Consider the following 53,030-nt stretch of genomic DNA (forward strand, 5'->3'; position numbering starts at 1 on the left):
AGGCCAAGGAAAGCGTGCTGATCTTCCGCGGCGACATGCTGCAGGACCAGCTGGCGCAGCTTGAAAACCAGGCCAACTCGATTGCGCGCATCGAGGCGCTGCAAATGTCGATCACCAGCCTGAAGAGCGGCTGGAAAACCATCGAGAAGACCTCGGGCGACGCTCGTGCCGAGCTGAAGAAGGTTTTCATATCGAACAATCCCAACCCGGCCGACCAGCGCGAGAAGCTTATGAAGCCGGAAGGGCCGAGCGGCTTTTATTATTCGAACCATGAGAAGACGCAGGGCGAAGTCGCCCGCGACCTCGAGGATACCGCCTTCAGCGACCTGCTGATCGCCGATCTCGAGGGCACGGTCCTCTATTCCTATAAGAAGGAGGACGATTTCGCCGAGAACCTGAAGTCGGACGCCTGGAAGGCAACCGGCGCCGGCATCGCTTTCGCCAAGGCGATCGAGAATACCGCCAAGGCGACCGATGATGCCGCGCCGACAGGTTTCTCCGGCCTTCGCGTCGATGCCGGCAGCGGCAAATCGGCGATCTTCTATGCCGTGCCGATCATCAAGCTCGGAGCGGCCAAGGGCATCATCCTCTTCAAGGTGCGCGACGACATCGTCACCGGCATCCTTGCCAAGGGCATCGTCCAGGGCAGCACGGCACGGGCGGCGATCGTCTCCGGCGATGGATCGGCTATCGGTCTCGATGCGGCCGGCAAGCTTGCCATGCTCGATGCCACACCCTTCACCTTCATCCAGAGCGCACTTGCCAGTTCGGCGATGACGGTTGCCGATTTCAACCGGGCGGATGGCGCCGCCCGTGCCTATGTCCGCGGCATCGACTATCGCGGCGACCGCTTCCTGGTGGTCGAGAGCGTGCTGCTCAGCGAACTCAATGCCGGCTCGATCGAGATCGCCACTCTGCTGACGATGATCGGCATCGGCGTGCTCGTCGTCATGGCGGTCGCGACCGGCCTCGTCACCAATTTCCTGTTTTCGCCACTTGCCCGGCTTGCCGGCGTCACCCGCGATGTCGCGGACGGCAAACTCGACAGCGAGATCGGCAGCCTGAACCGCAAGGACGAAATCGGCACGATGGCCAACGCGCTCGCCCGCTTCCGGCAGTCGCTGATCGAAGGCCGCGAGCTCGAAGCCGCCAGTGAAGAGACGCGCCTGCAGGCCGAGCACGACCGCCAGCAGAATCTGGCCGAGCGCGAGGCAGAGGCGAAGACGCTGCAGCAGGTGGTCGAGGCGCTCGACGAGGGCCTGCATCATCTGGCGAACGGCGATCTCGCCTACCAGATCGATACACGCTTCCCGAACGAGCTCGAAAGCCTGCGGGTCAATTTCAACGAAGCGCTGGCGACGCTCAGCGAAACCATGACGGCAATCGGCGGCAACTCGATGGCGGTGCGCGCCGGCTCCGAGGAGATGCGCACCGGCGCCGACGAGCTTGCCGGGCGCACCGAGCGCCAGGCCGGCTCGATCACCGAAACGGCGAATGCGATCAGCGCCATCACCCAGTCGGTCCGTCAGCAGATCGAGCGGGCCGAACAGGCCGAGCGCATCGCCCGCGACGCCAAGAAGGAAACGACGGGCTCCGGCCAGATCATGCAGGAGACGATCGCGGCGATGGAGGCAATCCAGGCTTCCTCGCGCCAGATCAACACGATCATCTCGGTCATCGACGACATCGCCTTTCAGACCAACCTCCTGGCGCTCAACGCCGGCGTCGAGGCGGCGCGCGCCGGTGAATCCGGCAAGGGCTTCGCCGTCGTCGCCATGGAAGTGCGCGAGCTCGCCCAGCGCTCATCGAGCGCGGCGAAGGAGATCTCCAACCTGCTGCAGAAATCGACGCATGAGGTCGAAAGCGGCGTTACGCTGGTGGAAAGGGCGGGCGTTGCTCTCACGGGCATCGGCGCCCATGTCGAGGCGATCAACGGGCAGATCAACGAGATCATGGGCGCGACCCGCGAGGAGGCCAATACGCTGCGTGAGATCAATAGCGCTGTCGCCGAACTCGACGCGATGACGCAGCAGAACGCCTCGATGGTCGAGGAGACGACGGCGGCGATCCACCGGCTGGCGACGGAAGCCCTGGAAATGGACCGCCAGCTCGGCAATTTCACGCTGCCGCAAGGCCACCACCAGCCGAGCGCCGAGGTGCATGTGCTGCGCCGTCACCGCTAAGCTATCGCTTCCAGCATCTGGCAGGGGTCGCGCTCGCGCGGCCCTTTTTGTTTGCGCGCATGGTTTGGAATGGTGCGAGGGCGAACCTACATAGGCTGCATCCTTCAACTGCCCGGCAGGTTTTCCATGGTTCCCTTCTCCATACTCGACCTTTCCCCCGTTGCCGAAGGCAGCACCGTGCGTCAGTCCCTCGAAAGTTCGGCGCGGATGGCTGAGAAGGCCGAGGAGTTCGGCTACAAGCGCTTCTGGCTCGCCGAACATCACGGCATGCCGGGGATCGCCAGTGCCGCCACATCAGTCGTCATCGGCCATGTCGGGGCTGCGACCAAGCGCATCCGCATCGGCTCGGGCGGCATCATGCTGCCCAATCATTCGCCGCTCGTCATCGCCGAGCAGTTCGGCACGCTGGAGGCGCTTTTCCCCGGCCGCATCGATCTCGGCCTCGGGCGCGCGCCGGGAACGGATATGCGTACGGCACAGGCGCTGCGGCGCAACCTCGAAGCCGGCGCAAACAGCTTCCCCAACGACGTGGTGGAATTGCAGCAACTCCTTGGCACACCGGTCGAGAACCAGGCGATCCTCGCCGTTCCCGGCAATGGCTCGCATATCCCGATCTGGCTGCTCGGCTCCAGCCTTTACAGTGCGCAGCTCGCCGCCATGCTCGGGCTTCCATACGCCTTCGCCTCGCATTTCGCACCCGACATGCTGCTCGATGCGATCGCCATCTACCGTGACCGTTTCCAGCCTTCGGCGACACTCGACAAGCCCTATGTGATGGTCGGCGTCATGGGCGCGGTGGCGGCGACGGACGAGGAGGCGCGGTACCATTTCACCTCCGCCCAGCAGCAGTTCGTCAATCTGCGCCGCAATGTCCGCGGGCCGTTCCCGCGTCCGGTGGCCGATATGGAGGACTTCTGGTCGCCGATGGAGAAGATGAATGTCGAACACACGCTGCGTTATGCCGTCGTCGGCTCGCCAAAGACGGCCGAAGCGAAACTGACGGAGTTTCTGCGGGAAACAGAGGCCGACGAGGTGATCATCTCGATGCCGATCCATGACATCGAGGCGCGGCTGAAATCGGTGGAGCTCTTCGCGGGGCTGGGAAGCTTCATGCGAGCCGCCGCTTAGGATCTACACAAGGATCTTGCCCGCAAGAAAAAACCCGGCGTTGCGGCCGGGTTTTATTTAACACCTGTCTGAGGAAACTCAGGCGGAGAGCTTCGCCAGCACTTCTTCCGAGACTTCGAAGTTGGAATAGACGTTCTGCACGTCGTCATCGTCTTCGAGCGAGTCGATGAGCTTCATCAGCGACTGGGCTTTTTCCTCGTCCACCGGCACGTTGTTCTGAGCACGCCAGATGGCCTTGACGGTTTCGGCTTCGCCGAGGCTCGATTCCAGCGCTTTCGCCACTTCGCCGAGGGCTTCGAAGCCGCAAGTGATGTAGTGGCCGTCTTCGTCGGTCTCGACGTCGTCGGCGCCGGCTTCGATCGCGGCTTCCATCACCTTGTCGGCATCACCGACGGAAAGCTTGTAGGTGATTTCGCCGACATGGTCGAAGGAGAAGGAAACGGAACCGGTTTCGCCGAGAGCGCCGCCGGCCTTGGTGAAGATCGAGCGGACGTTGGAGGCGGTGCGGTTGCGGTTGTCGGTCAGCGCCTCGACGATGATCGCCGTGCCGCCCGGGCCATAGCCCTCGTAACGGACTTCATCGTAGTTTTCGCCGTCGGCGCCGGCTGCCTTCTTGATGGCGCGGTCGATATTGTCCTTCGGCATGGACTGGGCCTTGGCGTTCTGGATCGCCAGGCGGAGGCGGGCGTTCATCGTCGGGTCGGGCAGGCCGGCCTTGGCGGCAACGGTGATTTCGCGTGCGAGCTTGGAGAACATTTTCGACCGCACGGCGTCCTGACGGCCCTTGCGGTGCATGATGTTTTTAAACTGTGAATGGCCAGCCATGGCACCCCTGTTCACGTCTCATTGTTCGGAATGGGCCGCCTTATAAGAGCGAAACGGCACCCGTTCAAGGAAAAAGCAGTTCGGAACAAAGGCGAGGGGATGACGTTTCAATCGAACTCCACCCAACGAAAGGAACGGTCATGGCAAGTCTCAGCGAGGCGCAGGAACATCCAGCACGTCAGCTCTGGGATCAGGTCAACGATGTTCATGCCGGCATGCTCGGAATTTCGGGGCTGGACATGCACATGCAGCCGATGGCGCCGCATGCCGATCCCACCACCAATACCATCTGGTTCTATACCAAGACCGATGCCGACATCGTGCGCGCCATCAAGCCCGGCAGCCGCGCACATTTCTGTGTCATCGGCAAGGATCACGATTATCACGCCTGCCTTGCCGGCGTGATCGAAGTGCGCCCCGACCCTTCCAAGATCGAGGAGTACTGGAGTTCGATCATTGCCGCCTGGTACGACGGCGGCAAGAAGGACCCCAAGCTCACCATGCTTTCCCTCCACGTCGACGATGCCGAGATCTGGGTTTCCACAGGCAACAAGCTGAAATTCGGCTGGGAAATCGCCAAGGCCAATCTAGACGACGACAAGATGCCGGATGTCGGCATCAAGCGTCATCTGCAATTTGCCTGACGCGCAAGGCTCCTGCATAATTCTTAAATCGGAACCGATTTAAGGATAAAATTGCAGCAATTCACAGTGCTACAGCGTCCTTTGCGCGTCTAAAAGACGCGCGGCGCTGCAGGAGGGAAACCGCCGGGCCTTTTACCGCACTCCCTTCAGCACATAGATCAGCGGTTTTTTCGGCAGCGTGCGCATCGAGACGGTGATGCTGTCGTCGGGCGCATAGGCGACGTCGAAATCCTTGCCGAACATCGAAACGAAGGCATCGACCGGCGGGCCGCGGCGGTGCATCGGCAGGATCAGCGACGAGCGTAGCCGCTTGATGACGCGGCTCATGCTGTCGGCGCCCATGGTCAGGCCGCCATCGACCGGCACCATGACGACATCGAGGCGGCCGATCTCGATATAATGGGTATCCGTCAGTTCGTAATGCAGGTGGCCGAGATGGCCGATGCAGAGGCCGGCGATCTCGAAAATGAAGATGGAATTGCCGTTCTCCTGCGAGCCGCCGAGGCCGTAGCTGAAGCGGATATCCGTCGGAACATTGCGGATATAGGCATCGCCGACGACGAGATCGATGTCGGCCTTTTCGCCGGGAACGTCGCTCCACCCATGCAGAACATGTTTGATGCCGGGATCGGGAGTCAAGGTGAAGTGGGTGGTGTGCGCCTTGTTCATGGTCACCACATCGGGCAACGTCGCCGGCCTGTACCAGCCGTTATAGTCTGTGGCGATGATGATGCCGCCGGGCGTGTCGATTTCGAAGGTGGAATGGCCGAGGAAGGTGAATTTGACGTCTTCGCCCTCGGAGACAGCAGGTATCGGCGGCGGGGCGCCGGAAAAGCTTGCAAAGGTCGCCTTGGGGATAGTCTGCGCGATCGCCTGGCATTGGCTGACGGGCGTTCGCTGCTGCTGTGCCCTGGCAGGACCCGGCGCGGCGAAGGCTGCAAGGCATGCGATAGCGAGGACAAGATATTGCGGCTTCATGCCACCCCTCCGGCGCTTTCACAGAGAGCGCCGCACGTCCGAAGGGCGCGCTAACGACGCTCGATCACTTTGAATTGGCGGCCGGAGAATGCGGCAAGTGGTCGCAGGGGTCTAGACTGGGGATGCTCACAATTGCGTGTTGGTCGCGGGATGAATTACCGCCAGAACTCCGGCACCGTCTCGGCCAACCGCGGTCCGAGCCGGAGCGGCCCGATCTTTTCGGCCAGTCCGGTGCTGTCGGAAATCTCGACGCCGACGCCGCAGATCGTCGCGGGGCCGTTGGCTGCTTCCATGCGGCCCTTCGGCATCTTGGAGATGAAGCGGTTGAGCGGCTCCTCCTTGTCCATGCCGAGGGAGGAGTCGTAATCGCCGCACATGCCGGCATCCGACATATAGGCCGTGCCGCCGTTCAGGATCTGCGCATCGGCCGTCGGCACATGCGTGTGGGTGCCGACGACGAAGCTGGCGCGGCCGTCGACGAAATGGCCGAAGCACTGCTTCTCGCTGGTCGCTTCCGCATGGAAATCGAAGATGATCGCATCGGCCTGCTCCTTCAGCGGGCAGGCGTCGAGGATCGCCTCCGCCGATTTGAAGGGATCGTCGAGTTCCGGGTGCATGAAGACCCGGCCCATGACGTTGGCGACGAGCACACGCGCGCCGTTCCGGGCATAGAAAAGGCCGGAGCCGCGGCCGGGCGTGCCTTGCGGATAGTTGGCCGGCCGCAGGAATTGATCGTGCCGCCCGGCAAAAGCAACGGCTTCCTTCTGGTCCCAGACGTGATTGCCTGTCGTCACCACATCGGCGCCGGCATTGATCGTCTCCAGAAAAATGTCCTCGGTGATACCGAAGCCGCCGGCGGCGTTCTCGCCGTTGACGACGACGAAATCGAGCTTGAGGTCGGAGATCAGGCCGGGGAGGCGGTCCCAGACCGCCGTGCGTCCCGTCTTGCCGACCATGTCACCCAGAAAAAGCAGCCGCATTCCCTATCCAATCCAAGAGGCAAAAAAGCGAAGGCCGCTTTCTGTCAGGATGGCATCCAGGCTAATGTCGTGCGGCTCAGCGGGCACATGTGCCACTTCCTGGCAGTCGAATGCAATGCCGATCAGCTTCGGATGCAGGCCTTTTTGCCTTAGCCGGCTGATGGCGCGGTCGTAGTGGCCGGCGCCATAGCCGATACGGTGGCCGCGGACATCAAAGGCCGAAAGCGGCACCAGCATGATTTCGGGATCGAGAATGGCGGCATCGGCGCCGGGGCCGACCGTGCCGAAACCGGTATCGACAAGCGGCGCATCTTCGGCCAGCTCGCGAAAGACGATGGTCTGCCGGTCGAGGATCGCCGGTACGCAGAGCCGCGCACCGCGCACGGCAAAGCGTGCCATCAGCGGCCTGAGATCGGCCTCCGAACGGATCGGCAGGAAGCCGGAGATGATCGTACCCAGCGCAAAACCAACGGCCTCGCCGGCATGATCGGCCATTGCGAGACTTTTGGCGGCACGTTTTTCGGCGGGGATGGCGTCCCGTGCGGACAGCCGTTCGTTGCGCAGCTGCGCTTTCAATTCTTTCGCGGTCATTCGATCTGCCGGTTCTGAGAGATTTGGCCGAGCATAGACGGCTGGATCTCCGATGCAAATGCGGGATGCGACAGCATCACGCCGGTTTCACGCCTCGCCCGCCGGCGGCTGCGGATCGTCAGACGACGATGCTTGTCGGTATCGTCGCGGCGGCGATGGAGAAGCCAGCGATGTCGGGAATGGCATTGACCCCGGCCTGCCGGTTCTGCTGCAGATCGCGCATCGCCTTTTCGAGCAGCTGTTTGAGTTCGCGCACAACCGCCTTGAACGCTTCCATCGTTTCGCGATCACCAGCCGAGATGTTGGAGAATTTCGGGGCATCCTCGGCAACGCTTCCATAGGCCTTGCGGGCGTTGGCTGCGGCGTCCGGTTCCTGCGAGCCGGTCTCGCCGGTCCGAGTGTCTCCTGAGATATCCGTCAGCGCGGCATCGGTCCCGCTGGTTGCGACCGCCGCTGTATCCACCGGAACCGCCGTTGCCGGACTGCCGGTCGCGACTGATGATGCGAATTCGGAGGCGGCGGTGCCGACCTTGCGCGCCAGTTCGACGGCCAGCCGGGTGACCACCTCAGGCGGCATGTTGGAACTGCGCAGCATCTGCAACTGCTGCTGTGCCTCTTCGAGCTTGCGTTGCGCCTTCGCCTTGGCTTCATCCCCCGAGTTCGCCAGGGTCTGGCGCATCTGCTGCAGCGCCTGAGTGGTGCGCTGCAGCTTGAGCACACCCTGACCGGCCTCGCTTCCGGCGACCGATATGGCTGCCGTCGAAGACGCGCCGCGCAAGATGATGGAGGCAGACGTGGTTGCGACCTGCATGGACAATCCCCCGGTTTTCAATTCGGGCTCCCGATTGCAATTCGGCGCATTCTGCAACGTCAGGCTTGTGTGGACCTGTGTCTGCGGGACGTCGGCAATACAGCGGCCAGCCGCTGCATCGTCTCTTCGAACAGAGAGGTTCCCCCGGGCATCCAGCCGAGCGCGCGGATTTTCGCTGTGCTCATGGGGTTGAGCGCCGCCCTGTCGGCAGGAGCCGGCGGCGCGTGTCGACAGCTCGTCTCGCGGCGAATAGCGGAAAGGATATCGTGCGTGTCGATCGCGATGTCCGAGACGTTGAAGACCTCGCCGGAGATGCGGGTGCTTTCCGTCTCCAGCATCAGCCGTACCGCCCGCCCGAGGTCGCGGCCGTGAACCTCCGTTCCCACGCGGGCGACAACCGGTTGGCCGGCGAGGTAGTCGGCGATGAGTCCGTCCCATTTGTTCGGCGAGAGATCGCCATAGACGCCGGTCGCCCTCAGGCTGACGCCGGCAAAACCGGGTGCTGCGAGGTGGGCGAGTGCGCGTTCGGCATCGAGCTTGACCTGGCCGTAGAGTGTTTCGGGCTTGGCCAGCATCGTCTCCGCCAGTTCGGTTCCCCCGGGATGTTCGCCATAGGCGGCGCGGCTGGACAGGAAGATGCAGCGGCGCGTGCCGGCGCGTTTGGCGGCTTCGAAAAGCCGGACGGTGCCGTCAAGGTTCAATCTGTGGAAGGTCTTGGGGTCGTCACCCTCTCCGCCGCGATATTTGCCCGGAACATGGCTTAAGGCGGCATGGACGAAGAAATAGGCATCGTCGAAAGCGTCGATCTGATCCTTGTCGGGATCGAGCGAAAGCGCTGCGAACTCGACCGGGCGGGAGAAGAGGCGGGGCAGCGGCGCGCGGCGCCCGCCAACGATCACCTGATATCCGGCGGCCAGCAGTTCCTCGACGACATACCGGCCGACGAGACCCGTTCCGCCAGATACCAATACCTTCATGCTGCCCCTTCCGGATTGTTCAGCGCCGTGATCTCAGGCACATCATCGTCATCGTGGAAACGGTGCCACAGATCGATCAAAGGTTGTAGTCGCGCTGCCTTGGGATGATCCTTTTCCCACGGTTTTTCATACTGGTAATGCAGGATCGAAATGCTCTTCCAGTCCCAAAGCTCCGGCATGGTGAACCATACATATTGCAGCATGTTGAAATAAACCGGCAGGCCGTGCCAATCCGGGAAGAACGTCTCAAGAAACGTCTGATCGGTGCGCCGCAAGAAAGCGTCCGGCCTGTCGAGCCGTTCGAGCATGTGCCGGAATGTGTCATGCGAGGGCGTGGCGACGAAGACGCCGGAATTCATGCGGCGGAAGTCGGCGAGTCTTTCATAGACATTGGGGGCGGCGGAAAATTCCGGATAGAGGAAGAGCCTGTCGACATTCTTCAGCACGAGGGCGTCGGCGTCGATGAAGACGCAACGCTCGTATTCGACGAGCTGCCACAGCCTGAGCTTGCAGAAATTGTCGAGCGGCGAATGGAAATCTGGCTTGCGGCCCTTGGTAAAGGGGGCTGCGGAATGGAGCTGGCGATGCGCATGGCGTTCGTTGAAGGCGTCGGAGAGCGGCAGGTGCTGGACCTCGATCAGGCGACAGTCGAGCGCTTTCAGGGGGGCGAGGGCGCCTGCATCGACGCCGCCGGTGTGGAGGACGACGATGTCGGCGCTTGTGCCCGTGCGACGAAGCGAATTTGCCAGGGCGGTGGCGCCCATGGCGTAGTCGGCATTGGTGACGAGGGTGACATAGGCGAGGTTTGAGGTAAAAGTCATCGCTGCAGGGGCTTCACCAAAAGATACCGCTCATGAAACCGACTTCAGTCGCTTGCCTTCCGGATCGTGATTGATCGTCGCGGCGATGTCCTTGGTCCAGGCGGAGACGGCCGGAACGCGCGAGCGGTCGACGCGATAGGCGAATTTCTTCGCCACGTCGACGATCTCGCCGAGCAGGCCCGCTTCCAGCGTGATCGGTTCGAGGCCGAGATTGCGGAATTTTTCGTTCCGGACGATCAGATCGTTTTCAGCGGCTTCCTTGCGCGGGTTCGGCAGCCAGGCAATCTGGGCGCCGCTCATCCTGGCGATCATCTCGGCGAGGTCGCGTACCCGGTGGGTTTCCGTCATCTGGTTGAAGATCTCGACACGCGCGCCGCGCGCCGGCGGGTTCTCGAGCGCCAGTTCGATGCAGCGCACCGAATCCTGGATATGGATGAAGGCGCGGGTCTGGCCGCCGGTGCCGTGCACCGTCAGCGGATAGCCGATCGCCGCCTGGATGAGGAAGCGGTTCAGCACCGTGCCGTAATCACCGTCATAGTCGAAACGGTTGATGAGCTGCGCGTGGCGGCGCGTCTGCTCGGTATGTGTGCCCCAGACGATGCCCTGGTGCAGATCGGTGATCCTGAGGCCGTCGTTCTTGGCGTAGAACTGGAAGAGAAGCTGATCCAGGCACTTGGTCATGTGATAGATCGAGCCGGGATTGGAGGGATAGAGGATCTCCTGGCTGGCCGTCTCGCCGCCTGTGGTTTCGATGCCCACCGGCAGGTAACCTTCGGGGATCGCCGCGCCGACCGTCGAATAGCCGTAGACGCCCATGGTGCCGAGATGAATGAGATGGGCGTCCAGGTTAAGTTCCGTCAGCGCGTTCAGCAGGTTGTGCGTGGCGCTGACATTGTTGTTGACGGTGTAGTTCTTGTGGCGGTCGCTTTTCATCGAGTAGGGCGCGGCCCGCTGTTCGGCGAAATGGATGACGGCGTCCGGGCGGTTTTCGGAAAGCCAGTTCTTCAGAAGTTCGTAATCCCTGGCGAGATCGATCAGATTGAAGTGGATGCGGCGTCCGGTTTCGGCATGCCAGATGCGGGTGCGCTCCTGGATCGAATCCATCGGGGTCAGCGACTGAACGCCAAGTTCGGTGTCGATCCAGCGGCGTGAGAGGTTGTCGAGGATATGAATGTCATGCCCGGCATCGGAGAGATGCAGCGACGTTGGCCAACCAATGAAACCGTCTCCGCCCATAACCGCAATCTTCATCACATCGTCTCCTGATCGGTCGCTCATTATCGGGGATAGTTAGGAATTATGACAATCATTCAATGCCTGCCTGCCGGGCATTCAATGCTTGCCTGTCTTGAAGCGTTGCGCCAAAGAGGGCACCTCAGTTTGGAGAAAATTATGACGGAACACCCTTTTTCCATTTCGGGAGAGTTGACGGAGGCGGGACATCGCCTCGTCCAGCGGGTCTATTATGAAGATACGGACTTCTCCGGCCTGGTCTATCACGCCCGTTACCTGCATTTCCTGGAGCGTGGCCGCACCGACTATCTGCGCTGCCTCGGCGTCGAGCAGCGCGAGCTCGTCAGCGCCGACGAGGAGGGCCTCGTTTTCGTCGTCCACCGCATGGAGATCGACTTCAAGAGCCCGGCGCGCATGGATGATGTGCTGACGATCCTGACGCACACGGAAAAGGCCGGCGGCGCCAAGATGGTGCTCAATCAGCAAATCCGCTCCGGCGAGACGCTGCTGATCGTCGCCAAGGTGATTATCGCCGTCATCAACGCCCGGGGGCGGCCGAGACGACTGCCGGAAACACTGGCGGCGAAATTCCTGGAAGGCAGCACGCCGCTATAGCCACGAATCGCCCAGATTTCAGGCTTGTCAAAACTTGAACTTTATGTGAAGGAATTCCCGCGCCGCAGGATGAGCGCTCTTTCGGCAGCCGGACCTTGCTCCGGTCAAGTAATCCATGGACGAAAATCTTCCAAAACCAGGCTTACTGTCACAGTCCGGCACTAACGATCTATTAACCATAATAGTGTCTTACTGGGAAAGTCAGAGTTTGTGCGGTGCACGCCTTCCTTTGACCAAATTTGACGGCAAGAAGGCGGAAGATGAGCTTGGAAGTTTGACCAGGGCTTTGGGCGGCGGCCGCCGGAACACTTCTTGCGAGATCACTTTGTGCCGCCCGGTCTAGCACCGGGCGTTTGGATTCGGGGATTTTGGATCAATGGAACAAGTAGGATTGGCAGCAGCAACGGCGGACGTCAGCCTCTGGTCGCTTTTCATGCAGGCCGGCATCGTCGTCAAGCTCGTCATGCTCGGGCTCATCGCGGCCTCGGTGTGGACGTGGGCGATCGTCATCGACAAATACCTAGCTTATGGCCGCGCACGGCGCCAGTTCGACAAGTTCGAGCAGGTCTTCTGGTCGGGCCAATCGCTGGAAGAACTCTACCGCTCGCTGTCGGAGCGCAACAATACCGGGCTGGCTGCGATCTTCGTGGCGGCCATGCGCGAGTGGAAGAAATCCTTCGAACGCGGCGCCCGCTCGCCGATCGGCCTGCAGATGCGTATCGACCGCGCGATGGACGTCACGCTCGCCCGTGAGACCGAATATCTCGGCGCCCGCCTCGGATCGCTCGCGACCATCGGCTCGGCCGGTCCGTTCATCGGTCTCTTCGGCACGGTCGTCGGCATCATGACCTCGTTCCAGGCGATTGCCGGTTCGAAGTCGACCAACCTTGCGGTCGTCGCGCCCGGCATCGCGGAAGCGCTGCTTGCCACCGCCATCGGCCTTGTCGCCGCTATCCCGGCGGTTATCGCCTACAACAAGTTCTCTGCCGATGCCGGCAAGCTTTCGGGCCGCATGGAAGGTTTCGCGGATGAATTCTCCGCCATACTTTCGCGCCAGATCGACGAGAAGCTGCAGCCGCGCGCTGCCGCTCAGTAACCAACGGAGTATTCTGACATGGGTATGGCTGTTGGAGGCAATGGCGGCGGGGGCGGCGGACGCCGCCGTCGCGGCGGTCGGAACAGGGCTGTGATCTCCGAGATCAACGTGACGCCGCTCGTCGACGTCATGCTCGTGCTTCTGATCATTTTCATGGTCGCGGCACCGATGATGACCGTTGGCGTGCCGATCGACCTGCCGGAAACGCAGGCCAAGGCGCTGAATTCCGAGACGCAGCCGATCACCATCTCCGTCAAGAACGACGGCGAGGTGTTCCTGCAGGAGACACCGATCCCGGCCGCGGAGATCGCCGCCAAACTCGAGGCGATCGCCACCACCGGTTATAACGAACGTATCTTCGTGCGCGGCGACGCGACCGCGCCTTATGGCGTCATCGCCGACGTCATGGCCCGTATTCAGGGCGCAGGCTTCAAGAATATCGGCCTCGTGACGCAGCAGAAGAAGGACCAATAGCGCTCAAAATGAAGGCCAGTGTCATCACATCTGCTGTTTTGCATGGCCTGGTGCTCACCTGGGCGATGGTGTCGCTCAGTGCCCCGGAATCCTTCAAGGTGGAGGATTTCGAGGCGATGCCGGTCGATCTCGTGCCGGTGGAATCCATCACCCAGATGCAGCAGGGCGATAAGAAGGCTCCGAAGAAGGAGACTTCCGCCCCCGTGCCGACGACACGGCCACCGATCGCACAGCCGGCCGAGAATGCCGGCGACAACAATGTCGACCTGAAGACGCCGCCGGTCCCGAATGCCAAGCCGAGCACCACCGAGGCTGCGGCAGCGAATTCGAGCGAAAAGCCGATGCCTAAGACCGATCCTGTCCCAAACGATGTCAAGGACATCGTCAAGGAGGAAACGGAAGTCGAGCAGCCGAAGGAGGTCGCCTCCATTCCGCCGCCGAAGCCGGTCGAAGTGACGCCGCCGAAGCCGGAAGAAAAGCCACCTGAGGAGCAGGCCAAGCCCGAGGAACCGCCGAAGCCGGATGCGGAAGCATTGCCGGACAATGTGCCGACCCCTGTTGCCAAGCCGCAGGTGAAGCCGCCGGAACCACAGAAACCCGCAGAAAAGCCACCGGAAAAGACCCAGGACCAGCCGAAGGCCGCCGAAATACCGACCGAAAAGAAGAAGTCGGATCAGAAGCAGGAGACGGCGAAATCCGCCTCATCGATGAAAAGCGATTTCAATGCCGACGAGGTTGCGGCGTTGCTGAACAAGACGGACCCTTCCGCCGGTGGCGCCAAGCGCTCGACGCAGGAGGCATCGCTCGGTGCGAAGAAGAGCAACGGTGGCTCCAAGCTATCTTTGAGCGAGATGGATGCGCTGAAGAGCGCCATCGCTGGCAACTGGTCGGTTATTCCTGGCATGGAAGGCATGAGCGACGTACGCATTAAGGTGCATATGAAGCTTGATCAGGACGGCAATATCGTCGGCGAACCCGACGTAGAGGCGGTCGGTGGTGACAATGAATCCACTCGACGGGCGCTGGCCGGGGGGGCCTATCGCGCCATCATGAAATCGGCACCCTTCTCGTCGCTTCCGAAAGACAAATATGATGCCTGGAACGAAGTCGTGGTCAACTTCGATCCCAGCGATCTAGGAATTTAAATGCTGAAAGGCCTTTACTCCATGAACAAGTTTTCCTTCATCCGCGCTATTGCGGTCGCTGCTGGTCTCATGACCATTGCGGCGTTCGCCTCGCCTGCAAATGCTCTCGTCGAAATCAACATCAACAAGGGCAATGTGCAGCCGCTGCCGATTGCGGTGACTGACTTCCTTCAGGGCGACATGGGTGCGCAGGTCTCGCAGGTCATCGCCGCAGATCTTCAGCGTTCCGGGTTGTTTGCACCGATCAGCAAGACGGCCTTTATCGAGAAGATCTCCAATCCGGATGCGTCGCCGCGCTTCGAAGACTGGAAGGTCATCAATGCCCAGGCGCTGGTGACTGGCCGCGTTACCCAGGAAGCCGATGGTCGCCTTCGTGCCGAATTCCGTCTCTGGGACACGTTTGCCGGGCAGCAGATGACCGGGCAGCAGTTTTACACCCAGCCGGAGAACTGGCGCCGCGTGGCCCATATCATTGCCGATGCGATCTACAAGCAGATCACCGGCGAGGAAGGTTATTTCGACACCCGCGTCGTCTTCGTTTCCGAATCCGGCACCAAGCAGCAGCGCAAGCGCCAGCTGGCGATCATGGATCAGGACGGGTTCAACGTGCGCATGTTGACCGATGGCAGTGATCTCGTGCTGACGCCGCGCTTCTCGCCGAACCGGCAGGAAGTCACCTACATGTCCTTTGCCAACCAGCAGCCGCGGGTCTATCTGCTGCAGCTCGAGACCGGGCAGCGCGAGGTCGTCGGCAATTTCCCCGGCATGACCTTCTCGCCGCGTTTTTCGCCGGATGGCCAGAAGGTGATCATGAGCCTGCAGCAGGAAGGCAATTCCAACATCTACACGATGGACCTGCGCTCGCGCACGACGACGCGGTTGACCTCGACGGCTGCGATCGACACCTCGCCCTCCTATTCGCCCGACGGTGCCCGTGTCAGCTTCGAAAGCGACCGCGGCGGGAAGCCGCAGATCTACGTGATGAATGCCGACGGCTCCGGCCAGACGCGCATTTCCTTCGGCGATGGTTCCTATTCGACGCCGGTCTGGTCGCCGCGCGGCGATCTGATCGCCTTCACCAAGCAGGCCGGCGGCAAGTTCTCGATCGGCGTGATGAAGCCGGACGGCTCGGGCGAGCGCATCCTGACGACGGGCTTCCACAATGAGGGCCCGACCTGGGCGCCAAACGGCCGCGTTTTGATGTTCTTCCGCCAGGCGGCGGGGTCCGGCGGCCCGCAGCTCTATTCGATCGATCTGACCGGTTACAACGAGCAGTTGGTCAAGACGCCGACCTACGGTTCAGACCCGGCCTGGTCGCCGCTTCTGGAGTAGGCGATGTGGTGCTGCCTTCATGTCGCCTCAAAGTCATGGAAACCGGGCGACTACGGGACAAATCAGTAAATCGTTAACCATAATCTTTGAGGGGCGGTTAACCGAGTGCGGTTACTGTCCGGAAACCCTGATGAAATCGCAAGGAGACCGGCCATGAGCCGAATTCATACCCCGGCAATGAGCCGCATGCAGAATTTCGCCCGCAACCCCGTCATGATCGCGCTTATCGCCGGCCTCGCGCTCGCAAGCTGCGCCAAGAAGCCGCCGAACAGCGCCGGCGACCTCGGCCTCGGCACCGGTGCTGGTGGGGCTGCAACGCCGGGCTCTGCCCAGGACTTCACGGTCAATGTCGGCGACCGCATCTTCTTCGACACCGACTCCTCGTCGATCCGCGCCGATGCTTCGCAGACGCTCGACCGTCAGGCCCAGTGGCTTGCCCGCTACCCGAACTACCAGATCACCGTTGAAGGCCATGCTGACGAACGCGGCACGCGCGAATACAACCTCGCGCTCGGCGCCCGCCGTGCGGCTGCCGCCAAGGATTACCTCGCTTCGCGTGGCGTTCCGGCGCAGCGCCTGAAGACGATCTCTTACGGCAAGGAACGTCCGGTCGCCGTCTGCGACGACATTTCCTGCTGGTCGCAGAACCGCCGCGCGGTTACCGTGCTTGGCGGCGCCGGTATGTAATTCCGGCAACATTCGCTTTTTCGACGGGCGGTCCCATCAGGGGCCGCCTTTTCTTTTTGACCACACTTTGGCCAGACTCCGTTGCTTTTTGAAAGCAATTGGAAAAATCTCCTGTTCGTGCCATCGAGGTGCGAAGAATCACTGGGACAGGACGATACATATGAAGAAACTTGTCGTGGCAGGCATGCTGTGCCTCGCGGCTGTGACCGGGAGCGAACGAGCGGCCTATTCCGCTTCGTTTTTCGGGCTGCATCTTGGCGGCCGATCCGCGGAAAACCAGGCGGCGCCACCTGTTGTCAAGGTGCAGAGCGGCGACGCGGAGGTCCGTGTGCAGCAGCTCGAAGAGCAACTGCGGCAGCTGAACGGCCGGATCGAAGAGATGAGCTTTCAGCTTCTGCAGATGCAGGAGACGATCCGCAAGCAGCAGGAAGACAATGAATTCCGCTTCCAGCAGCTGGAAAAGACGGGCGGCGGCGGTGCCGCCAAGGCTCCGGTCAAGAAGAGTGAGACCGATGTCGCGCCGGCTGCTTCCGGCGGCGACGACATCGCCAGGGTGATTCAAGCACCGCAGGGAGCCGAAACGGCTCCCTCCACCAACGTACCCGCCAATACCGGCCTCGGCCAGCCACCGAAGGAGCTCGGCTCGATCGAGTTCGATCAGAACGGCAATCCGATCGGCGGAAGCGTGGATGAAAATGCCACCATCGGCTCCGGCCCGATTCCCGATGCCAATCCCGGGACGCCGCAGCAGACCGCCTCGCTCGGCAGCGAGGCCGATCAGTACAAGGCGGCCTATGGCCACGTGTTATCGGGCGATTACAGCACGGCCGAGCAGGAATTCACGCAGTACATCACCCGCTACCCAAGCAGCGCGCGGGCGGCGGACGCCAATTTCTGGCTCGGCGAAGCGCTCTATTCGCAGGGCAAGTACAATGAGGCGGCCAAGACTTTCCTCAATGCGCACCAGAAATACGGCACATCCGAAAAGGCGCCGGAAATGCTGTTGAAGCTCGGCATGTCGCTCGCCGCCCTCGACAATACCGAGACGGCATGCGCCACACTGCGCGAAGTCTCGAAGCGTTATCCCAAGGCCTCGCGTGCGGTCATAAGCAAGGTTGCGAGCGAACAGAAGCGCCTCGCCTGCTAAGGTCTTCCGGCATGTCTCCGGAAGCCTCATCGCCGCAACAGGCGATCCTCCAGTTTCTCACCTCGCTTCAAAGCCCCGCGCGCATCCTTGTCGCGATCTCGGGCGGCAGCGATTCCACCGGCCTGCTTTTTCTTCTCGATGAAGCCGTAAAGGTCGCGCCCGATCTCAAGATTTCCCTTTGCGCCGCGACCGTCGATCATGCGCTGCGCTCCGGCTCCGCAGACGAGGCGCGCGAGGTCGCAGCGCTGTGCGCATCGCTCGGCATTCCCCACACCATCCTGATCTGGCAGGGCGACAAGCCGAAAACCGGTATCATGGCTGCGGCCCGCGAGGCTCGTTATGACCTGCTGGCCGCCGCCGCCAAAAATTTCAAAGCCGATGTCATCGTCACCGGCCATACCTTCGACGACCAGCGCGAAACGCTTGCCATGCGGGGTCTGCGCTCCGAACAGGTTTCGACCGGCATCGCCGATGCGGTGCTGTTCGACCGTCATATCTGGATCATGCGGCCGCTGCTCGGCAGTCGGCGGGCAGATATCCGCGCTTATCTGAAGACAGGTGGGATTTCCTGGCTCGACGATCCGAGCAACGAGGATGTGACCTATGAGCGGGTGCGCATGCGCCAGCGGCTCGCGGAGGAGGTGGCTTCCAAGGCAGGGGCGGAGACCGAAGGGCAACGTCTTTTGCTCGCGGCAGATGCAGCCGCTTGGCTCGATCTGCATTTCCGGCTGCATGGCGGTGTGCTTGGTCATATCTCTCCCGACGGCCTGAGGGCCGAAGCACCTGTATTGAATTACGCGCTTGGCCGTCTTGCCGCCGTTTTCGGCGGCCGGGATTTTCCACCGGGCGGCAAGCAGATGGACGGCATTCTCGCCTTTATCGCAGCGGCCAAGGCAGGGCGGATGACGGCGGGCAGGGTGGTGTTCGATCTCAGACGTAGCGGGCTCTATCTCGCCCGCGAAAGCCGCGGCATCCTCCCGCTGTCATTGCAGCCGGGTGAGCGCAGCGTCTGGGATGGACGTTTCGAGGTTGTGAACAATTCCCCGTTCGGCGTCAGGATCGAGGCGGCCGGGATGAATGCAGGACCGGGTGCGGCTGGATCACCAAAGCGTGAAGATGAGTGTTCCGCGACCACAGAGTCCCGCCGATCGGGTTCCTGCTACGAGCACAGCAATGCGGCGAGAAGGGACGATACCCTGCCAAAAGCGGCATTGAAGCGCGCAACTGCTGCGTTGCCGGTCGTTTTGCCAATGGCTGGCACTGTTTTTTCCGACGATTTGGCCGGCCGGGTGCGCCTCACGCCTTATTCCGCGCCGTTCGACCGCTTTTTGACACGATTTGATTTCATCTTTGCCAACAGGCTTTCGGCGGTTTTCGCGACGGCGCCCTATGCGAGGCTGCCTTTAAGAAGTATTGACGGAAAAACCATCTGACATGGGGCGTCGCCTTGGCAACGGCACGGCGCAACCCTATGTTAGAAACGAATAAGACGGTCGCCATGAGGCGGCTGTTCCAGTGCTGGGGAGTTCAATGAACCCTAACTTACGTAATTTCGCCTTGTGGGCGATCATCGCGCTTCTGCTGATCGCCCTTTTCAGTATGTTTCAGACGGCGCCGGCGCAGACGGGCTCCCGCGAAATCCCTTATTCGCAGTTTCTGCGTGAGGTCGATGCGGGCCGCGTGAAGGAAGTCGTGGTCACGGGCAACCGTGTCTCCGGAAGCTATGTTGAAAATGGCACCACCTTCCAGACCTATTCGCCTGTGATCGACGACAGTCTGCTCGATCGCCTGCAGTCGAAGAACGTCCTGGTTTCCGCCCGTCCTGAAACTGACGGCTCTTCGGGTTTCCTCAGCTATCTCGGCACGCTTTTGCCGATGCTTCTGATTCTCGGCGTCTGGCTGTTCTTCATGCGGCAGATGCAGGGCGGCTCGCGCGGCGCGATGGGCTTTGGCAAGTCCAAGGCCAAGCTTTTGACCGAAGCGCATGGCCGCGTGACTTTCGAAGACGTCGCCGGTGTCGACGAGGCCAAGCAGGATCTCGAGGAAATCGTCGAATTCCTGCGTGATCCGCAGAAATTCCAGCGTCTCGGCGGCAAGATTCCGCGCGGCGTGCTGCTCGTCGGCCCTCCGGGTACCGGCAAGACACTGCTCGCCCGCTCGGTCGCCGGCGAAGCCAACGTGCCCTTCTTCACCATTTCGGGCTCCGACTTCGTCGAAATGTTCGTCGGCGTCGGTGCAAGCCGCGTGCGCGATATGTTCGAGCAGGCCAAGAAGAATGCTCCCTGCATCATCTTCATCGACGAAATCGATGCCGTCGGCCGCCATCGCGGCGCCGGTCTCGGCGGCGGCAACGATGAACGCGAGCAGACGCTGAACCAGTTGCTGGTTGAGATGGATGGCTTCGAGGCGAATGAGGGCGTGATCCTGATCGCTGCCACCAACCGTCCCGACGTTCTCGATCCGGCGCTGCTGCGTCCCGGCCGTTTCGACCGTCAGGTCGTGGTGCCGAACCCCGACATCGTCGGCCGCGAGCGTATCCTCAAGGTGCATGCCCGCAACGTTCCGCTGGCGCCGAATGTCGATCTCAAGGTTCTCGCCCGCGGCACGCCCGGTTTCTCCGGCGCCGACCTGATGAACCTGGTCAACGAAGCCGCCCTCATGGCCGCCCGCCGCAACAAGCGCGTCGTCACCATGCAGGAATTCGAAGACGCCAAGGACAAGATCATGATGGGCGCCGAGCGCCGTTCTTCGGCGATGACCGAGGCGGAAAAGAAGCTCACCGCTTACCATGAGGCTGGACACGCCATTACCGCGCTCAATGTCGCCGTCGCCGATCCGCTGCACAAGGCGACGATCATTCCGCGCGGCCGTGCGCTCGGCATGGTCATGCAGCTTCCCGAGGGCGATCGCTACTCGATGAGCTACAAGTGGATGGTTTCGCGCCTCTGCATCATGATGGGCGGCCGCGTCGCCGAGGAGCTCACCTTCGGCAAGGAGAACATCACCTCAGGTGCCTCCTCCGACATCGAACAGGCGACCAAGCTTGCCCGCGCCATGGTCACGCAGTGGGGCTTCTCCGATCAGCTCGGTCAGGTCGCCTATGGCGAGAACCAGCAGGAAGTCTTCCTCGGCCACTCGGTTTCGCAGTCGAAGAATGTTTCGGAAGCAACCGCGCAGAAGATCGACAATGAAGTGCGCCGCCTGATCGACGAAGCCTATACGCAGGCCCGCACGATCCTGACGGAAAAGCACGACGAATTCGTCGCCCTTGCTGAAGGTCTGCTCGAATACGAGACCCTGACCGGCGAAGAGATAAAGGCGTTGATCCGCGGCGAGAAGCCTTCCCGCGATCTCGGCGATGATTCGCCGCCAAGCCGCGGCTCGGCCGTTCCGAAGGCCGGCGCTCGGCCCGCCACCAAGGGTGACGAGCCGGAAGGCGGTCTCGAACCGCAGCCGCATTAACTGCGTCGACCAACTCGAACAAGGCCGGATTTCCGAAGTGGGAGATCCGGCCTTTTCTATTGGTAACGGGATATAATCATTTTTCTTGCTAATTTACGTGCCGATCGCCGCATTTTGTGGCATTCCGCTGAATTGAGGCAAGCATGAATCACGCTCGTGAATTGACGAGATCTCACTGAAGCCGGATTCGCTTGGAAGAATGCGCTGCCTTGAATGGCGCGCCGAGAGCACAGGAGTGCAGATGAAAAGACGCTATTTCGGTACGGATGGCATTCGCGGCCAATCCAACGTCTTCCCGATGACGCCGGATCTCGCCATGCGGGTCGGCATCGCCGCCGGCACGATCTTCCGCCGCGGCAACCACCGCCACCGAGTCGTCATCGGCAAGGATACGCGCCTTTCCGGCTATATGCTTGAGAATGCCATGGTCGCAGGCTTTACCGCCGCAGGCCTCGATGCCTTTATTCTCGGCCCGATCCCGACGCCTGCCGTCGCCATGCTGACGCGCTCGCTGCGCTGCGATATCGGTGTGATGATTTCGGCCTCGCACAATCCGTACGAGGATAACGGCATCAAGCTCTTTGGCCCCGATGGTTATAAGCTTTCCGACGATATCGAGGCCGAGATCGAGGATCTGCTCGAAAAGGACCTGAACGCGCAGCTCGCCAAATCCGACGATATCGGCCGCGCCAAGCGCGTCGACGGCGTGCATGACCGCTATATCGAACATGCCAAGCGCACCTTGCCGCGTGATGTGACGCTGCAGGGCCTGAGGATTGCGATCGACTGCGCCAATGGCGCCGCCTATAAGGTGGCGCCCGCCGTGCTCTGGGAGCTCGGTGCTGACGTCGTCACCATCGGCAACGAGCCGAACGGCACCAATATCAATCTCAATTGCGGCTCCACCAGCCCCGTCGCGCTGCAGAAGAAGGTGGACGAGGTTCGTGCCGATATCGGTATCGCCCTCGACGGCGATGCGGATCGCGTCATCATCATCGACGAAAACGGTTCGATCGTCGACGGCGATCAGCTCATGGCGGTCATCGCCGAGAGCTGGGCCGAGAGCCAGCAGTTGCGCGGCAATGGCATCGTCGCCACCGTGATGTCCAACCTCGGCCTCGAGCGCTTCCTCGACGACCGCGGCATGGCGCTTGCCCGCACGAAAGTCGGCGACCGCTATGTCGTCGAGCATATGCGCCAGAATAATTACAATGTCGGCGGCGAGCAGTCCGGTCATATCGTGCTGTCGGATTACGGCACGACCGGCGACGGTCTCGTCGCTGCTCTGCAGATCCTGGCCGCGGTCAAGCGCACCGGCCGGACCGTCAGCGAAGTCTGCCGCCGTTTCGAGCCGGTGCCGCAGCTCCTGCGCAATGTCCGCATCAGCGGTGGCAAGCCGCTGGAAGATATCCAGGTGCAAAAGGCGATCGCCGATGCCGAAGCCGAACTCGCCAGGAACGGCCGGCTCGTCATCCGCCCCTCGGGCACTGAGCCGTTGATCCGTGTCATGGCCGAAGGCGACGACCGTGCCCAGATCGAACGCATCGTCAACGAGCTGATCGGCACGATCTCGAACGTCCGGACCGCCGCCTGATCCAATGAGGAAAGAATAACGAAAAAGCCGGTGCATCAGCGCCGGCTTTTTCGTTATGCATGCCCGCTATCGTGAGCCGATTACTGCCAAGCCGCTCCCCACGATCCAAACTGATCTATGCTCGGGCCGCGAATGCCTCGGCATCTAGGTAAATGATCGTGGTTAAGCAGCTTTTAACGTTTCCCATTCATTATCCATCCGAAGCGTATCAGATTGGCAGCGACTGAGCCTGCCGACGCAACGGGATTTTGGAGTGGGATCCATGAAAAGAAGCTTGTCCGGCATCTTCGCCGCATTGTTGATCGCGACAAACGCCTATTCCGCGGACCTCGCCCCTGCCGAGCCGATCCCGGAGCAGCCGCCCGAGGTGGCGGTCAGCGAAGCGACGGGCTGGTACTTGCGCGGCGATGTCGGTTATGCCTTCACCGATCTGCGTGGCGCCCGCTATTTTCAGGGCAGCAATGCGACGGAGGTCGATTTCGACCGTGCCGACCTCGACGACGCATGGACGGTCGGCGGTGGTGTCGGTTATCAGATCAACAGCTATCTGCGCACCGACCTGACCTTCGACTATCTCACGCAGGCGGATTTCCACGGTTCGACGGTCGGACAGTGCGGCTTCCCGCTGGTGGATTGCACCTCGAGCGACCGCTCCTCGCTAACCGCCTACACATTGCTCGCCAACGCTTACGTTGATCTCGGCACCTACGGCTATGTCACGCCTTATGTCGGCGCCGGTATCGGCGGTTCCTACGTCAAGTGGAAGAACCTGCGCAACGTTGCCTGCGCCGATGACGGCAGCTTCTGCGACGACGAGGTCACCCATGGCGGCAAGGGCAACTGGCGCTTCACCTACGCGCTCATGGCCGGCGCCTCGATCGACGTCACCTGCAACATCAAGGCCGATGTCGGTTACCGTTACCTGCATATCGACGGCGGCAACATGTTCGGCTATTCGGACAATGGCGGCCCGGGCCGTGACAAGGGCCTCAGCGCCCATGAAGCCCGCGTCGGCGCCCGTTATCTCTTCGGCGGATGCGCCCAGGCGAGCTATGAGCCGCCGCCGGAAATTCCGCTGCAGCAGCCGGTCTACAAATAAGTCTGGTCCAGCCACCAGATCAGAAAGCCGCCCTCGCTCCGGGCGGCTTTTTCATTTTCGCCACCTCTCCTGCGTCAAAATATCCTCTCTCTGCGACACTTCCATCTTGACTATGACGCGTCCGATCCATACACACGGCGGCGGGACACCCTTCCCCAACGAAGGGCTTTCTATCTGAGAGGATAGCATCATGGCGAAGACCGCAAAGCCGGACATCCGTCCGCACAATACTCATTTTTCTTCTGGCCCTTGCTCGAAGCGTCCCGGTTGGTCGCTCGAAGCCCTTTCCGACGCGGCCCTTGGCCGTTCGCACCGCGCGAAGGTCGGCAAGACCAAGCTGAAGCAGGCCATCGACCTTACCCGTGAAATTCTCGAAGTGCCGGCAGATTACCGCATCGGCATCGTCCCGGCTTCCGATACCGGCGCCGTCGAAATGGCGCTCTGGTCGCTGCTCGGCGAACGCGGCGTCGATATGCTCGCCTGGGAAAGCTTCGGCGCCGGCTGGGTCACCGATGTCGTCAAGCAGTTGAAGCTCAAGGACGTGCGCAAGCTCGAAGCCGGTTACGGCGAGCTTCCCGATCTCGCGACCGTCGATTTCGACCGCGACGTGGTCTTCACCTGGAACGGCACCACCTCGGGCGTGCGCGTGCCGAACGCCGATTTCATTCCTGCCGACCGCAAGGGCCTGACGATCTGCGACGCCACCTCGGCGGCTTTCGCCCAGGAACTCGATTTCGCCAAGCTCGACGTCGTCACCTTCTCCTGGCAGAAGGTTCTGGGCGGCGAGGGCGCACACGGCGTCATCATTCTTTCGCCGCGCGCAGTCGAGCGCCTCGTCACCTACACGCCGGCCTGGCCGCTGCCGAAGATCTTCCGCATGACCTCGGGCGGCAAGCTGACGGAAGGCATCTTCCAGGGCGAGACGATCAACACGCCGTCGATGCTCTGCGTCGAGGACTATATCGATGCGCTCGTCTGGGCCAAGGGTCTCGGCGGCCTCAAGGCGCTGATTGCGCGCGCCGATGCCAATGCCAAGGTCATCCACGATTTCGTCGCGGCAAACGACTGGATCGCCAATCTCGCCGTCAAGGCGGAAACCGCCTCCAACACCTCCGTCTGCCTGAAGATCGTCGACAAGGACATCGCAGCCCTCGATGACGACGGCCAGGCGAATTTCGCCAAGGGTCTGGTCGGCCTCCTGGAAAAGGAAGGCGTCGCTTACGATGTCGGCCATTACCGCGACGCGCCGTCCGGCCTGCGCATCTGGGCCGGCGCCACGATCGAGGCATCCGACATGCAGAAGCTCATGCCATGGCTTTCCTGGGCCTTCGAAACCCAGAAGGCACAGCTCGCTCAGGCCGCCGCCTGAGGTGATCGCATCCGGCTCCGCCACAAGGCGGCGGAGCCCAGCATTTCTGATTTCATTCATCGCTGAACACTTTTGAAGGAGGCCCTCATGGCACCTCGCGTTCTCGTATCCGACGAATTGTCGGAAACCGCTGTCCAGATCTTTCGCGACCGCGGCGTCGAAGTCGATTTCGAACCGCAGCTCGGCAAGGACAAGGACCGTCTGCTCGAAGTCATCGGCAATTATGATGGCCTGGCTATCCGCTCCGCCACCAAGGTGACGGAAAAGATCATCGAAGGGGCGAAAAACCTCAAGGTGGTCGGCCGCGCCGGTATCGGCGTCGACAATGTCGATATCCCGGCCGCCTCGCGCCGCGGCATCATCGTCATGAACACGCCCTTCGGCAACTCGATCACGACAGCCGAACACGCGATTGCGCTGATGTTCGCCGTCGCCCGCCAGCTTCCGGCCGCCGATACCTCGACGCAGGCCGGCAAGTGGGAGAAGTCGAAGTTCATGGGTGTCGAGATCACCGGCAAGACGCTCGGCGTCATCGGCGCCGGCAATATCGGCTCGATCGTCTGCGCGCGCGCCATCGGCCTGAAGATGCACGTCGTCGCCTACGACCCGTTCCTTTCCAAGGAGCGCGCCGAGGAGATGGGCGTCACCAAGGTCGAGCTGGAAGAGCTTTTCGCCCGCGCCGATTTCATCACGCTGCATGTGCCGATGACCGACAAGACGCGCGGCATCCTCAACAAGGAAGCACTGGCAAAGACCAAGCCCGGCGTGCGCATCATCAACTGCGCCCGCGGCGGCCTGGTCGATGAGGCAGCGCTTGCCGAAGCGATCAAGTCGGGCCATGTCGCGGGTGCCGCCTTCGACGTGTTCGAGGTCGAGCCCGCCAAGGAAAGTCCGCTCTTCGGCCTGCCGAACGTCGTCTGCACGCCGCATCTCGGCGCCTCAACGACCGAAGCGCAGGAGAACGTCGCTCTGCAGGTGGCCGAACAGATGGCCGATTACCTCGTCAATGGTGCGGTCTCCAACGCCATCAACATGCCGTCGATCACGGCTGAGGAAGCGCCGATCCTGAAGCCCTTCATCCGCCTTGCCGACGTTCTCGGCGCCTTTGTCGGCCAGGTCACCGAAGAGCCGATCAAGGAAATCGAAATCCTTTATGACGGCATCACCGCCAACATGAACACGCGGGCGCTGACGAGTGCCGTGCTCGCCGGCCTCATCCGGCCGCAGGTCGCCGACGTCAACATGGTTTCGGCGCCGATCATGGTCAAGGAAAAGGGTGTCGTGCTGTCCGAGGTCAAGCGCGACAAGACGGGTGTATTCGACGGTTACATCAAGCTGACGGTGACGACCGAAAGCATGACGCGCTCGGTCGCCGGCACGGTGTTTTCGGATGGCAAGCCGCGCTTCATCCAGATCAAGGGCATCAACCTCGATGCCGATGTCGGCTCGCACATGATCTATATCACCAATACCGACGTCCCAGGCATGATCGGCTTCATTGGCACGACGCTCGGAACGGCCGGCGTCAACATCGCCAACTTCCAGCTCGGTCGTGACAAGCAGGGCGGCGACGCCATTGCGCTGCTCTATGTCGACGGCGAGGTTGACGACGCCGTGCTTGCGCAGCTGACGGCCCATCAGGCGATCCGCCAGGCAAAGCTGCTCACTTTCAACATCGACTGAGTTTCCTCCTCGGGATCTCGATCCGGCAAGAATGACAACAAAAACCCGGCGCGGGAAACGGCGCCGGGTTTTTGTTGTGTCGGAATCGAATGGATCTCAGTGCGGCCGGCGTTTTCGGCGGACGATCTTGCCGAAACGGGCGATATTGTCTTCAGCCTTCGTGCGGTGAAGGAAGGCAAGCCGGCTGCCGTCCAGACCCTCGTAGAATTCGTCCCAGGAAATCTCTTCCTGCGTTTCAGAGGAAAAATCGACGCGAACGGTTTCGCTATCCGGTGCGTTCTTGATACGGGCGGGATGGCCGCCGCGCGCCTCGATCCAATGCCTGATCCTGCTGTAATCCGTCGTCGTGCCGAACCTGCCCATGAAACCCTCCTCAGCAATGCGACATCGATGACCCGGAACGCATGATCGACGCAATTGTTCCGGGGCATCCAAATTATTTTATTGAAGATGAGGCAGAGCGCCGTTTGCTCGTTTCACAGGCGGAAGCCTAAAGTTTAGGCCGAGTATGATTCTGATTTTATTTAACTTTTCTCAGTATACCCTGGCATCGGCATCAACCGCGCGTGAATTCCCATGGCCCCTTTGCAGAAGACCGAGCAGATCGAGGCACTGAACGATGACTTCCGGTCATTGTTTGCAACGCACCCATCGCCGATGTGGGTCTATGATCCGGTATCGCTGCGGTTTCTCAGCGTCAACGAAGCGGCGGTAGCCCTTTACGGCTATGGCGCGGACGAATACCGGCGCATGACGGTTCTGGATATCCGCCCCCAGCATGAGCGGGAACGGATGATCGACGCCGTCAACGGCCGTACCGACATGGAAAAGGCGGAGCGCTGGCTTCATCTCAAGGCGAACGGCGAGACCTTCGAGGTGCTGACCTATGGCCGTGAAGTGCGTTTCGAGGGACGGGCGGCGATCCTGGCAATCGTGCAGGACCGCACCGAGGTCAACGCCGCCAGGCGCCAGATGAGCGATACACGCTCGCTTCTCGACAGCATCGTCGACAATCTGCCGGTCGGGGTCTTCGTCAAGGACATGCAAGCGGACGGGCTTTACATTCTCTTCAACGAGGCCTGCGGCGACATCGTCGGCATGAAGGCGCGGGATGTGGCCGGCCGAACCGACCGGGCACTGTTTGCCGCCGGCCAGACAGACGCTTTCCGTGAGCAGGATCGCCGGGCCTTCGAAGCCAAGAGGACGATCAGCTTCGAAGAGACGATGCTGCGTCCCGACGGAGCGCAACGCATCCTGCGCACCGTCAAACGCGTCCTGCCGGCGCCGGAGGGCCATGCGCCACGCTATCTGCTTGGCATTTCGCAGGATGTCACGGAGGAGCGTGCCATCGAGGCAAAGCTTGCCCATCTCGCCATGCATGATGCCCTGACCGGCTTACCGAACCGGGCAGCATTTTCTGAACATATCGATAAGCGCGTGGCCGAAGCGACCACAGAGAGCCCGATCGCGCTGCTCTATATCGACATCGATCATTTCAAGCATATCAACGACAGCAAGGGACATGCCGCCGGCGACGCTCTGCTTTGCCAGGTGTCGGAGCGTCTGCTGCAATTGGCGGAGGAGGGCGATCTCGTCGCCCGTCTCGGCGGCGATGAGTTCGCCATTGTGCTCGAACTCGGCGAGCCTGAGCGGGTCGGGCGTTTTGCACAGCGGTTGCTGCAGACGCTTAGCCATGCCTTCGATCTCGACGGCTCCCGGGAGCATGCCACCTGCAGCATCGGCATCGCCTTGGCGCCGGATCATGCCGGCGACGCGGATGTGCTGATGCGCCATGCGGATCTGGCGCTCTATGCCGCCAAGGAGAGCGGGCGCTCGACCTATCGCTTTTACGAGACGGAGATGCGGCTTGCCGCCGAGCGGCGGCATGTGATGACCGCAGAGCTGTGGGAGGCGCTGGAGAAGCGCCAATTCGAGCTGCATTACCAGCCGATCGTGCAGCTCGACAATGACGGCATCGCCGGCTTCGAGGCGCTGATTCGCTGGCGCCATCCCAAGCGCGGCCTGGTGGCGCCGATGGATTTCATTCCGCTCGCCGAGGAGACCGGCCTCATCGTACCGATCGGCGACTGGGTGATCCGGGAAGCCTGTCGTGCCGCCGCCGGCTGGCCCGCCCATCTGAGGATCGCCGTCAATCTCTCCGTCAGCCAGTTCCGGCATGCGAGCCTGCTTTCGACCGTAGTCGCGGCGCTCAACGAAACGGGGCTGAATGCCGACCGGCTTGAAATCGAAATCACCGAATCCGTCTTCCTGACCGATGCCGACCAAAGCCTGCCGCTGCTGCGGGCACTGAAGGAACTTGGGATCCGCATCGCCATCGACGATTTCGGTACGGGTTATTCGTCGCTGAGCTATCTCAGGGCTTTCCCCTTCGACAAGATCAAGCTCGATCGCAGCTTCGTTTCAGGCATCGACACGGATGCCGGCAATCTTGCCATCGTGCGCGCCGTCGTCGGTATCGGTTCCGGTTTCAACGCAACGACGCTGGCCGAGGGGATCGAGACCGAAGAGCAGTTGCAGAAGCTGCGCGCCGAAGGTTTCCGCGAGGTGCAGGGCTATCTGCTTGGCCGGCCGATGCCGCAGCACGAGGCAGAGGTGCTGATCCACGGCCGCGCGCTGAAGGCCGCTTCCTCACGCGGGTGACAATCGGCGGTGCTTGCGCGAGAGCTGGGTCAGCCGTCCGAGGAGCAGGCATGCCGCTTGAGACCATCAAGCATTCGTTATTTTGAGAACGGCGGCTGAACCGGCATAATTCTCGTGGGCTGGAAGGAGGATGTATATGAAACGCTATTCATTCTCGATGATCGGACTGGCGCTCGTGACTGCCATCATCGTCAATCCGGGTATCGCATTCGCCTGCAACAAGCTGATCGGCACCTGAGCCGCACCCCCCGCTTCCGAGGCGCGGCTTTGGCTGCGCCTTCTTTTCCACGCGAATTCGAAACTATCGGGCGTCCGAAGGCCCGCCCCTTGCGTCCAGGGACAATCCTTTCTATATCGGTCCCTCATCGAGAGACGGCGGCCGATCCCGCCGAAGATCAGCAAATCCGCCGCAATTGCAGCGCAAGGGCGGATCGTGACCCAAGCAGAATTGGCATCATCGTTGAACACACTGGATTTTGATAAGAAGCCGGAAGAGACCCGTGTCGTCGTCGCCATGTCGGGCGGCGTCGATTCATCCGTCGTCGCCGGCCTTCTCAAACAGCAGGGTTACGATGTGCTCGGCATCACACTGCAGCTTTACGATCATGGCGCCGCCGTTCACCGCGCCGGCTCCTGCTGCGCCGGCCAGGATATCGACGATGCGCGCCGCGTCTGCGAAACGCTCGGCATCCCGCATTATGTGCTCGATTACGAAAAGCGTTTTCGCGAGACGGTAATCAATCCCTTCGCCGAAAGCTATGTGGCGGGCGAAACGCCAATCCCCTGCGTGTCCTGCAACCAGACCGTCAAATTCGCCGATCTGCTGGCGACCGCCAAGGAGCTCGGCGCCGATGCGTTGGCGACCGGCCACTATATCCGCTCGGGCCCGAACCCTTCGCCGGAGAATCCCGGCCGCCGCGCGCTGTTCCGCCCGGCCGATGCCGACCGCGACCAGAGCTATTTCCTCTTCGCCACGACGCAGGAACAGATCGACTATCTGCGCTTTCCCTTGGGCGGCCTGCCGAAGGCCGAGACCCGCAGGCTTGCCGAAGAAATGGGCCTCGTCGTCGCCAAGAAGGCCGACAGCCAGGACATCTGCTTCGTGCCGCAGGGCAAATATTCCGACATCATCACCAAGCTGAAGCCGAATGCGGCGCTGGCCGGTGAGATCGTCCATCTCGATGGCCGCGTGCTCGGGACCCATGAGGGTATCCTGCATTTCACCATTGGTCAGCGCCGCGGCATCGGCATCGCCACCGGCGAGCCGCTCTATGTCGTCTTTCTCGACGCCCGTTCGCGCCGCGTCATCGTCGGGCCGAAAGAGGCTCTCGAAACGCACCGCGTTTACCTGCGCGATGTCAACTGGCTGGGCGACGAGACGCTTGCGGAAGCCGCTTCCGGCGACGGCTTTGCCTGCTACGCCAAAGTCCGCTCGACGAGGGCGCCGGCACCTGCCGTGCTGCATGTCGATGCGACCGGCACCTATGTCGACCTGACGGTCGGCGAGGCAGGCATCGCGCCCGGCCAGGCCTGCGCGCTTTATTCCGCCCCCGGCGACAACGCCCGCGTCTTCGGCGGCGGCTTCATCGAGCGCTCCGAGCGCGAACCGTCGGCGGAAGCTTCGCTGAAGGCCCTTTTGGCCGGCCCCGTCGCCGCCTGAAAGCTATAGGAAACGGCGCCCTATAAAGCCCACCGTTTTTCTCGATCATGCGCTTGACACAAAGCCGAAGCGCACCTTATAAGCCGCTCATCCCACGAACCGGCATCGCTTCGCGAGCGGGTATCGTTGACCAGTGGCGGAGTAGCTCAGTAGGTCAGAGCAGAGGAATCATAATCCTTGTGTCGGGGGTTCAAATCCCTCCTCCGCTACCATCTCCTTATTGCAGAAATAGCGATTTATGCGGCTCGATTTTGAGCCGGTTCCGACGGTCGTGGTAGCACGTTGGTAGCAGCGCCAGACGTTCGCGGCGAGGGGAAAACCAGTTGCCCCTGATCTGCAGCCGCCAACGCCGAGGACAGACCTATCTGTAAAGCGTCAAAAGCAATACAGGCATCTTCGTCGCCCAAAAATGGGATGCGACAGCGATAATAATAGCCCATACGGCAAGCGAGAACATGACCGCCGCTAACCTGATCCCGACTGGCTGCATCAATTCCTCCATCCCAGCATAACCGTGCCTCCTCGCACGATCCTATGCTAGCAAGACGCAACTCGGTCAGCTATCGCAAGATATTGGTATCAAATAGCGACAGCAGAGAGCGCTTGGCGAAGATGCAAAGATGTCGGCGATACAATGTCCTTTTCCCCATCCGTCAAACGATGAAATGGAAGTTGTCGTATTGCGCACCATAATAATCCGGGCCGCTCGTTTCGGTGATCACGGGTTCGGTGTCGAGTATGAGGTAGTCGATCGGGCCGTAGGCGCTGAGATCGATCATTTGCGGGTCATGAATGCTGTCGGCGGTGACGTTGACCGTGACCAAGAATACGGTATCGCCGTTCAACTTGCCTTCGATCGTTAGAACGTTGTCATAGTCCGATGTGCCGTTTGCGACACTGAATTGCTCGATCTGAAAGTCACCGCCATCGGCGGCTTGGATGGGTGTCCAGAACACGCCTCCTCCCAGATAGTGGTTGCCATCCGCTTCCTCCCGCACAGTCGCGTCGTCACCATCGTACCAGGCGCCCCAATCGAAACCTTTATAGCCTGTAGGGAAGTCGTGTTTGCCGACATCCTCGAAGTTAACGAAGACGTCGCCGCGTTCCGGCAGGTCGACCGCGATATTGAGCAGGCCGAAGTCGGTGGCGCCTTTGCCATCCGAGATCTTGAAATTGAACTGGTCGGCGAGTTGATCTCCTGGGCCGAGCGCGGCCACGATCGGGTTGGAGTGATCGAGTTCGTACGTGTAGTTGCCGTTGGAATAGACGGTCAGCGTGCCGTATTTTCCCTCGATTGTCGTCGTCGTGGCGGGTCCATCCGGATCGGCTGGTTGCGGAATTCGCTGTCCATTCACGAAGTTGAGGCGCACCCGATCTCCATCGGCATCGGTGGAACTGGTGTTGTCCAGGATGTTGCCGTCGATCGGGTTGTCGATGTTGAAAATAGGCTGGTACACGTCACCTGCGACCGGCTTGTGGTTTGCCATTTCTATCCCCCCGTTTGATCTGCTGTTCCAGTGTGCAACTTTATCGAGTGTGTTGACAACAGAAATCGATGAAGCATCGGATAAATCAACCGGCTATTGCTCCAGCTTCCAAGTAAAAAAGGCACAATCGACGCAGATTCTGCCTATGATCCAAGCTTTTACGCCTGTCTCGCGCTGCTGCTGCCTTGTCGATCAGAGCATTTCCCGCCTCTTCAGACGATTACCATTTTCGCCGGCACAAGACGTTCCAGGCAGTATAATAGTGGCAGGCCAACGATGACGTCATAATGACGATATACTGGATGAATTCCTCTGTCTGTCCGGCGCAACGGTGAAGACAGGACGAGGGATTGATCGGCCGCTCCGGCCGTGCGTCAATGCAGGCCGCCGACCCCGAGCAGGCTCTCGACAGCCTCGTGATCGCTGGTGAGGCGCTCCGGCGTTCCCGCCCAGGCCAGTCGCCCTCGTTCGAGAATGACGACCTGATCGGCGAAATCGAGCGCGCTCTGGATACGCTGTTCGACCAGGAGGATCGTCATGTCTCCCGTCTTGGCGAGTTCGGCAAAGGCAGCCATCAATTCCTCGCAGATAACGGGGGCGAGGCCCTCCAGCGGTTCGTCGAGCAACAGGACGGAGGGGCGGCCGAGAATGGTGCGGGCCGTCGAGAGCATCTGCTGCTCGCCGCCCGAGAGTTGGCTGCCGAGGTTGCGGCGGCGCTCCTTCAGACGCGGGAACATGGCATAGGCTTCCTCCAGCGCCGTCCTCGGCCGCGTCTTCAAGCCGACGAAAAGGTTCTCTTCGACCGTCAGCGTCGGGAAGACGCAGCGCGTCTGCGGCACATATCCCAGGCCCTTATGCGCCCGTGTCGCGCTGGCTGCCGTGGTGACATCCGAACCGCCGAGGCGGATGCTGCCCTCGTAGCGCTTGGTCTGGCCGGCAAGCGTTGCCAAGAACGTGGTCTTGCCCATGCCGTTGCGGCCGAGCACGGCCAGCCGTGCGCCCGCCGGCACGGAGAGAGAAATGCCTTCGAGCACTCTCGTCGGCCCATATCCCGCCGACAGATTTTCGACCTCAAGCGATATGGCTGGCATTGGCATAGCTCCCGAGATAGGCCTCGCGCACGCGCGCATCCTTGGTGACGTCTTCAGGCAGGCCGTCGAAGATGATTGCGCCTGATGCAAGCACGATGACGCGTTTTGCAAAACGGAAGACGAGGTCCATGTCGTGTTCAATCATCAGCACGGCGAGATCGGCGGGCAGATCGGCAAGCGCCTGCTCGATGCGGCCGGTATCGCTCTGCGGCACGCCGGCTGCCGGCTCGTCGAGCAGCAGCACCTTCGGTCTCAGCGCCAGTGCCACGGCGATCTCGAGAAGCCGCTGCTGGCCATAGGCGATCTCGCTGACCTTGCGATGCATCAGCAAAGCCAATCCGAGCTTTCCCAAGAGATCGTCGACTTCCGCCATGACGTCAGGCATTCGCAGGAAATTTCCGAACATATGGCCGGTCTTTCCGTCGCGTTGGAGGACGGCAAGCCCCACATGCTCGGCTGGCGTCATCTCCTGGAAAAGCCGTGTCACCTGAAAGGAGCGGACAAGGCCGCGCTTGACCCTGCCGATCGCATCGACTTTCGTCACCCTTTCGCCGCCGAGGCGAACCTCGCCGGAATCGGGCGACAGATTGCCGGTCACGAGGTTGACAAAGGTGGTCTTGCCGGCGCCGTTCGGGCCGATCAATGCGATGCGATCGCCTGGCGACATTGCGAGCGATACATCGTTGGTGACGGCAAGGCCGCCGAAGGCTTTCCTGAGATTGGCGACTTCGAAGACGGGGCTCATGAGCGTTGCTCCGTGCGACGTCCAATGAAGGCCGCGGCTGTGCCATAGAGGCCTTTCGGCGCAAAGAGCACGACGGCGATCAGCAGCGCGCCGACCATCGTCAGCCAATGAAAGGGATTGGCGGCCGAGACATAATCTTCAAAGAGCATGAAGATGACAGTGCCGGAGAGCGCGCCGAAGAGAGAACCGGTGCCGCCGAGCACCAGCATGACAAGCGCTTCGGCAGATTGGGTGAAAGACAGGCTGTCCAGGCCGACGACCTGTGTCGAGATCGCATTCAAGGCGCCGCCGACACCGGCAACCGCGCCCGAGATTCCATACATCCTGATGAGAGCGGCCTTAGGCGAAGCGCCCATGGCGCGAACGCGCAGCGGGTCCTGCTTGATGGCGCGGCAGAGCATGCCGAAGGGTGAGCGGACCAGGAACCGCAGCAGCACGAAGACGATCAGCAGCAGCGCCATTCCGAAGAAGAAGGCGGTATGTCCGTAGAGGTCGAATTCGAAGAGGCCGAAGACCGGATCCGGCGCGATGCCGGAAAGCCCATCGCTGCCGCCTGTCCATGACGACGCCTTGTTGGCGAATTCATGGAAGAGGTTGATGAGCGCAATTGACAGCACCAGCTGCGGCAAGCCATGCGCACGCAGGATGATTGCGCCGCAGAGGAGCCCGGCAACCGCGCCGCCTGTTATGCCGGCCAACATCATCAGCAGCGGATCATTGATGCCGTAATGTGCCGACAGGATCCCGGCGGCATAGGCGCCGGAGCCGAAAAGTGCTGCATGGCCGAGCGTTGCGACGCCGCAATAACCGGTCACGAGATCGAGCGACAGGACGAGCAGCGCGATCGTGATCATCCGGGTCAGAAGGGCGAGATTATCGGGGAAGGCGAAATAGCCGATCGCGGCAATGACTGCCATGACCGCTATTCCGGCGAGATCCCGGCCGATGGTGCCGCGCCGATGCTGGAGACGTCCGTTTTCGTTGTTGATCACAAGTGCCATCTCATTTCGCCCTTCCGGCAAGGCCGCGCGGGAAGACGCAGATGATCGCGATCACGGCGAGATAGAAGAAGAATTCGCCGAATTCAGGCATCAGATACCGCCCGGTCGTATCGATCGCGCCGAGCAACAGGCAGGCGATCAGCGCGCCCGGAATGGAACCCGCGCCGCCGACGGAGACGACGACCAGGAAGGTGACCATGTAGCGCAGCGCGTAATAGGGTTCGACCGGCAGGAGTTCGGCACCGACCACGCCGCCGAACGCGGCAAGCCCGACGGCAACGGCAAAGCTCACCGCATAGATGATCTCGGTGCGCACGCCGAGCGCTGCAGCCATCGCCGCATCATCGACGGAGGCGCGCAGCTTGACGCCGAAGCTCGTCCTGTCGATCGCAAACCAGAGGGCGAGTGCAACGGCCAGGCCACAGAGGATGACGAAGAGCCGGTGAACGGGAATGGTGCGGAAGCCGAGATCGGCTGATCCTTGCAACGCAGCGGGCAGCGGTATGGTCTTCAGCGTCGGCCCCATCAGGTAGTTTGCGATGCCGATGATGCAGAAAGTGAGGCCGATCGTCATCAGCACCTGGGTCAGCTCGGGCGCGCCATAGATCCGGCGGTAGAGGAAACGCTCGACCGGGATTGCGACGATGATGGTGATCACAACGGCGGCGAGGACCGCCACGGCATAACCAAGGCCGAGGTCGCGGGCGACATAGGAGGCGATATAGCCCCCGATCATCGCGAAGGCGCCGTGAGCGAGGTTGACGACACGCATCAGCCCCATGGTGACGGAAAGGCCAATCGATATCACGAAGAGCACCATGCCGTAGGCAAAGGCATCGACGGCTATGCTGAAGACTGTCTGCATGGAACTACCTTGCTTCGATGCGACGGGCTTGGCGCGCCTGGGCAGTTCCGGAGATTGGAAGCCTGCCCGGCAATCGCCAAACCCGTCGCAAATCAGGATGGCGTAGGTTATTTGGCCGCCGCCAGGCCTGGATCGCCCTGTTTCTCGAAGGTCTGGACTTCCTTGTTGATATAGGTCCCGTCATCGGCTTTGACGACTTCACGCAGATAGATGTTCTGCGTGATGTGACGGCTTTCCGGGTCGATCGAAACCGGGCCGCGTGGGCTCACCCAGGCAAGACCCTTGACCGCGTCGACAGCCTTCTCAGCATCCTGCTTGCCGCCCGTCGCCTCGATCATCTTGTAGATGACATACATGCCGTCATAGGCGCTGACCGCGGGGAAGGAGAGTTCGGCCTTGTTGCCGATCGCTTTGGCAGCCGCCTCGACGAAAGCCTTGTTCTCAGGAGAGTCGTGCGACACCGCGTAGTGGAAGGTCGTCTGAATGCCGAGCGCGGCATCGCCCAGCGCCGGCAAGTCGGATTCCTGCGTCAGATCGCCCGGCGCGAAGAACTTGATGCCGGCGGCCTTCAGGCCATTGTCGTTGTACGCCTTGACGAAGCCGAGCGTCGTCGGCCCCGATGGCAGGAAGGCGAAGACGCCCTGCGCGCCGGAATCCTTGATGCGCTGCATGATCGGGCTGAAGTCGTTGGTCGCAAGCGGCATGCGGATTGCCTCGACCACCTGACCGCCGGCCTTTTCGAACCCCGCCTTGAAGGCATTCTCGGCGTCGATACCGGGGCCGTAATCGCTGACGACCGAAATCACCTTTTTGACGCCGGCGTCGAAGGCGACCTTGGCGATCGGCGTCGAGGTCTGCCAGGTGGTGAAGGAGGTGCGGACGACGAGCGGGCTCTTGGTGACGATCGCCGAGGTGGCGGCGTTCATGATGACCATCGGCACGTTGCCCTGCTTCAGGATCGGCGTCACTGCCATGGCATCGGGCGTGAAATAGAAGCCTGTGAGATACTGGACCTTTTCCTTGACGATCAGTTCCTGCGCCAGCGCCTTGGATTGGGCGGGATCGGCCTGCGGCACGTCGCGATAGACCATTTCGACCGTGTCGCTACCGACCTTGTTGCCGTTGACCGCCATATAGGCGTCGATGCCGGCCTTGAAGTTCTTGCCCTGCAGCGCGAACGGACCGGAGAACGGGCCGATGACGCCGACCTTGATGGTGTCGGCATAGGCGCTCGTGCCCATGGCGATGGCCGCAACGGCGGCCAGAAACAGCTTCTTCATTCTCTCTCTCCCTTTTGGGCGCACTCCCGCGCCGTATTCGCCAACCTCTCAAAATTGAGCGTTAGCTTGTCACGCGAAATGGTGATGTAAAATGAAATAAATCCCGGAATTCATGTTCACACGGTTATGAACTGGAGCGGAAACAATGGACGGCCAGCTCCGTGTTCAACGTGGCTTGCATCCATCGCCAATCTCCCCGTCAGAATGGCAATCCCACATAGTTTTCCGCGAGCACCGTCGAGGCGGCGCGGGAATGGGTGAGATAGTCGAGCTCCGCCTCCTGGATCTTCTGTTCGAAATCACCGGTATCGGGAAAACGGTGCATCATCGTCGTCATCCACCAGGAAAACCGTACGGCCTTCCACACCCGGGCGAGCGCCTTCTGCGAATAGGCGTCGATGCCGCTATTCGAGCGTTCGCGGTAATGCTCGATCAGCCCGGAGAAAAGGTAGTGGACGTCGCTGGCGGCAAGGTTCAACCCCTTGGCGCCGGTCGGCGGTACGATATGGGCGGCGTCGCCGACGAGGAAAAGCCGGCCGAAGCGCATCGGTTCGGCGACGAAGGAGCGCAACGGGGCGATGGATTTCTCGAAGGACGGCGCGGTCACCAGTGCCTCGGCGTGATGCACCGGCAGACGCCTTCGCAACTCGTCCCAGAAGCGATCGTCGCTCCAGTCCTCGATCTTCTCGTCGAGTGCGCATTGGATATAGTAGCGGCTGCGCGTGGCCGAGCGCATCGAACAGAGCGCAAAGCCCCTGGGATGGTTGGCGTAGATCAGTTCATGGCTGACTGGCGCCACATCGGCCAGGACGCCCAGCCAGCCGAAAGGGTAGACCTTCTCGAAACTCCTGATCGCCTTTTCTGGGATGGCCTTGCGGCTAACGCCGTGAAAGCCGTCGCAGCCGGCGATGAAATCACAATCGATGCGTTGCGTTGCGCCGTCCTTGGTGTAGGTGACGAAGGGAGAATGGCCGTCGAAGTCATGCGGCGTGACATTGACGGCATCGTAGATCGATAGGGAGCCGCTCGTTTCGCGCCGCTCCATGAGATCGCGCGTCACCTCGGTCTGTCCGTAAACGGTGACACGCCTGCCGCCGGTCAATTCGTGCAGGTCGATACGATGGTCACGGCCGTCGAAGGCCAGTGAGAAACCGTCATGCGGCAGGCCTTCGGCATGCAGCCGCGCACCCGCTTTGGCCTGGTCCAGCAGCCCGACGGTGCCTTCCTCGAGAACACCGGCGCGAACCCGGCCAAGGATATATTCCTTGCTGACACGATCGAGAACGACATTGTCGATACCGGCTTCCGCGAGAAGCTGACCGAGCAGCAGGCCGGACGGTCCCGAACCGATGATGGCGACCTGGGTTCGCAAATGCTTCCTCCCTGCACTTTTGCGTTTTGCCAGATTCTGCCGTGCCGCTCTCGCCGCAGCAATGGACATCTCCGCCTAAAAATTGCACTAATCGAACATAGGTGCGGGAGGAGCCCCATGAGCAAACATGTTCCGACCTACGAACTTTACGGCGAAAATACCGGGCGAGGGCCGGATTTTTGGTTGCATTGCGAAACAATTCGCTCCCGCAGCAGCCTGCATCAATGGGAAATTCGGCCGCACCGCCACGAAAGCTTCTTTCAGATATTGTACATCGAAGGCGGTTCCGGCGATGCGATCTTCGGCGAAAAGAGCCATGCCATCCGGCCGTCGGCAGTCATCACGGTCCCGCCTGGGCTCAATCACGGCTTTCGTTTTTCACGCGACATCGACGGCTTGGTGATCACCCTATTGAGATCCCATCTCAGCCATCCGCTTGGCGAGCGAAGCCAGCTCGGCGAATGGCTGGCGACACCGCATCTGACGCCACTCGATCCTGAGGATGCCGAGGCAGCCTATGTGATGCAGACGTTGAGGCGGCTGGGCGACGAATTCGAAAACCGGCGCAGCGGGCGCAACGAGGTATTGGCGGCCTATGTCGGCTTGGTGCTCAGGCTGACTGCGAGGATTTCCCATCAAGGAAACATGCACGAGCTCCCGCCCGACGAGAACGAGCGGCGGCTGGAAATGCTGAACGAGCTCATTCAACGCCATTTCCGATCGCACAAGCCCGCGTCCTTCTACGCCAGGGAGCTTGGAGTTTCGCCGACGCATCTTACCCGTATCGTCCGGTCGATGACCGGCAACACCCCCCATGAATTGCTCGCCGGCAAACTCATCGAAGAGGCGAAACGCCAGCTCGTTTTCACACTTGGCAGCGTCCAGGAGATCGGGTTTCGGCTCGGCTTTGCCGATCCCGCCTATTTCTCGCGTTTTTTTCTCAAATATACCGGCGAAACGCCGCGGGTCTGGCGCATCAAGGAAAAGGGTCGGCTTGAAGGCGCGTGACTCGTTGCGCCCGACGGATGATCTCTGCGGACCGGTTCGCCGCGGTCCTGTTTGGTTTTCGCTTCACGCCGCTGGCCACGTCCAGCTCCGCACCTCCGGCATGTCCTCGCCATATTCGCGGACATAGGCGTGATGCTCCGCAAGTTTGCCGCGGAAGGCGGCGAGCGCTTCGCCTGCCTTTTCTTTCAGGCCGGGTACACGCTCGATCGCTTCGATGGCGAGATGGAAGCGGTCGAGTTCGTTGAGGACGGTCATATCGAAGGGCGTCGTCGTCGTGCCCTCCTCGATGAAGCCGCGGACATGGATGTTGCGGTGGTTGGTGCGCTTATAGGTCAGCCGGTGAATGAGATAGGGATAGCCGTGATAGGCAAAAATGACAGGCTTGTCTGATGTGAAGATCGCGTCGAAGGCCTCGTCGGTCAGGCCGTGCGGATGTTGAACGCTGGATTGCAGCGCCAGGAGGTCGACGACGTTGACGGTGCGGATCTTCAGCTCGGGAATGGCCTTGCGCAGAAGATCGACGGCGGCCAGCGTCTCCATGGTCGGCACGTCGCCGGCGCAGGCCATGACGAGATCGGGCAGGATCGTGTCGTCCTCGTTGCTTGCCCAGTGCCAGATGCCGATGCCGGCCTCGCAATGTTTCACCGCCTCGTCCATCGACAGCCATTGCGGCTCCGGCTGCTTGCCGGCGACGATGACGTTGATGCGGTCATAGGTGCGCAGGCAATGGTCGCCGACCCAGAGCAGGGTATTGGCATCCGGCGGCAAATAGATGCGGACGATATCGGCCTTTTTGTTGGCGACGAGGTCGACGAAGCCGGGATCCTGGTGGCTGAAGCCGTTGTGGTCCTGGCGCCAGACATGGGAGGTCAGCAGGTAGTTGAGCGACGAGATCGGCTTTCTCCATTCGAGTTCGCGCGTCACCTTCAGCCATTTGGCGTGCTGGTTGAACATGGAATCGATAATGTGGATGAAGGCTTCGTAGCACGAGAACAGGCCGTGCCGGCCGGTCAGCAGATAGCCTTCAAGCCAGCCCTGGCAGAGATGTTCGCTCAGCACCTCCATGACACGGCCGTCGCGGGAGAGGTGGATGTCGTAGGGTTCGATATCCTCCATCCAGACACGGTCGGTGACTTCGAAGACGCTGCCGAGACGGTTTGATTCCGTTTCGTCAGGACCGAAGATACGGAAGTTGGCGGCCTCCGCATTGCGCTTCATCGTGTCGCGCAGATAATGGCCGAGGATTTCCGTCGACTGCACCATGGCGCTGCCGCGCTTGCCGATCTCGACCGCATAGGCGCTGATATCGGGAACATCGAGCTCCTTGCGCAGCAATCCGCCATTGGCGTGCGGATTGGCGCCCATGCGGCGTTCGCCGGCCGGTGCCAGCGCCCGCAGTTCCGGTTTCAGCCGGCCGTCGGCGCCGAACAGGTCTTCCGGATCATAGCCGCGCATCCAGTCCTCGAGGATCTTGCGATGGCCGTCATTCTCGCGGCAGTTGGAGACCGGCACCTGGTGGGAGCGCCAGAAGCCTTCGACCTTCTTGCCGTCAACCTCCTTCGGTCCTGTCCAGCCCTTCGGGCTGCGCAGCACGATCATCGGCCAGCGCGGGCAGATATCGGGCGCCTTGCCATTGCGTGCTTCCTCCTGGATTTCGCGAATGCGATCGAAGACCCTGTCGAAGGTTGCGGCCATCTGCTGGTGCATGTCGCGCGGTTCGTGACCCTCGACGAAGAAGGGCTCGTAGCCATAGCCTTCAAAGAGGCTCTGCAAATCCTCGTGACTGGCGCGGCCAAGAATGGTCGGATTGGCGATCTTGTAGCCGTTCAGATGCAGGATCGGCAGCACGGCGCCATCGCGGGCTGGGTTCAGAAACTTGTTGGAATGCCAGCTCGCCGCCAGCGGCCCGGTTTCGGCCTCGCCGTCGCCGACGACGCAGGCGACGATCAGATCGGGATTGTCGAAGGCGGCGCCATAGGCATGGACGAGGGCGTAGCCGAGCTCGCCGCCCTCGTGGATCGAGCCCGGTGTTTCGGGTGCGGCGTGGCTCGGAATGCCGCCAGGAAAGGAGAATTGCCGGAAGAGCTTGCGCATGCCCTCCGTATCCTCGGAAATATCGGGATAGATTTCACTGTAGATGCCTTCGAGATAGGTGTTGGCGACCATGCCCGGCCCGCCATGGCCGGGGCCACACATGTAGATGATATCGAGGTCGCGAGCGCGGATGAGACGGTTCAGATGCGCATAGATGAAGTTGAGGCCGGGTGTCGTGCCCCAATGGCCGAGCAAGCGGGGTTTGATGTGCTCCGGTTTCAGCGGCTCGCGCAGCAGCGGATTGGCGAGCAGATAGATCTGACCGACCGAGAGATAGTTGGCGGCGCGCCAATAGCGGTCGATCAGGGCGAGTTCGGCATCGGTCAGGGCGGCGGTCGAGACATGCTTTTCCATGGATTTCTCCCGTTCGAAAACGTGTTCAACGTCAATTCTATCGGCCGGCGTCAGCCTGTTATTGATCTGGATCATCCACCACGAAGAAGGGTCAGCGCCTCGTCGGCGATGACCTGCTCCTCATCGGTGGCGATGACATGAGCGGCGATGCGGCTTTCCCCAGTGCTGATCGTGAAATCATTGGCGGCATTGGCCTTTTCGTCGATCGCAAGGCCAAGCCAGGACAGCCGCTTGGCAACGCCGGCGCGGATCGCCGGTTGATGTTCGCCGATACCGGCGGTGAAGACGATGGCGTCAAGGCCGCCGAGTGTCGCCGCCATGCGGCCGATCTCGCCGGCGATGCGCAACGTAAAGAGGTCGATCGCCTGACGCGCCTCCGGCCGTCCATCCTTCAGCAGATCGCGCGTATCGGCGCTGATGCCGGAGACGCCGAGCAGGCCGGAGCGGTGATAGAGCAGGTCTTCGATCGCCTCGAAGGACTGTTTTCTCTCTCCGGCCAGATGCAGGATGACGCCGGGATCGAGCGGGCCTGGGCGTGTCGCCATCGGGATGCCGTCGAGCGTCGAAAAGCCCATGCTGCAATCGCGGCTGACGCCGCCGTCCAGCGCGCAGAGGCTGGCGCCGCTGCCGAGATGGGCGACGACGGTCTTTGCCGCGCGCGGCGCCTTGCGGGCAAGCTCGCCGGCGATGAATTTATAGGAGAGGCCGTGGAAGCCGTAGCGCTTGACGCCCTCGTCATGCAGCGCACGGGGAATGGCGAAGCGGCGAACGAGATCGTCCTGCGTGGCATGGAAGGCGGTGTCGAAGGAGGCCGTCTGGGTGAGATGCGGCTTCAGATGCCGGAGCGCGCGGATGAAACGCAGCGCCTGCGGCTGGTGCAGGGGCGCAAGCGGGGTCAGCGCATCGATCGCATCGATTGCTGCGTCGTCGAGGGCGATCACCTTCGTGAAGCGATCGCCGCCATGGACGACGCGGTGGCCGGCGGCGCGTGTGGCGGTCGTGTCGAAATGGTCGGCGAGATGCGCCAAGGTCTCGTCGATAACGCCGTGCAGGTCTTCCGTCATTTCGGCCTTCAATGGCATCTCGAATGTCTGCGATCCCCTGGTCAGGCCGAGCGAGAGCGGTTCGGCGCGGAAATCGATCACGCCCTTGCCGAGGCGTCGCGCCGCATCACCCTCCATCGTAAAAATGCCGATCTTGACGGTCGAGGAACCGGCATTGAAGGTCAGGAGGAGGTCGGTCGATGACATTCTCAGACTCCGCGCGGGCGTGACGATAGCTGAACTTAGCGTCGGGCCTCCTGACGGAAAGGGAATATTCGGGCCTCCACGTGTTTTTGCCGCCGCGCGGCAGCCGAAGTCGTGCGATGGTCACCATCGCTTCGGCCGATCATCTCGGCCTGCCGGTCTCGACCACGCGTGTGCTGTCGTCAGGCGTCGCCGGCACCATGGCGGCGAACGGTTCCGGCCTGCAATGGTCGACCGTGCGCGACATGCTGATGGCCTGGGTGCTGACGCTGCCGGCCTCGATTGCGATCGCCTTCGTGCCCTTCGTGCCCTTCGTGATCCTGCGCCAGGTGTTTTAAGACGTCCCGTCAGGCCGTCGAGGCCAGACTGGCATTGCGATCGCTGATGAAGATGCCCGCCTCGGCGGCGGGCATCGCCTTGCCGAAGAGATAGCCCTGGCCGATGTCGCAGCCGAGCTGCAGCAGGAAGGCGAGCTGCCCATGCTCCTCGACGCCTTCCGCGGTCGTCTTGATGTTGAGGCTCCGGCCGAGGCCGAGCATGGCGCGGACGATCTTTTCCTGGCGTTCGTCGTCGCGATAGGTGGCGATGAAGCTTTTGTCGATCTTGATCTTGTCGAAACGATAGCGGGCGAGCTGGGCGAGGCTCGAATAGCCGGTGCCGAAATCGTCGAGCGCGATCTGGATGCCGGCCGCATGCAGTTCGTCGAGAATGACGGCGGCGATGGCGGGATCCTGGATCAGCGCGTTTTCGGTGATCTCCACTTCCAGGCGCTGCGGCGGCAACCGGCTTGCCGAAAGCACCTTGAGGATGCGGGAGGTCAGCAGCCTGTCTTCCATCTGCACCGGCGAGACGTTGAAAGACAACATCACATGCTCCGGCCAGGTGAGTGCGTCGCTGCAGGCCTGGGCGAGAAGATCCTCGAACAATGCAGTGATCATGCCGGTTTCCTCGGCGATGCCGATGAAAACAGGCGGCGGGATGTTGACGCCATCGTCGCCGATCCAGCGCGCCAGCGCCTCGAAGCCGCAGAGCTGGCCGGTCTTCAGATCGATCAGCGGCTGGTAGAAGGGTTTGATCGCCTTGTTGGAGATCGCGGCGCGCAGCCTGGTTTCCAGTGCGGCGCGTTCGGTCACCTTGTCCTGCATCGAAGGTTCGAAGACGAAATAGTGGTTCGGTCCGCGTGATTTCGCCTCATACATGGCGAGGTCGGCACGGTGGGCGGCGTCTTCCAGTGGTTCGGCTCCCTCGGCCCAGCGGTCGTAGCCGACGCTGGCGCCGACCTCGACGGCAAAGCCATCGATATGGATCGGCCGGGTGACCGCCTGGATCAGCAGCTTGGCAAAACGCTCCTCGCGCTGCGCCGTCAGGGCGAAGGCGACGACGATGAATTCGTCGCCGCCGAAGCGATAGACGCAATCGGCATTGCCGAGTGCACAGATGCGTCTGGCAACCTCGATCAACAGGACGTCGCCGCCCTTGTGGCCCACGAGATCGTTGACTTTCTTGAAGCCGTCGAGGTCGACGGAGAAGAGAGTGACGTTGCGATCCCACTCCTCGATCTCGGCCTCATCGTCCTTGATCGGCCGCGAGAGGATCTTGCGCTCGAAGGCGTAGCGGTTCGGCAGTTTGGTGAGATGGTCGTGGGTTGCGGTCCAATCGGCCTTTGCCTGGGCGGTGGCGCGCAGTTCCGTTTCCTTGCGCAGGTCGGCTATGCGCAGCACCGAATAGATGAAGCTCATGGCGCCGGCGATGCCGAGCGCCAGAACGAGCTTGTCGGCGCCGTACTCGCCGAAACCGGTCATGAAGTAGACAAGGCTGTCGTCAAGCTGCAACAGGGTGCAGAGGAGCCAGAGAGTAATCCCGAACCCGACGATCGAAACACATTGCCTTCCGGCCCTGCTCTGGAAAAATACCGGCACTGCGCCTTCTCCATCTCCACCCTTCGCGGAAGTAGCACGAAAGTCTGAAATGTTCGTTGAAACCAGAAGGCGAATTATCGGAGGCGGCAGCCTCCTGATGTGCCGTCGAGGGACCGTTGGCGCCAGAGGAAAACGCCGAGCGAGCCCTCTTCGTGGTTGGCAGAATGGCAGGTGCGGAAAAAACGAAGGCGAGCGTGCCATGGCATCGCTCGCCCTTTTTCGTGCTTCAGGCGGTGACGATCAGCAGCGGGACGCTGACGATGAGACCGACCAGAACTGTGACTGTGGCGACACGCATCAAACGCAGGCGCCGCGTGCGCTCCCCACTCCAATCATATGTCATTCTTCCATCTCCTTGGGATAAGGAAGTAGTCCCCGCGAAACCGGGTTCAACAGAGATGACGCGATTTGCTTGTGTAAGGCTGGATATGATCAGGACTCGCTAAAGCATCGGTCCGAAAATCGGAATCGATTTTCGGACAGCGCGATGCGAGGATTGAAAGTGTCGAGCGTCCTTGTGCGTCCGAAAGGACGCACGGCGCTCTAATGCTGGAAGCGCAGAGACCAGCGTCGTCCATTGCTGGTCATGCGAATGACGGCGAGCGGCTCGATGTCGCTCAGCCAGAAAGAGGAGAGCGGCGCCTGAAGCACATGGGCGACCGCCGCCCGGATGACGGCTGCGTGACTGACGGCGATCACATGGCCGCCGAGGGCGGATTCGCTCTCCATCCAGTCGGCGACGCGTGTTCTCAAATCAAGAAGGCTCTCGCCGCCATGCGGGGCCGCTTCCGGATCGCTCATCCAGGCCATGAGGTTCTCAGGCTCTTCCGCCTCTATCGCGGCGATCGATCTGCCGGCCCAGCGGCCATGGTCGCAGTCGCGAAGCGCCGGATCGATCCGGGCTTGGAGGCGGAGCGCGTCAACAGTCTGGCGGGCGCGCAAAGCGGGGCTCGTGGCAACGCGATCGGCGCGGGGCAGGGCGGCCATCCTGTCGGCTTCTTCCGCCGCCTTGCCTTCCAGCGGTTCGTCGAGCGGGAACAGGGCCTTGCGGCTCGCCATCGTCGCGCCGTGGCAGATCCAGGTGAGGCGCGTATTCACGGTCGTTCTGATCTCCCGGAGTGCGGCTGTAGCGGCGCAGGACGGCCCTCGGCCGGCTTGTGAAGTTTCGTTGACAGTCTCTTCGGCGTGCAGATATAACCGTGCTGTTGCGGGTTTGGAAGCCGGTGGAAATCCGGCGCGGTCGCGCCACTGTGACCAGCGTGTCGAAAGCTCTTCGCGCTGGAAGTCAGACCCTACTGCACAAGCACTCTTTCGACTGAACGCGTCATTCCCGGAGGAATACATGTCTGACACCACTTTTGCGCCCGTCGCGGCACCGGCGCCGATCCCCCTGGGAGAGATCCTGCCATGGGCGATCTTCGGTGGCCTGCTGATGCTCATCGTTCTCTATTTTGTCGGCACCGAGGAAGGCGCGATGGCGCTGTTCAACGGGATGTATGTGCACGAATTCGTGCATGACGGCCGTCATCTCCTCGGCTTTCCCTGCCACTAAAGCGCGTCGCGATCTTTCAGATTCGCGCCTCACTTTAGGTCTTTGTTTTCGCATGTCGTTATCGCAAAATCGCTGCACACTTTTGCGCGACATGCTTTAGGGGAGTTCCTGACATGGTTGGAAATCTTCTGCTTCGCGGCATGCTCGCGGGCCTGATTGCTGGCATCCTCGTTTTCGCTTTTGCGCATATCTTCGGCGAGCCGCTGGTCGATGCGGCGATCGCCTTCGAGGAGGCGAGTGCCCAGGCGGCCGGTGAAGCTGCCGAACCTGAAATCGTCAGCCGCGCCACGCAGGCCGGTCTCGGCCTTTTCACCGGCGTCATGGCCTACAGCGTTGCCGTTGGCGGGCTCTTCGCTCTCGCCTTCGCTTTCGTGCACGGCCGTTTCAGCAGCCTTTCGGCGCGCGGCACCTCGGCCGTCATCGCCATTGCCGCCTTCGTGGCGATCGTCCTCGTTCCCGGTATCAAGTATCCGGCCAACCCGCCGGCGGTGGGCAATCCCGATACGATCGGCGTCAGGACCGAACTGTTCTTCCTGATGATCGTCGTCTCGCTCGCCGCGCTGATTGCCGCGGTGGCGCTGTCGCGCCGCCTCGCGGGGCGTTTCGGTCTCTGGAATGGCGCGATCATCGCCGGAATCGCTTATCTCGTCTTCATCGGCGTCGTGCTCTATCTGCTGCCGCCGATCAACGAGGTGCCGGAGAACTTCTCGGCGATGGTCCTCTGGCGGTTCCGCACGACTTCGCTCGGCATGCATGTGATCCTCTGGACAACCTTGGGCCTTGCCTTCGGAGTGCTGGCGGAAAAGCGGCTTGCCGTTAAGGACGGGCAACGCGGCCGGCCGGCAACGGCATTTCACTGAACGCATCGAAGGGCGCCGCTTGCCGGCGCCCTGAACTTTTCGGGCGGCCATGACAAGCAGCAGAACCATACCACTCGTGTCGACGGCGTTTGCCACCGCCGTCTTTTTTTGTGTGGTTGCTGGAAGCGCTCTTGCCCATAGCCCTAGCGGCGGCGGCAGCCATACCGGACTGGATATTCCGGAAATTTCCCATGGCGAGATGGCGGTGATTGCAGACTATCGCAGTGGGATCATCGACCTTGCTTCCCGTGCCGTCGATACCAACGAGCCGTTCCGCCGCGTCCTGAACTATGCCGAGATCCAGTATTCCTATTGTCTCTGGGGCCGGGTGCCGGGCAGCGTGACGGACGAGGAAAGCCCGTTCAACGAATGCGCCCATGCCTATCTCGCGGCGGCCAAGGCGGTCTTGCTGTCGATGCGCGAGATGCCGCAAGAGAGGGCTGCCGCGAATGAAATCATTTCCGCCGTCGACGCCGACATGACGCGGCGCGGCCTTGCGCTCGTCACCTGCCGGTTCAGCGGCGAGGCCTTCAACACCGCCGATGTCATCAAGCCACACTGGGGCAAGGTGCCACTTCATCCAGCCAGCATGGCGTCGCTGACCGGGCTCGCTGCATTGTTCGGCCTTGGTTTTTTTGGGCTTCGCCACTTCCTGCGGCCGAAGGCTCAATCGTCGGAATAGCGCTGCTCGCGCCATGGATCGCCGTAGATATGGTAGCCGTTCTTTTCCCAGAAGCCAGCCTCGTCGTCGGGCATCAGCTCGATGCGGCGCAGCCATTTGGCGCTTTTCCAGAAATAAAGATGCGGCACGACCAGGCGCATCGGGCCGCCGTGATCCGGCGTCAGCGGCAGGCCTTCCCAGGCGGTAGCAAGGATCGCGTCCTCGGCGGCGAAATCAGCGAGCGGCAGGTTGGTGGTATAGCCGTCATAACTGGTCAGCATGACGTAACCGGCTTCGGGCTTCGGCATGGCGAGGTCGAGCAGATCACGCGTCGAGACGCCCTTCCATTTGTTGTCGTAGCGCGACCATGTGGTGACGCAGTGGATATCGCTCACCCCAGTGCTCTGCTCGATCGCCTGGAAGGCGGTCCAGGTGAGGGTGAGCGGTGTTTCGACGAGGCCGCGCACGTCGAGCCGCCACGTATCCGTCGAGACAACAGGCTGCTGGCCGAGATCGAGCACCGGCCAGTTCTTGACGAGGTGCTGGCCGGGCGGCAGACGCTCGGTTTCAGGTCGGCTGATGCGGCCAGTCAGGAACTTGCCCTCGGCCGCCCAGCGGCGCTTGGATGTGGTGAGCTTGCTGTCGGCGGGTGTCTGATCGTCGCTCATGATGGGCTTCCTTGCGATGCGGCAATAGGATATCCGAGTTCGTTCAGTGTCAAGTTTCGGCGGGCCCTTGGAAAACCTTGCCAGGGTTGTTAGAGCGTCCTTTGTGCATCCTTTCGGACGCACAAAGGACGCTCTAACATTTTGAATCTACGCATCGTGCTTTCCGAAAATCGATTCCGATTTTCGGGCCGATGCGCTAGACTTGAGGGCGTCGGGTATGCCTCGCTGGGGAGTGGAGGCAGAAAGGGGAGGAGCCGGATCTGTCTTCGAGGTATCGTGCGATAGCGGCGTTGCTCGTCGTGCCGCTGATCATCTTCGCCTTCTTCACTTATGGAAGCGCGATTGCGACACGCGCTTATATGGGGGAAGCCTCGGCGCAGGCAGGAACGGCGCTGCGCCTTGCCGTGTCGGCGCTCAGCGGCCACCTCAACCGCTACGAGGCGCTGCCGGCGCTGATTGCCGATCACGACGACATCAAGGAACTGGTGAGCGCGCCTGAGGATGCGGCGCTACGCGATGCCGCCAATCTCTATCTCAAGGAGATCAACGGGCTGCTGAAATCCTCCGACATCTATGTGGTCAAACCGGATGGCGAGACGATCGCGGCGAGCAATTACGACGGACCGGGAAGCTTCGTCGGACAGAATTTCAGCTACCGGCCCTATTTTCAGGATGCGATCGCAGGCCGGCAGGCAAGGTTCTACGCGCTCGGCACCACCTCGCTGAAGCGCGGCTATTATTTTGCCGCGCCGATCCGGACCGGCGCGGATATTCGGGGCGTCATCGTTTTCAAAGTCGATATCGACATGATCGAATCCTCCTGGGGCGGCGGCGAATACAAGATCTTCGTCTCCGATCCGGAGGGCATCATCTTCATGTCCGGCAGCCCCGAATGGCTCTATGGCGCTATCCTGCCGCTGACGGCCGATCGCATCGCACGCACGGAAGCGTCGCGGCGGTATGCCAATGCCAGGCTGACGGCGTTGCCGGTGACGCGTCAGCGCTTCGAGCCGCATGAGTTGATGACGCTCGCCGGCGAGCGCGGCTCGAGCGAATATCTGGTGCTCTCGCACTACATGCCGGCCGAGGACTGGACCGTGAACGTGCTGATGGAGACGAGTTCCATCCGCGCCCAGGCGCGCACCGCGCTTGCGGCGGTCTTTCTCATCCTCTGCATTGCCGGGCTCGCGGTCGCGGTCATTCGCCAGCGGCGGGCGCGGCTTGCCGAGCGCATGCAGATGCAGGCCGACGCCCGCAACGAGCTGGAGCGGCGCGTCGAGGAACGCACAGCCGATCTTGCCCGCGTCAACAGCCGCATTGAAGAAGAGATCGCCGAGCGGCGCCTGACCGAGCAACAACTCCGCCAGACACAGGCCGATCTGATCCAGGCCGGAAAGCTCGCCGGCCTCGGACAGATGTCGGCCGCTCTTTCGCACGAGTTCAACCAGCCGCTCGCCGCGGCGAAGACCTATACGGACAGCGCCTCCGTTCTCATCGATCGGGGCCGGACGGAGGAGGCGCGGGACAATATCCGGCGTATCGGCGGGCTCATTGACCGCATGGCCGCGATCAGCCGGCACCTGCGCAACTTCGCCCGCAAACCGAACGAGAAGCTCGGCTCGGTTTCTCTCGACGAGGCGATGCATGACACGCTCGAGATCATCGCCTGGCGGCTGAAGGCGGCGGATGCCGAACTCCTGCTCGATCTAGGCCCACGTCCACCCGTCGTGCGCGCCGGTTCGGTGCGTCTGCAACAGGTGCTGGTGAACGTGATCTCGAATGCGGCCGATGCGGTGGAAGGGCTGGACGACAGGCGCATCGAGGTTTCGGCCTTCGAGGAGGCCGGCAAAGTGGTGCTGACGGTGCGGGATCACGGGCCGGGCGTGCCGGCGGCGATTGCCCAGCGTATCTTCGATCCCTTCTTCACGACGAAGGGCGTCGGCAAGGGGCTCGGCCTCGGGCTTTCGATCTCCTACAACATCATCAAGGATTTTGGCGGCAGCCTTGAGGCGGCTAATCATCCCGAAGGGGGCGCGGTGTTCCGCATCGAGCTGCAGTCGGCGGCAGGGCTGATGCCGGAGGCGGCGGAATGAACGATGCGAAGATCCTGCTGGTTGACGACGAGGAGGAATTGCGCCGCTCGACGGCGCAGGCGTTGGAGCTCTCCGGCTTCAGCGTCGAGACCTTTTCGAACGGCGACCACGTGCTGGAGCTGATCGGCTACAGCTTTCCCGGTGTCGTCGTCAGCGACATCCGCATGCCCGGCATGGACGGCATGACGCTGATGCAGAAAATCCGCGAGCTCGATCCAGAGGTGCCGGTCATTCTTGTCACCGGCCACGGCGACGTGCAGCTCGCGGTGAAGGCGATGCGCGAAGGCGCCTATGATTTCATCGAGAAGCCGTTCACGCCCGAAATGCTTGCCGGCGTCATCCGCCGGGCGATGGAGCGGCGCGGCCTCGTGCTCGAAAACCGGCTGCTGAAAGCGGTCGCCGGCAAACGCGACGATATCGAGGCGCGGCTGCCGGGGCGCACGCAGGTGATGGTGGATTTGCGCTACCGTATCCGGGCGATCGGGGCGAGCGATGCCGATACGCTTATCGTCGGCGAAACGGGAGCCGGCAAGGAAGTGGTGGCCCGGGCGCTCCACGATATCAGCGCCCGGGCAAGCCGGCCGTTCATCGCGATCAATTGCGCCGCACTGCCGGCAAACCTGATCGAGAGCGAACTCTTCGGCCATGAGGTGGGGGCCTTTCCGGGCGCGGTGAGGCCGCGCTACGGAAAATTCGAACACGGGCGCGGCGGCACGATCCTGCTCGACGAGATCGGCTCCATGCCCTTCGACCTGCAGGCCAAGTTCCTGCGGGTACTGCAGGAGCGGGTGATCTCGCGGCTCGGATCGAACGAAGTGGTGGCGCTCGACGTGCGGTTCATCGCCACAAGCAAGGTCGATCTGGAGGCGGAGGTGGCAGCCGGGCGCTTCCGCGCCGACCTCTTCTATCGGCTGAACGTTGCGACGCTGCACGTGCCGTCGCTGTCGCAGCGGCGGGCGGACGTTCCGCTGCTTTTCCTGCAACTGGTGCGGGAGGCGGCGGCCCGCTACGGCCGCGACGAGATGCCCGTGCCGCCGGAGGTGATCTCCGACATTGCCCAACGCGACTGGCCCGGCAATGTGCGTGAATTGAGGAACGCCGCCGACCGGCTGGTCCTCGGTCTCGACAATGGCGGGCGGCAGGCCGAGGAGGCGACGGGGCTTGCGGAACGCGTCGCTGAATTCGAGCGAGGGGTGATTGCAACCGCGCTGGTGGCGCATGGCGGCAGCCTCAAGGCGGTCTATGAGTCACTCGGCATTTCCCGCAAGACCCTCTATGAAAAGATGCAGAAATACGGTCTCGACAAGCGGATGATGATTATCGAAAGCTGACTGCTTTCGGAAAATGCCTGTTTTCCGAGTGACGATTCCGGCTGTGGCCGCGCACTCTTTCCAATCTCAAGTCGATTATCCTCCGGGGGGGGTGGGGGTTTTTTACACCAAACCACCCCCCCCTGTGTTGTGGGTTGAGCAACCAAGCGATGTGCTTTTTTTAAAAAAAAAGTCTGAACGGGGGGGGAATATTTTTTTTGTTGTTTT

45 protein-coding genes, 1 tRNA gene, 1 pseudogene and 1 riboswitch (1 of these 48 only partly in view) are annotated in these 53,030 nt (G+C 61.6%); of the genes and pseudogenes, 26 read left to right on the forward strand and 21 right to left on the reverse strand.

Features of this window, described 5'->3' with window-relative positions:
* Positions 1 to 2,183 carry the 3' portion of a methyl-accepting chemotaxis protein gene (locus ACMUVN_RS20705; RefSeq protein ID WP_047616505.1) on the forward strand. It extends 133 nt beyond the left edge of the window, so only the last 2,183 of its 2,316 coding nucleotides appear in the window; its start codon lies off the left edge, out of view; its stop codon occupies positions 2,181 to 2,183.
* A gap of 126 nt (positions 2,184 to 2,309) precedes the next feature.
* Complete coding sequence (locus tag ACMUVN_RS20710) at positions 2,310 to 3,311, forward strand: LLM class flavin-dependent oxidoreductase (RefSeq protein ID WP_063475354.1); 1,002 nt, start codon at positions 2,310 to 2,312, stop codon at positions 3,309 to 3,311.
* 78 nt (positions 3,312 to 3,389) lie between these two features.
* On the opposite strand, the gene ACMUVN_RS20715 is transcribed toward ACMUVN_RS20710, so the two are convergent.
* Positions 3,390 to 4,136, reverse strand: coding sequence for a YebC/PmpR family DNA-binding transcriptional regulator (locus ACMUVN_RS20715; protein WP_047616509.1), 747 nt, complete (start codon positions 4,134 to 4,136; stop codon positions 3,390 to 3,392).
* Between the two features lie 140 nt (positions 4,137 to 4,276).
* Here ACMUVN_RS20715 and ACMUVN_RS20720 point away from each other — a divergent pair, with 140 nt between their 5' ends.
* Positions 4,277 to 4,780 carry a pyridoxamine 5'-phosphate oxidase family protein gene (locus ACMUVN_RS20720; protein ID WP_028756321.1) on the forward strand — a complete coding sequence of 168 codons (504 nt, stop codon included), beginning with the start codon at positions 4,277 to 4,279 and terminating at the stop codon, positions 4,778 to 4,780.
* A 132-nt stretch (positions 4,781 to 4,912) separates the two neighbouring features.
* Here ACMUVN_RS20720 and ACMUVN_RS20725 read toward each other — a convergent pair whose 3' ends face one another.
* From ACMUVN_RS20725 to ACMUVN_RS20755, 7 genes are all read right to left on the reverse strand, one after another.
* A complete protein-coding gene (locus ACMUVN_RS20725; protein ID WP_414815424.1) occupies positions 4,913 to 5,758 on the reverse strand; it encodes an MBL fold metallo-hydrolase in 846 nt (281 codons plus the stop codon).
* A gap of 155 nt (positions 5,759 to 5,913) precedes the next feature.
* Positions 5,914 to 6,738 carry a TIGR00282 family metallophosphoesterase gene (locus ACMUVN_RS20730; protein WP_047616736.1) on the reverse strand — a complete coding sequence of 275 codons (825 nt, stop codon included), beginning with the start codon at positions 6,736 to 6,738 and terminating at the stop codon, positions 5,914 to 5,916.
* Positions 6,739 to 6,741: 3 nt separating this feature from the next.
* On the reverse strand, positions 6,742 to 7,329 hold the full coding sequence (locus ACMUVN_RS20735; RefSeq protein WP_063475356.1) for a 5-formyltetrahydrofolate cyclo-ligase: 588 nt from the start codon (positions 7,327 to 7,329) through the stop codon (positions 6,742 to 6,744).
* A 118-nt stretch (positions 7,330 to 7,447) separates the two neighbouring features.
* Complete coding sequence (locus ACMUVN_RS20740) at positions 7,448 to 8,140, reverse strand: hypothetical protein (RefSeq protein ID WP_414815425.1); 693 nt, start codon at positions 8,138 to 8,140, stop codon at positions 7,448 to 7,450.
* A 59-nt stretch (positions 8,141 to 8,199) separates the two neighbouring features.
* A complete protein-coding gene (locus tag ACMUVN_RS20745) occupies positions 8,200 to 9,117 on the reverse strand; it encodes an NAD-dependent epimerase/dehydratase family protein (protein WP_047616740.1) in 918 nt (305 codons plus the stop codon).
* Complete coding sequence (locus ACMUVN_RS20750) at positions 9,114 to 9,938, reverse strand: glycosyltransferase (RefSeq protein ID WP_414815426.1); 825 nt, start codon at positions 9,936 to 9,938, stop codon at positions 9,114 to 9,116. The genes ACMUVN_RS20745 and ACMUVN_RS20750 overlap by 4 nt, the downstream gene beginning before the upstream one ends.
* Before the next feature lie 30 nt (positions 9,939 to 9,968).
* Positions 9,969 to 11,189, reverse strand: coding sequence for an NAD-dependent epimerase/dehydratase family protein (locus ACMUVN_RS20755; protein ID WP_047616745.1), 1,221 nt, complete (start codon positions 11,187 to 11,189; stop codon positions 9,969 to 9,971).
* A 141-nt stretch (positions 11,190 to 11,330) separates the two neighbouring features.
* Here ACMUVN_RS20755 and ybgC point away from each other — a divergent pair, with 141 nt between their 5' ends.
* The 13 genes from ybgC to serA all read left to right on the forward strand — a co-directional run bounded on the left by ybgC (position 11,331) and on the right by serA (position 26,874).
* Entirely contained in the window at positions 11,331 to 11,786 is a 456-nt protein-coding gene (gene ybgC / locus ACMUVN_RS20760; protein ID WP_414815427.1) for a tol-pal system-associated acyl-CoA thioesterase, read from the forward strand.
* A 376-nt stretch (positions 11,787 to 12,162) separates the two neighbouring features.
* Positions 12,163 to 12,882, forward strand: a complete 720-nt coding sequence (gene tolQ, locus ACMUVN_RS20765; RefSeq protein ID WP_047616526.1) for a protein TolQ — start codon at positions 12,163 to 12,165, stop codon at positions 12,880 to 12,882.
* An 18-nt stretch (positions 12,883 to 12,900) separates the two neighbouring features.
* The gene (gene tolR / locus ACMUVN_RS20770; protein WP_003542730.1) at positions 12,901 to 13,356 is read left to right on the forward strand and encodes a protein TolR; all 456 of its coding nucleotides are present in this window, start codon (positions 12,901 to 12,903) and stop codon (positions 13,354 to 13,356) included.
* 8 nt (positions 13,357 to 13,364) lie between these two features.
* Positions 13,365 to 14,501, forward strand: coding sequence for a cell envelope integrity protein TolA (locus ACMUVN_RS20775; protein WP_097543120.1), 1,137 nt, complete (start codon positions 13,365 to 13,367; stop codon positions 14,499 to 14,501).
* A 21-nt stretch (positions 14,502 to 14,522) separates the two neighbouring features.
* Complete coding sequence (gene tolB, locus ACMUVN_RS20780; RefSeq protein ID WP_063475381.1) at positions 14,523 to 15,833, forward strand: Tol-Pal system beta propeller repeat protein TolB; 1,311 nt, start codon at positions 14,523 to 14,525, stop codon at positions 15,831 to 15,833.
* A gap of 153 nt (positions 15,834 to 15,986) precedes the next feature.
* Entirely contained in the window at positions 15,987 to 16,520 is a 534-nt protein-coding gene (pal, locus tag ACMUVN_RS20785) for a peptidoglycan-associated lipoprotein Pal (RefSeq protein ID WP_018243435.1), read from the forward strand.
* Positions 16,521 to 16,680: 160 nt separating this feature from the next.
* Complete coding sequence (gene ybgF, locus ACMUVN_RS20790) at positions 16,681 to 17,667, forward strand: tol-pal system protein YbgF (RefSeq protein ID WP_063475361.1); 987 nt, start codon at positions 16,681 to 16,683, stop codon at positions 17,665 to 17,667.
* A gap of 11 nt (positions 17,668 to 17,678) precedes the next feature.
* Positions 17,679 to 19,100 carry a tRNA lysidine(34) synthetase TilS gene (tilS, locus tag ACMUVN_RS20795; protein WP_414815428.1) on the forward strand — a complete coding sequence of 474 codons (1,422 nt, stop codon included), beginning with the start codon at positions 17,679 to 17,681 and terminating at the stop codon, positions 19,098 to 19,100.
* 97 nt (positions 19,101 to 19,197) lie between these two features.
* Complete coding sequence (ftsH, locus tag ACMUVN_RS20800) at positions 19,198 to 21,129, forward strand: ATP-dependent zinc metalloprotease FtsH (protein WP_047616537.1); 1,932 nt, start codon at positions 19,198 to 19,200, stop codon at positions 21,127 to 21,129.
* Between the two features lie 241 nt (positions 21,130 to 21,370).
* Entirely contained in the window at positions 21,371 to 22,723 is a 1,353-nt protein-coding gene (gene glmM / locus ACMUVN_RS20805; RefSeq protein WP_047616623.1) for a phosphoglucosamine mutase, read from the forward strand.
* Positions 22,724 to 22,985: 262 nt separating this feature from the next.
* On the forward strand, positions 22,986 to 23,822 hold the full coding sequence (locus ACMUVN_RS20810) for an outer membrane protein (RefSeq protein WP_047616539.1): 837 nt from the start codon (positions 22,986 to 22,988) through the stop codon (positions 23,820 to 23,822).
* Between the two features lie 190 nt (positions 23,823 to 24,012).
* Complete coding sequence (locus tag ACMUVN_RS20815; RefSeq protein ID WP_047616763.1) at positions 24,013 to 25,191, forward strand: phosphoserine transaminase; 1,179 nt, start codon at positions 24,013 to 24,015, stop codon at positions 25,189 to 25,191.
* Between the two features lie 87 nt (positions 25,192 to 25,278).
* Complete coding sequence (serA, locus tag ACMUVN_RS20820) at positions 25,279 to 26,874, forward strand: phosphoglycerate dehydrogenase (RefSeq protein WP_097543123.1); 1,596 nt, start codon at positions 25,279 to 25,281, stop codon at positions 26,872 to 26,874.
* Positions 26,875 to 26,970: 96 nt separating this feature from the next.
* On the opposite strand, the gene ACMUVN_RS20825 is transcribed toward serA, so the two are convergent.
* Entirely contained in the window at positions 26,971 to 27,237 is a 267-nt protein-coding gene (locus tag ACMUVN_RS20825; RefSeq protein ID WP_097543124.1) for a hypothetical protein, read from the reverse strand.
* A 213-nt stretch (positions 27,238 to 27,450) separates the two neighbouring features.
* Here ACMUVN_RS20825 and ACMUVN_RS20830 point away from each other — a divergent pair, with 213 nt between their 5' ends.
* The 3 genes from ACMUVN_RS20830 (at position 27,451) to ACMUVN_RS20840 (ending at position 31,407) form a co-directional block, all read left to right on the forward strand.
* Positions 27,451 to 29,535 (forward strand): putative bifunctional diguanylate cyclase/phosphodiesterase, encoded by a 2,085-nt coding sequence (locus ACMUVN_RS20830; RefSeq protein ID WP_414815429.1) that lies wholly within the window; start codon positions 27,451 to 27,453, stop codon positions 29,533 to 29,535.
* Positions 29,536 to 29,995: 460 nt separating this feature from the next.
* Positions 29,996 to 31,195 carry a tRNA 2-thiouridine(34) synthase MnmA gene (gene mnmA, locus ACMUVN_RS20835; RefSeq protein WP_063475365.1) on the forward strand — a complete coding sequence of 400 codons (1,200 nt, stop codon included), beginning with the start codon at positions 29,996 to 29,998 and terminating at the stop codon, positions 31,193 to 31,195.
* Between the two features lie 135 nt (positions 31,196 to 31,330).
* Positions 31,331 to 31,407: transfer RNA gene (locus ACMUVN_RS20840), tRNA-Met, on the forward strand.
* A gap of 441 nt (positions 31,408 to 31,848) precedes the next feature.
* On the opposite strand, the gene ACMUVN_RS20845 is transcribed toward ACMUVN_RS20840, so the two are convergent.
* The 7 genes from ACMUVN_RS20845 to pobA all read right to left on the reverse strand — a co-directional run bounded on the left by ACMUVN_RS20845 (position 31,849) and on the right by pobA (position 39,036).
* Positions 31,849 to 32,682, reverse strand: a complete 834-nt coding sequence (locus ACMUVN_RS20845) for a VCBS domain-containing protein (protein WP_047616551.1) — start codon at positions 32,680 to 32,682, stop codon at positions 31,849 to 31,851.
* A 374-nt stretch (positions 32,683 to 33,056) separates the two neighbouring features.
* Positions 33,057 to 33,773 (reverse strand): ABC transporter ATP-binding protein, encoded by a 717-nt coding sequence (locus ACMUVN_RS20850; protein ID WP_097595158.1) that lies wholly within the window; start codon positions 33,771 to 33,773, stop codon positions 33,057 to 33,059.
* The gene (locus ACMUVN_RS20855; protein WP_047616555.1) at positions 33,754 to 34,518 is read right to left on the reverse strand and encodes an ABC transporter ATP-binding protein; all 765 of its coding nucleotides are present in this window, start codon (positions 34,516 to 34,518) and stop codon (positions 33,754 to 33,756) included. Before ACMUVN_RS20855 ends, ACMUVN_RS20850 begins: the two co-directional genes overlap by 20 nt.
* A complete protein-coding gene (locus ACMUVN_RS20860) occupies positions 34,515 to 35,519 on the reverse strand; it encodes a branched-chain amino acid ABC transporter permease (RefSeq protein ID WP_097543127.1) in 1,005 nt (334 codons plus the stop codon). The genes ACMUVN_RS20855 and ACMUVN_RS20860 overlap by 4 nt, the downstream gene beginning before the upstream one ends.
* Position 35,520: 1 nt before the next feature.
* On the reverse strand, positions 35,521 to 36,384 hold the full coding sequence (locus tag ACMUVN_RS20865; protein WP_063475368.1) for a branched-chain amino acid ABC transporter permease: 864 nt from the start codon (positions 36,382 to 36,384) through the stop codon (positions 35,521 to 35,523).
* Between the two features lie 107 nt (positions 36,385 to 36,491).
* Positions 36,492 to 37,664, reverse strand: coding sequence for an ABC transporter substrate-binding protein (locus ACMUVN_RS20870; RefSeq protein WP_047616560.1), 1,173 nt, complete (start codon positions 37,662 to 37,664; stop codon positions 36,492 to 36,494).
* A 199-nt stretch (positions 37,665 to 37,863) separates the two neighbouring features.
* Positions 37,864 to 39,036, reverse strand: coding sequence for a 4-hydroxybenzoate 3-monooxygenase (gene pobA / locus ACMUVN_RS20875; RefSeq protein ID WP_414815430.1), 1,173 nt, complete (start codon positions 39,034 to 39,036; stop codon positions 37,864 to 37,866).
* A gap of 117 nt (positions 39,037 to 39,153) precedes the next feature.
* Here pobA and ACMUVN_RS20880 point away from each other — a divergent pair, with 117 nt between their 5' ends.
* Positions 39,154 to 40,044: a helix-turn-helix domain-containing protein gene (locus ACMUVN_RS20880; RefSeq protein WP_132575667.1), complete on the forward strand. Its 891-nt coding sequence runs from the start codon at positions 39,154 to 39,156 to the stop codon at positions 40,042 to 40,044.
* 63 nt (positions 40,045 to 40,107) lie between these two features.
* On the opposite strand, the gene ACMUVN_RS20885 is transcribed toward ACMUVN_RS20880, so the two are convergent.
* Complete coding sequence (locus tag ACMUVN_RS20885; RefSeq protein WP_414815431.1) at positions 40,108 to 42,492, reverse strand: phosphoketolase; 2,385 nt, start codon at positions 42,490 to 42,492, stop codon at positions 40,108 to 40,110.
* A 71-nt stretch (positions 42,493 to 42,563) separates the two neighbouring features.
* On the reverse strand, positions 42,564 to 43,742 hold the full coding sequence (locus ACMUVN_RS20890; RefSeq protein ID WP_063475372.1) for an acetate/propionate family kinase: 1,179 nt from the start codon (positions 43,740 to 43,742) through the stop codon (positions 42,564 to 42,566).
* A gap of 113 nt (positions 43,743 to 43,855) precedes the next feature.
* Between ACMUVN_RS20890 and ACMUVN_RS20895 the strand changes: the two are divergent.
* Positions 43,856 to 44,077, forward strand: a pseudogene (locus ACMUVN_RS20895) (inorganic phosphate transporter); the annotation flags it as partial.
* Between the two features lie 9 nt (positions 44,078 to 44,086).
* Here ACMUVN_RS20895 and ACMUVN_RS20900 read toward each other — a convergent pair.
* Positions 44,087 to 45,658 (reverse strand): putative bifunctional diguanylate cyclase/phosphodiesterase, encoded by a 1,572-nt coding sequence (locus ACMUVN_RS20900; RefSeq protein ID WP_047616569.1) that lies wholly within the window; start codon positions 45,656 to 45,658, stop codon positions 44,087 to 44,089.
* Positions 45,659 to 46,201: 543 nt separating this feature from the next.
* On the reverse strand, positions 46,202 to 46,756 hold the full coding sequence (locus ACMUVN_RS20905; protein WP_047616570.1) for a histidine phosphatase family protein: 555 nt from the start codon (positions 46,754 to 46,756) through the stop codon (positions 46,202 to 46,204).
* An 88-nt stretch (positions 46,757 to 46,844) separates the two neighbouring features.
* Positions 46,845 to 46,987, forward strand: a riboswitch (adenosylcobalamin (AdoCbl) riboswitch).
* Between the two features lie 13 nt (positions 46,988 to 47,000).
* Between ACMUVN_RS20905 and ACMUVN_RS20910 the strand changes: the two genes are divergently transcribed.
* The 3 genes from ACMUVN_RS20910 to ACMUVN_RS20920 all read left to right on the forward strand — a co-directional run bounded on the left by ACMUVN_RS20910 (position 47,001) and on the right by ACMUVN_RS20920 (position 48,752).
* Positions 47,001 to 47,210, forward strand: a complete 210-nt coding sequence (locus tag ACMUVN_RS20910; RefSeq protein WP_047616573.1) for a CbtB domain-containing protein — start codon at positions 47,001 to 47,003, stop codon at positions 47,208 to 47,210.
* Between the two features lie 113 nt (positions 47,211 to 47,323).
* On the forward strand, positions 47,324 to 48,070 hold the full coding sequence (locus ACMUVN_RS20915) for a CbtA family protein (protein ID WP_047616574.1): 747 nt from the start codon (positions 47,324 to 47,326) through the stop codon (positions 48,068 to 48,070).
* 49 nt (positions 48,071 to 48,119) lie between these two features.
* Positions 48,120 to 48,752, forward strand: a complete 633-nt coding sequence (locus ACMUVN_RS20920; RefSeq protein ID WP_047616576.1) for a hypothetical protein — start codon at positions 48,120 to 48,122, stop codon at positions 48,750 to 48,752.
* Here the strand turns inward: ACMUVN_RS20920 and ACMUVN_RS20925 are convergent.
* Positions 48,737 to 49,399, reverse strand: coding sequence for a sulfite oxidase-like oxidoreductase (locus tag ACMUVN_RS20925; RefSeq protein ID WP_168332508.1), 663 nt, complete (start codon positions 49,397 to 49,399; stop codon positions 48,737 to 48,739). The two genes, ACMUVN_RS20920 and ACMUVN_RS20925, sit on opposite strands and share 16 nt — an antisense overlap.
* A gap of 299 nt (positions 49,400 to 49,698) precedes the next feature.
* Between ACMUVN_RS20925 and ACMUVN_RS20930 the strand changes: the two genes are divergently transcribed.
* Both ACMUVN_RS20930 and ACMUVN_RS20935 read left to right on the forward strand, forming a co-directional pair.
* Entirely contained in the window at positions 49,699 to 51,492 is a 1,794-nt protein-coding gene (locus ACMUVN_RS20930; protein WP_280949753.1) for a sensor histidine kinase, read from the forward strand.
* Positions 51,489 to 52,823 (forward strand): sigma-54-dependent transcriptional regulator, encoded by a 1,335-nt coding sequence (locus tag ACMUVN_RS20935; RefSeq protein WP_029868281.1) that lies wholly within the window; start codon positions 51,489 to 51,491, stop codon positions 52,821 to 52,823. The genes ACMUVN_RS20930 and ACMUVN_RS20935 overlap by 4 nt, the downstream gene beginning before the upstream one ends.
* The last annotated feature ends 207 nt before the right edge of the window (positions 52,824 to 53,030 follow it).

The organism is Rhizobium sp. IY2 (assembly GCF_047532935.1).
Lineage (GTDB): Bacteria > Pseudomonadota > Alphaproteobacteria > Rhizobiales > Rhizobiaceae > Rhizobium > Rhizobium anhuiense.

Bases quoted from the DNA above. Each gene is read 5' to 3' on its own strand.
- ACMUVN_RS20710 (WP_063475354.1), top strand. From the start codon at position 2,310: ATGGTTCCCTTCTCCATACTCGACCTTTCCCCCGTTGCCGAAGGCAGC.
- ACMUVN_RS20715 (WP_047616509.1), bottom strand. From the start codon at position 4,136: ATGGCTGGCCATTCACAGTTTAAAAACATCATGCACCGCAAGGGCCGT.
- ACMUVN_RS20720 (WP_028756321.1), top strand. From the start codon at position 4,277: ATGGCAAGTCTCAGCGAGGCGCAGGAACATCCAGCACGTCAGCTCTGG.
- ACMUVN_RS20725 (WP_414815424.1), bottom strand. From the start codon at position 5,758: ATGAAGCCGCAATATCTTGTCCTCGCTATCGCATGCCTTGCAGCCTTC.
- ACMUVN_RS20730 (WP_047616736.1), bottom strand. From the start codon at position 6,738: ATGCGGCTGCTTTTTCTGGGTGACATGGTCGGCAAGACGGGACGCACG.
- ACMUVN_RS20735 (WP_063475356.1), bottom strand. From the start codon at position 7,329: ATGACCGCGAAAGAATTGAAAGCGCAGCTGCGCAACGAACGGCTGTCC.
- ACMUVN_RS20740 (WP_414815425.1), bottom strand. From the start codon at position 8,140: ATGCAGGTCGCAACCACGTCTGCCTCCATCATCTTGCGCGGCGCGTCT.
- ACMUVN_RS20745 (WP_047616740.1), bottom strand. From the start codon at position 9,117: ATGAAGGTATTGGTATCTGGCGGAACGGGTCTCGTCGGCCGGTATGTC.
- ACMUVN_RS20750 (WP_414815426.1), bottom strand. From the start codon at position 9,938: ATGACTTTTACCTCAAACCTCGCCTATGTCACCCTCGTCACCAATGCC.
- ACMUVN_RS20755 (WP_047616745.1), bottom strand. From the start codon at position 11,189: ATGAAGATTGCGGTTATGGGCGGAGACGGTTTCATTGGTTGGCCAACG.
- ybgC (WP_414815427.1), top strand. From the start codon at position 11,331: ATGACGGAACACCCTTTTTCCATTTCGGGAGAGTTGACGGAGGCGGGA.
- tolQ (WP_047616526.1), top strand. From the start codon at position 12,163: ATGGAACAAGTAGGATTGGCAGCAGCAACGGCGGACGTCAGCCTCTGG.
- tolR (WP_003542730.1), top strand. From the start codon at position 12,901: ATGGGTATGGCTGTTGGAGGCAATGGCGGCGGGGGCGGCGGACGCCGC.
- ACMUVN_RS20775 (WP_097543120.1), top strand. From the start codon at position 13,365: ATGAAGGCCAGTGTCATCACATCTGCTGTTTTGCATGGCCTGGTGCTC.
- tolB (WP_063475381.1), top strand. From the start codon at position 14,523: ATGAACAAGTTTTCCTTCATCCGCGCTATTGCGGTCGCTGCTGGTCTC.
- pal (WP_018243435.1), top strand. From the start codon at position 15,987: ATGAGCCGAATTCATACCCCGGCAATGAGCCGCATGCAGAATTTCGCC.
- ybgF (WP_063475361.1), top strand. From the start codon at position 16,681: ATGAAGAAACTTGTCGTGGCAGGCATGCTGTGCCTCGCGGCTGTGACC.
- tilS (WP_414815428.1), top strand. From the start codon at position 17,679: ATGTCTCCGGAAGCCTCATCGCCGCAACAGGCGATCCTCCAGTTTCTC.
- ftsH (WP_047616537.1), top strand. From the start codon at position 19,198: ATGAACCCTAACTTACGTAATTTCGCCTTGTGGGCGATCATCGCGCTT.
- glmM (WP_047616623.1), top strand. From the start codon at position 21,371: ATGAAAAGACGCTATTTCGGTACGGATGGCATTCGCGGCCAATCCAAC.
- ACMUVN_RS20810 (WP_047616539.1), top strand. From the start codon at position 22,986: ATGAAAAGAAGCTTGTCCGGCATCTTCGCCGCATTGTTGATCGCGACA.
- ACMUVN_RS20815 (WP_047616763.1), top strand. From the start codon at position 24,013: ATGGCGAAGACCGCAAAGCCGGACATCCGTCCGCACAATACTCATTTT.
- serA (WP_097543123.1), top strand. From the start codon at position 25,279: ATGGCACCTCGCGTTCTCGTATCCGACGAATTGTCGGAAACCGCTGTC.
- ACMUVN_RS20825 (WP_097543124.1), bottom strand. From the start codon at position 27,237: ATGGGCAGGTTCGGCACGACGACGGATTACAGCAGGATCAGGCATTGG.
- ACMUVN_RS20830 (WP_414815429.1), top strand. From the start codon at position 27,451: ATGGCCCCTTTGCAGAAGACCGAGCAGATCGAGGCACTGAACGATGAC.
- ACMUVN_RS20845 (WP_047616551.1), bottom strand. From the start codon at position 32,682: ATGGCAAACCACAAGCCGGTCGCAGGTGACGTGTACCAGCCTATTTTC.
- ACMUVN_RS20850 (WP_097595158.1), bottom strand. From the start codon at position 33,773: ATGCCAGCCATATCGCTTGAGGTCGAAAATCTGTCGGCGGGATATGGG.
- ACMUVN_RS20855 (WP_047616555.1), bottom strand. From the start codon at position 34,518: ATGAGCCCCGTCTTCGAAGTCGCCAATCTCAGGAAAGCCTTCGGCGGC.
- ACMUVN_RS20860 (WP_097543127.1), bottom strand. From the start codon at position 35,519: ATGGCACTTGTGATCAACAACGAAAACGGACGTCTCCAGCATCGGCGC.
- ACMUVN_RS20865 (WP_063475368.1), bottom strand. From the start codon at position 36,384: ATGCAGACAGTCTTCAGCATAGCCGTCGATGCCTTTGCCTACGGCATG.
- ACMUVN_RS20870 (WP_047616560.1), bottom strand. From the start codon at position 37,664: ATGAAGAAGCTGTTTCTGGCCGCCGTTGCGGCCATCGCCATGGGCACG.
- ACMUVN_RS20880 (WP_132575667.1), top strand. From the start codon at position 39,154: ATGAGCAAACATGTTCCGACCTACGAACTTTACGGCGAAAATACCGGG.
- ACMUVN_RS20885 (WP_414815431.1), bottom strand. From the start codon at position 42,492: ATGGAAAAGCATGTCTCGACCGCCGCCCTGACCGATGCCGAACTCGCC.
- ACMUVN_RS20890 (WP_063475372.1), bottom strand. From the start codon at position 43,742: ATGTCATCGACCGACCTCCTCCTGACCTTCAATGCCGGTTCCTCGACC.
- ACMUVN_RS20910 (WP_047616573.1), top strand. From the start codon at position 47,001: ATGTCTGACACCACTTTTGCGCCCGTCGCGGCACCGGCGCCGATCCCC.
- ACMUVN_RS20915 (WP_047616574.1), top strand. From the start codon at position 47,324: ATGGTTGGAAATCTTCTGCTTCGCGGCATGCTCGCGGGCCTGATTGCT.
- ACMUVN_RS20920 (WP_047616576.1), top strand. From the start codon at position 48,120: ATGACAAGCAGCAGAACCATACCACTCGTGTCGACGGCGTTTGCCACC.
- ACMUVN_RS20925 (WP_168332508.1), bottom strand. From the start codon at position 49,399: ATGAGCGACGATCAGACACCCGCCGACAGCAAGCTCACCACATCCAAG.
- ACMUVN_RS20935 (WP_029868281.1), top strand. From the start codon at position 51,489: ATGAACGATGCGAAGATCCTGCTGGTTGACGACGAGGAGGAATTGCGC.